This window comes from uncultured Bacteroides sp. (genome assembly GCF_949298305.1).
In the GTDB taxonomy this organism is placed as follows: Bacteria; Bacteroidota; Bacteroidia; order Bacteroidales; family Bacteroidaceae; genus Bacteroides.
The window spans coordinates 1-42,092 of record NZ_CASFWU010000029.1 but is presented as its reverse complement, the minus strand read 5'-3'; the positions used below and the strand labels follow the sequence as shown (position 1 = coordinate 42,092).

General features: G+C 54.0%; 32 protein-coding genes and 1 pseudogene. 14 read left to right on the top strand and 19 right to left on the bottom strand.

The features are described from left to right. From Q1Y74_RS05775 to Q1Y74_RS05765, 3 genes are all read right to left on the bottom strand, one after another. The coding region (locus tag Q1Y74_RS05775) for a hypothetical protein (RefSeq protein WP_300812825.1) at positions 1-672 on the bottom strand (672 nt) is incomplete at its 3' end. 141 nt (positions 673-813) lie between these two features. Continuing rightward, positions 814-1,041: a hypothetical protein gene (locus Q1Y74_RS05770; RefSeq protein WP_300812823.1), complete on the bottom strand. Its 228-nt coding sequence runs from the start codon at positions 1,039-1,041 to the stop codon at positions 814-816. A gap of 181 nt (positions 1,042-1,222) precedes the next feature. Continuing rightward, entirely contained in the window at positions 1,223-1,783 is a 561-nt protein-coding gene (locus Q1Y74_RS05765) for a helix-turn-helix transcriptional regulator (RefSeq protein WP_300812820.1), read from the bottom strand. A gap of 387 nt (positions 1,784-2,170) precedes the next feature. Between Q1Y74_RS05765 and Q1Y74_RS05755 the strand changes: the two genes are divergently transcribed. Genes Q1Y74_RS05755 through Q1Y74_RS05745 form a run of 3 tightly spaced genes read left to right on the top strand, consistent with a single transcriptional unit; the run spans position 2,171 to position 3,161 of the window. Further along, complete coding sequence (locus tag Q1Y74_RS05755) at positions 2,171-2,500, top strand: helix-turn-helix transcriptional regulator (RefSeq protein WP_300812817.1); 330 nt, start codon at positions 2,171-2,173, stop codon at positions 2,498-2,500. Between the two features lie 9 nt (positions 2,501-2,509). Continuing rightward, the gene (locus Q1Y74_RS05750; protein ID WP_300812815.1) at positions 2,510-2,809 is read left to right on the top strand and encodes a hypothetical protein; all 300 of its coding nucleotides are present in this window, start codon (positions 2,510-2,512) and stop codon (positions 2,807-2,809) included. 10 nt (positions 2,810-2,819) lie between these two features. Beyond that, positions 2,820-3,161, top strand: coding sequence for a hypothetical protein (locus Q1Y74_RS05745; RefSeq protein WP_300812813.1), 342 nt, complete (start codon positions 2,820-2,822; stop codon positions 3,159-3,161). A 518-nt stretch (positions 3,162-3,679) separates the two neighbouring features. Here the strand turns inward: Q1Y74_RS05745 and Q1Y74_RS05740 are convergent. The 4 genes from Q1Y74_RS05740 to lon all read right to left on the bottom strand — a co-directional run bounded on the left by Q1Y74_RS05740 (position 3,680) and on the right by lon (position 9,279). After that, positions 3,680-4,483: an MBL fold metallo-hydrolase gene (locus Q1Y74_RS05740; RefSeq protein ID WP_300812811.1), complete on the bottom strand. Its 804-nt coding sequence runs from the start codon at positions 4,481-4,483 to the stop codon at positions 3,680-3,682. Between the two features lie 61 nt (positions 4,484-4,544). Continuing rightward, positions 4,545-5,681, bottom strand: a complete 1,137-nt coding sequence (locus Q1Y74_RS05735) for an LptF/LptG family permease (protein WP_300812809.1) — start codon at positions 5,679-5,681, stop codon at positions 4,545-4,547. Then, entirely contained in the window at positions 5,678-6,808 is a 1,131-nt protein-coding gene (gene tgt, locus Q1Y74_RS05730; protein WP_300812807.1) for a tRNA guanosine(34) transglycosylase Tgt, read from the bottom strand. Before tgt ends, Q1Y74_RS05735 begins: the two co-directional genes overlap by 4 nt. Further along, on the bottom strand, positions 6,805-9,279 hold the full coding sequence (gene lon / locus Q1Y74_RS05725) for an endopeptidase La (protein ID WP_300812805.1): 2,475 nt from the start codon (positions 9,277-9,279) through the stop codon (positions 6,805-6,807). The genes tgt and lon overlap by 4 nt, the downstream gene beginning before the upstream one ends. 171 nt (positions 9,280-9,450) lie before the next feature. Here lon and Q1Y74_RS05720 point away from each other — a divergent pair, with 171 nt between their 5' ends. Beyond that, positions 9,451-10,161, top strand: a complete 711-nt coding sequence (locus Q1Y74_RS05720; protein ID WP_300812803.1) for a tRNA1(Val) (adenine(37)-N6)-methyltransferase — start codon at positions 9,451-9,453, stop codon at positions 10,159-10,161. A gap of 16 nt (positions 10,162-10,177) precedes the next feature. Here Q1Y74_RS05720 and Q1Y74_RS05715 read toward each other — a convergent pair whose 3' ends face one another. The 9 genes from Q1Y74_RS05715 to Q1Y74_RS05675 all read right to left on the bottom strand — a co-directional run bounded on the left by Q1Y74_RS05715 (position 10,178) and on the right by Q1Y74_RS05675 (position 25,221). After that, entirely contained in the window at positions 10,178-13,069 is a 2,892-nt protein-coding gene (locus Q1Y74_RS05715; RefSeq protein ID WP_300812800.1) for a PD-(D/E)XK nuclease family protein, read from the bottom strand. 46 nt (positions 13,070-13,115) lie between these two features. After that, positions 13,116-16,337, bottom strand: a complete 3,222-nt coding sequence (locus tag Q1Y74_RS05710) for an exodeoxyribonuclease V subunit beta (protein WP_300812798.1) — start codon at positions 16,335-16,337, stop codon at positions 13,116-13,118. Positions 16,338-16,667: 330 nt separating this feature from the next. Next, on the bottom strand, positions 16,668-16,898 hold the full coding sequence (locus Q1Y74_RS05705) for a hypothetical protein (protein WP_300812796.1): 231 nt from the start codon (positions 16,896-16,898) through the stop codon (positions 16,668-16,670). Between the two features lie 237 nt (positions 16,899-17,135). Continuing rightward, positions 17,136-18,803 carry an AMP-binding protein gene (locus Q1Y74_RS05700; RefSeq protein ID WP_300812794.1) on the bottom strand — a complete coding sequence of 556 codons (1,668 nt, stop codon included), beginning with the start codon at positions 18,801-18,803 and terminating at the stop codon, positions 17,136-17,138. A gap of 124 nt (positions 18,804-18,927) precedes the next feature. Next, positions 18,928-20,376: a potassium/proton antiporter gene (locus tag Q1Y74_RS05695; protein WP_300812792.1), complete on the bottom strand. Its 1,449-nt coding sequence runs from the start codon at positions 20,374-20,376 to the stop codon at positions 18,928-18,930. Between the two features lie 444 nt (positions 20,377-20,820). Then, positions 20,821-22,179: an ATP-binding protein gene (locus tag Q1Y74_RS05690; protein WP_300812791.1), complete on the bottom strand. Its 1,359-nt coding sequence runs from the start codon at positions 22,177-22,179 to the stop codon at positions 20,821-20,823. 20 nt (positions 22,180-22,199) lie between these two features. Continuing rightward, a complete protein-coding gene (locus Q1Y74_RS05685) occupies positions 22,200-23,546 on the bottom strand; it encodes a sigma-54 dependent transcriptional regulator (RefSeq protein ID WP_300812789.1) in 1,347 nt (448 codons plus the stop codon). A 147-nt stretch (positions 23,547-23,693) separates the two neighbouring features. Beyond that, the gene (locus Q1Y74_RS05680) at positions 23,694-24,440 is read right to left on the bottom strand and encodes a hypothetical protein (protein ID WP_300812786.1); all 747 of its coding nucleotides are present in this window, start codon (positions 24,438-24,440) and stop codon (positions 23,694-23,696) included. Continuing rightward, positions 24,415-25,221, bottom strand: a complete 807-nt coding sequence (locus Q1Y74_RS05675) for a metallophosphoesterase (RefSeq protein WP_300812784.1) — start codon at positions 25,219-25,221, stop codon at positions 24,415-24,417. Before Q1Y74_RS05675 ends, Q1Y74_RS05680 begins: the two co-directional genes overlap by 26 nt. Positions 25,222-25,476: 255 nt before the next feature. On the opposite strand from Q1Y74_RS05675, the pseudogene Q1Y74_RS05670 reads away from it, so the two are divergent. The 5 genes and pseudogenes from Q1Y74_RS05670 to Q1Y74_RS05650 all read left to right on the top strand — a co-directional run bounded on the left by Q1Y74_RS05670 (position 25,477) and on the right by Q1Y74_RS05650 (position 32,504). Then, positions 25,477-27,718, top strand: a pseudogene (locus Q1Y74_RS05670) (ABC transporter permease). 222 nt (positions 27,719-27,940) lie between these two features. Next, positions 27,941-28,618 carry an ABC transporter ATP-binding protein gene (locus Q1Y74_RS05665; RefSeq protein ID WP_300812781.1) on the top strand — a complete coding sequence of 226 codons (678 nt, stop codon included), beginning with the start codon at positions 27,941-27,943 and terminating at the stop codon, positions 28,616-28,618. A 161-nt stretch (positions 28,619-28,779) separates the two neighbouring features. Then, the gene (locus Q1Y74_RS05660) at positions 28,780-28,974 is read left to right on the top strand and encodes a hypothetical protein (RefSeq protein ID WP_300812779.1); all 195 of its coding nucleotides are present in this window, start codon (positions 28,780-28,782) and stop codon (positions 28,972-28,974) included. A 3-nt stretch (positions 28,975-28,977) separates the two neighbouring features. Further along, the gene (locus tag Q1Y74_RS05655) at positions 28,978-31,017 is read left to right on the top strand and encodes an ABC transporter permease (protein ID WP_300812777.1); all 2,040 of its coding nucleotides are present in this window, start codon (positions 28,978-28,980) and stop codon (positions 31,015-31,017) included. Between the two features lie 683 nt (positions 31,018-31,700). Beyond that, the gene (locus Q1Y74_RS05650) at positions 31,701-32,504 is read left to right on the top strand and encodes a DUF4469 domain-containing protein (protein WP_300812775.1); all 804 of its coding nucleotides are present in this window, start codon (positions 31,701-31,703) and stop codon (positions 32,502-32,504) included. On the opposite strand, the gene Q1Y74_RS05645 is transcribed toward Q1Y74_RS05650, so the two are convergent. Then, positions 32,431-33,801 (bottom strand): MATE family efflux transporter, encoded by a 1,371-nt coding sequence (locus Q1Y74_RS05645; protein ID WP_300812773.1) that lies wholly within the window; start codon positions 33,799-33,801, stop codon positions 32,431-32,433. The two genes, Q1Y74_RS05650 and Q1Y74_RS05645, sit on opposite strands and share 74 nt — an antisense overlap. 99 nt (positions 33,802-33,900) lie before the next feature. Between Q1Y74_RS05645 and Q1Y74_RS05640 the strand changes: the two genes are divergently transcribed. From Q1Y74_RS05640 to Q1Y74_RS05630, 3 genes are all read left to right on the top strand, one after another. Further along, positions 33,901-34,554, top strand: coding sequence for an HAD family phosphatase (locus Q1Y74_RS05640; RefSeq protein WP_300812771.1), 654 nt, complete (start codon positions 33,901-33,903; stop codon positions 34,552-34,554). A 100-nt stretch (positions 34,555-34,654) separates the two neighbouring features. After that, positions 34,655-35,476 (top strand): 3-methyl-2-oxobutanoate hydroxymethyltransferase, encoded by an 822-nt coding sequence (gene panB, locus Q1Y74_RS05635; protein WP_300812770.1) that lies wholly within the window; start codon positions 34,655-34,657, stop codon positions 35,474-35,476. After that, positions 35,457-36,422 (top strand): MFS transporter, encoded by a 966-nt coding sequence (locus tag Q1Y74_RS05630; protein WP_300812768.1) that lies wholly within the window; start codon positions 35,457-35,459, stop codon positions 36,420-36,422. The genes panB and Q1Y74_RS05630 overlap by 20 nt, the downstream gene beginning before the upstream one ends. Here the strand turns inward: Q1Y74_RS05630 and Q1Y74_RS05625 are convergent. Further along, the gene (locus Q1Y74_RS05625) at positions 36,398-36,769 is read right to left on the bottom strand and encodes a diacylglycerol kinase family protein (protein ID WP_300812767.1); all 372 of its coding nucleotides are present in this window, start codon (positions 36,767-36,769) and stop codon (positions 36,398-36,400) included. The genes Q1Y74_RS05630 and Q1Y74_RS05625 overlap by 25 nt on opposite strands. A 188-nt stretch (positions 36,770-36,957) precedes the next feature. Then, entirely contained in the window at positions 36,958-39,177 is a 2,220-nt protein-coding gene (locus tag Q1Y74_RS05620; RefSeq protein WP_300812766.1) for a RelA/SpoT family protein, read from the bottom strand. Between the two features lie 104 nt (positions 39,178-39,281). On the opposite strand from Q1Y74_RS05620, the gene Q1Y74_RS05615 reads away from it, so the two are divergent. After that, on the top strand, positions 39,282-40,799 hold the full coding sequence (locus Q1Y74_RS05615) for a DUF4301 family protein (protein ID WP_300812764.1): 1,518 nt from the start codon (positions 39,282-39,284) through the stop codon (positions 40,797-40,799). 135 nt (positions 40,800-40,934) lie between these two features. Further along, the gene (locus Q1Y74_RS05610; RefSeq protein ID WP_300812763.1) at positions 40,935-41,888 is read left to right on the top strand and encodes a UDP-glucuronic acid decarboxylase family protein; all 954 of its coding nucleotides are present in this window, start codon (positions 40,935-40,937) and stop codon (positions 41,886-41,888) included. Positions 41,889-42,092 lie beyond the last annotated feature (204 nt).

Sequence of the window (42,092 nt, the reverse complement as noted above, 5' to 3'; positions counted from 1 at the left end):
TGTCTCCTCAATTTTACCATAATAGTTATAAGGTGAGTTCTCTTTAAAATCTTCCCACGCCTTTTTTATTTTTTCGACAAGTTCGTCTGCTTCGTTTTGAAAAATCTTGTAATATGAATCAACTTCATTAATAAATAATGTAGGCCCATCACATCCGCTATTATCCAAGAAACCACCATTTTCATAACATTGTAAGTCTTTAGTGTTTAAAAATAGGGTATATGAATAACAGCAAAATGAGGCAGATACCATGTAAGAGTCTGGAATACAATTTTCTTTATCATCAAAATGCCATGTACTCAATTCTACATTATTAATTGTAAGATGCGGTTTCTGCTCCAACTTCTTTTCAACGTGTTCGTTGAATCGGTACGTACCCAGCACTTCCTTCCAGTAGAGGATGAACACTATCTTGTCACTGTTCCCCTTTACCCAGGCTGTCCACTGTCCGTAGTCTCTGCCCTTGTAGCTGTCCAAAACAAGAGGTCGAGTGCGAGGGTATGCCTTGTTGAGACGTTCAATCTCTTGCTCAATGTCCACCTTCAGCGCGTCCATGGCGAGGTCGTCTTTCACCAGCCGCTGGGTGAACTGCTCAATGTATTGTTGCAGTTCGCGTCCCTTGTTGTTGGTGCTGGCGTAGGTCTTGATGTGGTCTATGAAGTATGCTGCCATAATTCTAACTTATAATTACCGAACAGGTCGGTATGTGTTCCTTTACACTATTTATTTCCATCAGGTTGAGGTCACCTGTGTTCAAATATACTTCCGCCTCTGGGTCGCACTCTTCGAGGCGTTCCATAAGTTCTTGTACGGTCATGGCAGTGGGTCGGATAAGTTGAACACTCGGTTGATGGTCTCGGCCAGTTTCCCGCCGAACGGGAAGTCGTCTTCATACTCCACGGTGACGTCCGCCATGTGGTTGCCGTTCTCCGTGCGGAAAGGGATTCCGCGTTGTACGTGCACCGGCCATCGCTCTTCGATGATTCGGGACACCAATGCATTGGCTACCCGAGTGTCCAGTGTAAGATGCTCTTTTTTCATTTACATGTAGTTTTTATTGGTTCATAAATCGTCGTGTCCCGCATGGCGGAATCGAACCGCCGTCGCTTCCCAGCCTGGCTGACGCCATTCAGTCCGCTACCATTCGGACGCAGTGCGGGGTGGTGCCCTCGCGGCCTTCACAGGAGGCTCGGGCAGGCTAACTAACTAATTCTATGAGATACTATGACAGATGGTTTGAGTACCAGTAAGCGACCATTTCGCCAACGGTGCTTACACGCAGTTTGGCCTTGATGTTCTCCCGGTGTCGGTTGACCGTGCAGGGTGAGATGTGCAGCTCGTCGGCTATCTGCTCCGTCTGCAGGTTCTTGGCATACAGGCGGAACACCTCCATCTCCCTATCCGTGAGCTGCGTGTCCAGTTCCGGCTTGCACACCACGCCCTCCAGGGGGCACTCGCCTCGCAGCGGACAGCCCACTTCCTCGAACTGGAACACCCCGTGATGGTTGATGTCGATGGAAGCCTGGTTGTACTCGCCAAAATTGCATCTGATAAATCTGTGCACCACCTTGTACTCGTATGCTATCCGGTTCATCGAACTGGAGGAGTAAAGTTTCATCAGTGCCGTGTGCGCCTTGGGGTAACGCTCGCGGATGGCGGCCAGCATCTCGCATATCACGTCGCGGCAGTTCTCTGTCAGTATGTAGGCCGATTGCCCGACTGGCTTAACCATAACTTCACCTTCGGGTGTGGTGTAAAATTCGGTGTTGGCCAGGTCTTTCATTGCTTCGTGGGGAATAGTTCTTCAACACTCATGCCGAGGTATTCGGCAATTACTTTCTGCTTTAATGGGTGCGGAGTTGCATCTCCATTCATCCATCTGTACACGGACACTACTGACGACGAAGTCAATTCTGCCAGCTTCTTAATTGTGTCAAACTGCTGGTTTGGCAGGCTCTTAATGTAGTCTCTAAATACCATAATGATTGAAAACCTTATTAATAATTTGTTGTTTTATTGCGATAATCACAACTTCAATGCGTAAATCTCAGTTACACGGTGCAAACATAACATATTGATGTGAATATCGCAAGAAAAACATGAGATAATCTCATTTTATATCGAATATTTCTCATGCTATCAAACAAGAAGAACATCTAACTTTATAAATATGAACATAATAGAGAATATAAAGAAAATAAGAATTGAAAAGGGTGTTACTCAGGAAGTTTTGGCTGAAGCACTTTCTGTTGACCCTTCTGTCTTAAGCAATCTTGAGCGTGGGAAACGTGAATTGAAAGTTTCCGAACTTGAGATAATCGCAGATTGCTTGGGTGTTCGTGTCATAGACTTGTTTACGTGGCCGGTTCGATATGTTGAACCGGGACAAGAGAATGAAGGTGTGGAAGCTATCCTTCAGATCAAATTGAAGAAAGACCGGAAAGAACAGGTCCTTAAGCTTGTGTTTGGAGATAATAATTTAGAAATACTGAATAAATAGTAATTAATTATGAAAGTAGAAAGAAGGTCTTACTCGGAAAAAATGGAAGAACACATTAATGAAGTCTTTTATTATTGGGATTTTGTGTATGTTCACCTATCAAATAAATATGGTAAAACCTTTGTTGAATCTCATCCGGAAGTAGTGTCCACATTGGTACAATCAATCGCTACTAAAGATTTAGAAAGCTCAATTTTAGATATGTCTCATGATATGATAGATTCTCAAAAAGAGTTACAAGAAAAGTGTGATTCTATATCATCTGCCATATCAGAGATAACATTTCTATTAGAAAAGAAAACGCTATAATAGATTATATATGGCACTGAGTGATTTTTTAAGAATAAACTTGCCTTATGGCATGAGGAAAAATGACCGTGACGAATGGATGTTTTTTAATAGAGAGTACACATCTTTAGGTAACTCTTTAAACGAAACAATAGATGAACATTCATCCTATTATTGTTCTTACAAAGGAATTAATAAAAAATTGTTAGAACGGTTAGCTGAAGGTCGGTATACGGTTAACGAGAAAGGTGAGTACATTTGTTTGTGGTTTTATGATGATAAAACAAATCCCTATCAGAATAATGAAATTATACCTGATTTATGGGATAAATATGTGAAGAAACTACGTTTATTATCGAAATTGAATCGATAATTTGGAATTATACAAAATCAGACGTTTTCAGAAAATAAGACGAAATATTCGTATCACATATTATTGATAATCAGTAATGAAATGACAAAATTAAGTTCCTTTCACCCCGACAAAGAAAAATCAGAGATTTACAAAATAAATGTATTTCTCTGATTTTTCGTTTTTTGTGGGGTTGACGTTCCATCCATATCCTTTTATGTCCATATTATCCTGGCAATGCGCCTGATACGCCAATGTAGCCAATCAGGAATGCCCGCTGACCCGGTACTAATGCCAGCCGTTTCACCGAGAATGTAGACTGATTATGATAAGAGAATAAGAACAATCTTATCATACATAACTACGGACTGAAAGATAACTTTACCTTCACGCTGAATGACAACCAACTGAATCGCAACGACACAGTAAAGGCATCTGCCTACAACACCAACTTTAAAATGATGTCGTGAGGCTGGCCTATAAGTCACTAATGACGTCTACGACACCAAAGATTTGAAACGAGGAATTCTTAGATTTTCCTATTCAAACTCGTATAGTTGGGAAGGAACAGACCGTTTTAATGCGCAAAGCTGTACATCTTTGCCTACTATAATTCCCTTTTGCTTTAATTCCCATTCCACGGTCTTGTATGCCAGTTCAGGGTGATTGTTGTCTTTGCTCAAATGACAGAGCCAGATATATTTCAGGTGGTCGGTAAAATGTTCGGCTAAGAAACGGGCGGTGTCAAGATTGCTCATGTGTCCTGTACGGCTGGCAATCCGTTCTTTCAGATGCTGAGGATAGGTGCCCATACGCAGCATTTCTTCATCGTAGTTAGCTTCTATTATCAAATAATCAGCTTGCTCTATGTATCCGGCGGCGATAGGGGTTATTTCTCCCAAGTCTGTGAGGAACAAAAAGGTCTTATCGCCTATTTTGATACAATAGCCCACGTTGTCTGTGCCGTCATGAGGTACTTCAAAGGATTCTATCAGGAAGTCCTGCAATTGCAAAGGCTGCTGTTTCTCCAGATGACGGACGGAGGAGTGGAGTTTTTCTGTGACACAGTAGCTGCGATTGATGCCTTCATGGATGCGTGCTGTGGCATAGATGGGGATGTTCAGTTTTTCGCCCAGTCCACCTACGGCCTTGATATGATCAGCATGGTCGTGTGTGACGAACACGGCTCGTATCATTTCCATTCCTATACCTGCATCCTTTAACAGTTTTTTAATGCTGCGCGCGGCGATGCCTGCGTCAATCAGAATGCCATAGGTCTCAGTACCTATATAATAACAATTGCCACTGCTTCCGCTCGCAAGGCTTATAAATTTTACTTTCATTTCTGTCTTACTTACAAAAAATAGAGCACATTTCACAAACAATCGAATCTCTCCTTCTCCTTTATTTGGGCGCCTTTTTGTAGAGATAAAAGGCAATGAACGCATAAAGGATGTTCGGTATCCATACTGCAATGGCAGGAGGAACGTTTCCGTTGACGGCAAAGGTAGAGGCAATGGTCTGGAAAAGGATATAAGAGAAGCTTAACCCCAATCCGATACCCAGATGAAGTCCCATGCCCCCTTTGGTCTTCTTGGACGAAAGCGAAACACCAATCAGCGTCAGGATGAATGAGGCGAAAGACATGGCAATGCGCTTATGATATTCAATTTCGAATTCTTTGATGTTTGCAAACCCACGCTGTCGTTGTCGGTCAATGTATTCGCTCAGCTGAGGATTGGTAAGCATTTCCTGCTGGTTCTTCATTATCAGGAAGTCGGCCGGTTCCATAAACAGGGTAGTGTCTATGCGGGTTCCTCTGGTGATGCTTTCCTTCATGCCGTCCATTTGTCGTATCATATAGTCCTTAATGATCCACTTGTGTACGGAAGTGGTGTCGTATGTGATGGAACGTGCAGTCAGGTGTGATACCAACTGTTTGTCCTTGAACTTGTCCAATGAGAAGCGATAGCCTGTCTTGCTATAGTTTTCGTAGCGTTCAATATAGGCAATTACCCCTGAATCTACTTCAAGTTGGATGTTGCGTGCGGTATTGCTTTTACGTGGCTTATAATATTTGTCCTCGAAATTAATGCGTGTAACACTGCCTTTAGGTATCACGTAGGAGCCTAAATAGAAAGTAACTACGGCAATAATGGCAGCCGATACCATATAGGGCCGGAGCATCCGCTTGAAACTCATGCCTGTGGAGAACATGGCTATGATTTCGGAATTCTCTGCCAGCTTGGAAGTGAAGAATATGACGGCGATGAACACGAACAATGGGCTAAACAGATTGGCAAAGTAGGGCACAAAGTTCAGATAATAGTCGAATATGATGGCTTTCCACGGTGCTTCGTGTGACATGAAGCGGTCCATTTTTTCGTTGAAGTCGAATACCACTGCAATGGAAATAATCAGGGCAATGGTAAAGACGTATGTGCCCAAAAATTTCCTGATGATGTAGTAGTCCAGCCGCTTGAGAAACTTTCCGCGGGGTAACCTGATGCTTTTCAATATCTTCAAGTCTATTCTTTTCATAACCGTGTTGATACGCGTTTTATCATGGCTGGCTTCCAAGTGGAGAAGTCCCCTTGTATGATATGTTTACGGGCTTCGCCCACCAGCCACAGATAGAAAGCCAGATTGTGTATGGAGGCTATTTGCAAGGCCAGCAATTCTTGGGCATGAAAGAGGTGGCGGAGATAGGCTTTGGAGTAGAGGGTGTCTACGTAAGAGGCACCATCGGCTTCAATGGGTGAGAAGTCCGTTTCCCATTTTTTATTGCGCATGTTGATAATGCCGTCTTTGGTGAAGAGCATTCCGTTGCGGCCGTTACGGGTGGGCATTACACAATCGAACATGTCCACACCCCGTTCGATACCTTCCAGAATGTTGACAGGAGTGCCTACGCCCATCAGGTATCGGGGCTTGTCTTTGGGAAGTATTTCGTTGACCAGCTCAATCATTTCGTACATTTTCTCCGTTGGTTCGCCTACGGCCAAGCCACCAATGGCATTGCCTTCGGCTCCTTTGGAGGCGATAAATTCGGCCGACTGCCTGCGCAGGTCGGGATACACACACCCCTGCACAATGGGGAAAAGCGACTGGTGATAACCATACTTGGGTTCCGTTTCGTTGAAACGCTGAAGGCAGCGGTCAAGCCAGCGGTGGGTGAGCTCCATCGATTTCTTGGCGTAGGCATAGTCGGCGTCGCCGGGAGTGCACTCATCGAAAGCCATCATGATGTCGGCGCCGATTGTACGTTCGATATCCATCACCTTCTCAGGGGTGAAAATGTGCTTGCTACCATCAATGTGCGAACGGAATTCCGCACCTTCTTCCTTCAGTTTACGGATGCCAGCCAGCGAAAACACCTGAAACCCGCCGCTATCTGTCAGCATGGGACGGTCGAAACCGTTGAATTTGTGCAGTCCTCCTGCCTTTTCGATGACATCCAGTCCCGGACGGAGGTAAAGATGGTAGGTATTGCCCAGAATAATCTGGGCTTTGATGTCGTTCTTCAGTTCCGTCAGATGAACTCCCTTAACGGTGCCGAGCGTACCGACAGGCATGAAGATAGGGGTTTCTATCTGTCCGTGGTCTGTGGTAATCAGTCCCGCCCGTGCCTGGCTTTTGCTGTCTGTATATTGTAATTCAAATGTCATTCCGCTTCTGTCTTTTCTTTTTTAACGGACAGGTCAATGGCATCGGCTACCTTTTCGTCAGTCAGCGCAATGGCAAACACCTCTTTTATATCTTTCACGTAGTGGAAAGTCAGCCCTTTCAGGTAAATCTCCTGTATTTCTTCTATATTCTTGCGGTTTTCTTCGCTCAAGATGATTTCTTTGATACCTGCGCGCTTGGCAGCCAGTATCTTTTCCTTGATGCCGCCAACGGGAAGTACCTTGCCGCGCAGGGTGATTTCGCCTGTCATAGCCAGGTTGGCCTTGACTTTGCGCTGAGTGAGAGCTGACGCCAAAGAAGTAGCCATGGTAATACCGGCCGACGGTCCGTCCTTGGGGATGGCGCCTTCGGGCACGTGAATATGTATATTCCAATTGTCGAAAATTTCTTCATCCAATTGCAGGAGCGAGGAGTGGGCCTTGATGTATTCAAGTGCCAGCATTGCCGATTCCTTCATTACGTCACCCAAGTTGCCTGTCAGCGTCAGACGTCCGCCCTTGCCACGACTCAGGCTGGTTTCTACAAAGAGAATTTCTCCGCCAACGGCTGTCCATGCCAAACCTGTGACGACGCCTGCGTATTCATTTCCTTGATACTTATCGCGTGTATATTCAGGGGCTCCGAGAAACTCATATAAGTCGGAAGGCTTGATTTCCGTCTTTGCAAAGTAGCCGTCGGTAGCATACTGACGTGCCGACTTACGCAGGATTTTACCTATCTTTTTCTCCAGTTCGCGTACGCCGCTTTCGCGGGTATAGGATTCAATGATGGCTTCCAGCGTATTCTTGGGTATCTTGATGTCGTTCTTCTTCATGCCATTGGCCTCCAGTTCCTTCGGAACCAAGTGGCGGCGGGCAATCTCAATCTTTTCTTCGGTAATGTAGCCGCTCACTTCAATCAGCTCCATACGGTCGAGCAGAGGTTCGGGTATGGTGTTGAGGTTGTTGGCCGTAGCTATGAACATCACTTTCGACAGGTCGTAATCCACATCCAGAAAATTGTCGTGGAAAGTGGTGTTCTGCTCCGGATCGAGCACTTCCAACAAAGCCGATGAGGGATCTCCCTGGCGGTCGGCACTCACTTTGTCTATTTCGTCCAGGATAAACACCGGATTGGAAGAACCGGCCTTTATCAGGCTTTTGATGATACGTCCCGGCATGGCTCCGATGTATGTCTTGCGATGTCCGCGTATTTCGGCTTCATCGTGCACGCCACCCAACGACATACGGATGTATTTCCGCTTCAGCGCAGCGGCAATGGAGCGTCCCAGCGAGGTTTTTCCTACTCCCGGAGGGCCATAGAGGCAGATGATGGGAGATTTCATGTCACCCTTCAACTTCAGGACGGCCAGGTGTTCCAAAATGCGTTCCTTAACCTTTTCCAAACCGTAATGGTCCTTGTTTAAGGCTTTTTCTGCGTTGGTCAGATTCAGGTTGTCCGTGGTATAGATGCCCCACGGAAGACTGAGCATCGTCTGCAAATAGTTCAACTGCACACTATAATCGGGCGACTGGGGATGTGTACGCTCCAGTTTGTCCACTTCTTTCAGAAAAACCTCTTTCACTTCGGCGCTCCACTTGATGCTTTCCGCCTTTTTGCGCATTTCTTCTATTTCCTGTTCCTGTCCGCTGCCTCCCAGTTCGTCCTGAATGGTCTTTATCTGTTGTTGCAGGAAATATTCGCGCTGTTGTTGGTCGATGTCTTCACGGGCACGCATTTGGATAGACTCCTTGATTTCTGCCAACTGTACTTCTCGGTTCAGAATCTCAAGCAGGCGGTAGGTACGGGCACGGAGCGAGTCAATGCGGAGCAATTCTATCTTTTCATCCTTTTTCAAGGGAAGATTGGTACAGATAAAGTCTATCAAGAACATCGGGTTATTGATATTCTTGATGGCGAAGGCGGAATCCTGCGGAAACATGTCTGAGGTCCGGATGTATCTTACAGTCAGATCCTTGACTGCTTCTACCAGCGCATGGAACTCCTTGTCGTTCTTATCGGGCAATTCTTCGTCAAGCGTGGCGATACGGCCTCTCAGATAGGGGGCTGTTTCAATGATTTCCTTTAGCTCTATCCGTTTGGAACCCTGTAAAATGACGGTGGTTGTCTGGTCTGGCATTTCGAGGACGCGCACAATTTTTGCAACGGTTCCGATGGTATGCAGGTCTTCAAACTGGGGAGATTCGGTTTCGGCCACCTTTTGGCAGACTACTCCGATAAAAGTTCCCTTCTTCTCGGCCTCACGCACCAGTTTCAGAGAGCTTTTCCTACCCACGGATACGGGCATAAACACTCCCGGAAACAGCACCATGTTGCGCAGAGGCAATATGGGCACTATATCATCCACGTCAATATCCATCAGTTGTTCCTCATTCCCCTCAAAATCGGCAATGACGGAAAAACCGTTTCCGCTTCTATCTTCTATCTCACTCAGGTATTTTCTTTTCTTCATTTCGTTCTTATTAATTTATGTCATATTGGCAGGGCAATAGAGCGCCTGCAAAGTTAGCTATTTCTTCCATTAAATTGGCGTTCGTTTCCTTTAAAAAGACAAAAACAGTACCAAAATGGAGGAGGTTAGCCGGGCTTTGACTATTTTTGAGCCCGATTAACGAAGATAAATATGTCGAACCCTTATTTTCAGTTTAAACAATTTACCGTATGGCATGACCGATGCGCCATGAAAGTGGGCACAGACGGGGTGCTTTTGGGGGCATGGGCGCCTGTAGAAGGGCGCAAACGAATATTGGATGTGGGCACCGGTACGGGGCTTATAGCCTTGCAAATGGCACAGCGCACAACCGATGCCCGGATTGTAGCCGTCGAGATAGACGAGGAGGCGGCAACGCAAGCGCGGGAGAATGTGGCCCGCTCTCCTTGGGCGGATCGGATAGAAGTGGTGTGTGGTAACTTCAGGGAATATGCGGCAAAGGAGCAATTTGATTTGATTGTCTCCAATCCGCCTTATTTCGTAGACGCGTTGAAGTGCCCGGACAAAGAACGGAGTCAGGCCAGACACTCAACCGGCGGATTGAATTATGACTTGCTTTTCCGCCGTTCTGCTGTCTCGTTGCAAGAGGGAGGGCTCATTTGCGTTATCATCCCCGCGGAGGTGGAGAAAATGGTAACCGATGCCGCATGGGAGCATGGAATGTATCCGTGCAGACAACTGAATGTCTATACCAAACCCGGAAAGCCCCGCCGCAGGGTGCTGCTGGCATTCGGGCTGGAGGATAAAGATTGCCTGGCGGACGACCTGTACATTGAGTCGTCTGCGGCCCGGTATTCGCCCGAATACATCGCCCTGACTTCCGGTTTCTACCTCAACATGTAGCCTCTCCGTTTCTGTCTCAGCGTTTGCACAGCCTGCGGTAGTCGCAGTAGTCGCACAGTTTCTCGTGCTCCGTCTGGCTGAAAGGTTCGGCGGGGTCAAAGATTTCTTTCAGCAACGCCTGCAAACGCTCCCTGAAGTCGTCTTCGTAGAACGCAAAGTTGTTGACCGGCGTCTTGGGCTGGCGGACAGGTCCCATTTCGATGACCGGCGAATAGCTTTCCGATGCCGCCCGATGGATGTAGAGCAGGGAAGGAGCCACTTTCAACGGCTGCTTGCGGCATACGATGGCGGCGTAGAGAAAGGTCTGGAAAATATAACCCGGACGATTCTCGGCGGGAATGAACAGCTGGCCGATGTTTTCAGGAGTTTTGGGCATCCCTCCAGTCTTGTAATCAACAATGCGCAAAGTTTCTCCTTTGACATCCATGCGGTCGATAGTGCCGCCTATACGAACGGTCAATCTGCCTTGCGGGGTATCAATCTCCATCACTTCGGACACGGACTGTTCCATTCCTTCCATGCGGAAAGGAGCATATTGCAGGTCGTTTCGTAAAAGCTGTTGCAGGTACGAGGCGATTACCTTGGCATGTATCAGCTGGGTGCCGTTATATTCGGGACGTTCATCTTTCTGTGCATGGAAGAATATCTCTTTGAATGAGTTATCTACGTATGACTGAAGTTTTACTTTATCCTTCAGCAATTCTTCCAGTTCCTTTTTTCCGATGTCCTTTCCGTGTGCGGTAAGCTCCAGATAAACCTGTTCGGCCGAGCGGTGGAAGAGGGTACCGAAAAGAGCCGAGTCAATCTCCGCACTAACCTCGTCGGGAGTCTTCAATCCGGCTATGTAACGGAAATAGAATTTCAGTCGGCAGTCAAGGTAGGTGTTGAGCGCCGAGGGCGAGAAGAGGGCTTTGGGATGCAGGCAGGTGTCGTAGGTGCGGCACATGCGCTCCACCACCTCTTCGGTTTTCTCAATTCGGATGGCCCGCCGTTGCTGGGGCGACTGTCCCGCTTCCAGGTATTCACGCACAATGTCGTGGGGCGATTCCACCAAAAACTGAAGCATGAAGCGAGACATTTCACCGCGGTTCAACCCTTCGGTGGCGGTATTATAGAGCAGTGTAACGTTTTCCGCCCGCTGAATGAGGCGGTAGAAGTAATAGGCGTAAACGGAATTCTTGTGCTCGATGGTGGTCATGCCGAAAGCCTTGCGCAGATTGTAGGGGATGAAGGACGATTCTCCGCCAGCTTTGGGCAGTTGTCCTTCGTTCAATGAGAGTATCAGCAGATTGCGGAAGTCCAAATTACGGGTCTCCAGTACTCCCATCACTTGCATACCGATGGCCGGTTCGCCGTGGAAAGGAATATTGGCTGCCGTCATCAACCTGTCCAGCAACCGCTTCAGCGTGTCTGTACGTAAGGTCAGCTCGCCGCTTTCTATCAGGGTGAGCAGACGGTTTATCATTGTGTAGCTCTTGAACAGCGCTTCACGATAGAGTTGGCTGTAGATGTCTTTCGTTTCGTCCGTTCCTCGATAGATTGCCGCTGCTTCGCGCAGGATGCCGGACAGGTAGGTACACAGTTGCCGGATTCCCTCCTGTGGAGTAAATATGTATTCGAGCAAGGCATCAGCCTTCAGCTCCGACGGATAAGGGTAGAAACGGTTGTTTTGTATCAGACTGTTTTCCAACAGTTCCGCGGCAGCGGATAATCGGCGGATATAGGGATGTCTCAATACACTGAGCACATTGTCGTAAAGGAAACGTCCCGTCTGCGACTGGTAGCCCGTAGTCTGGAGCTCCATCAGTACGCTGATGAAGCTGTAGGCAGGAGTCTGGGAGAGGGGGAACCCCATCGTGACGTTGACGTTCTTCACCTCTGGGGGAATGGAGTGGAGTACGGGTAGTAGAAGCGATTCGTTGCAAAGTACCACGGCGTTCTCCTTTTCACGGCTTGCAGCAGTGTCTCCTTTCATCACCGACCGTACCCACTCTGGCAGGTAGCGTGCCTGTGCGTTTTCGGTAGGAGCCGAGATGAAGCGCACCTGTTTGGGCTTGCGCATCACGTCGAAAGCCGATTCGGGCAACTGGTTGGGGAACAGCTTCAGGTTACGGAGGATAAATTCGCCCGCCTCGTGGGTATAGGGAGGTTGCTGTTCGTGGGGCAGACGGGTGTAGAAGAGGTCGTAATCCCAGTAGAAGAGAGCCTTGCCCGCATCTTGCAGAAGGCGGAAGAAGGCGGTCTCCACCTTGTTGAGCACGTTGAAGCCCACAAACACATAGTGCTTGTAGGGCAGGGCGGAGATGTCCAGTCGCTCCATGACGTCGCGGTACATCATGCCCTCGTAGGCGATGCCCAGCCTTGAAAGGTTGTCGCGGTAACGGTGGTAGATGACCCCCAGCTTGTCCCACAGTGAGATGAAGCGTTCCTTCAGTGCGGTGCGCTTGTCGATGGAGAAGTTCTGGAAGAACTGGCGGATGGCTTCTTCCTGCTCCTTGTCCAGAAAGTCGTAGTCGTCCATGATGTTTTTCAGGTCCTGCAGGTTGGCAAACAGCTTGTCCGCATCAACCAGATTCTTGTCCACGTCGTCAAAGTCGCCGATGAGCAGTTCGCCCCAGAAGTAGAAGTCGTCCAGTGTCTCGTCGCTGCGGGTCTCTTCGCGGAAGACCTTGTAGAGCTCGCAAACGAGACGGATGGGGTCGCCGGGCTGATAGGGCGAAAGTTCACGGAAAAGCTCGCTGATGCTGACGTAGGCGGGTGCCCACAGCGGACGGTCCGACTCGGCAGCGAGGGATTCGTTGAAGAACAAGCCGGCACGCTTGTTGGGGAAGACGACCGCCGTATAGGCCAGTTCGTCGCCTATCTTGGAGTAGAGGTCGCGGGCGACCTGTTGGAGAAATGTATCCATATTGTATTGTCAGTACTTACTTTTGAGTTAATGTCTGTCTTCATATTCAAGGCTGTACCTGCTCGATGGTTTCTTCGTCTACATACCACAGATAGCCGCTGATGTCTCCGGCGGCATGGTCCATGCGGGCCAGCAGTTGCATGTATTCTTTTACCTGACGATTGTACTTTTTGTTAGGCTTGCCGAACTTGAAATCCACCACCACCAGCTTGTCGCCGCGCTTCATCACGCGGTCGGGCCGGCGGTTCTTCAGTTCGCCGTTTTCCAACCAGACGATGTCTCGCTCGTTGAACAGTTCCCAACTGCCCGAGTACCAGTCCTTCACCTGCGGAAGCGAGAAAGCGCGGCGGGTCAGTGCACGGATTTCCCTTTCGTTCTCCAGGCTGTCTATCACTCCCTCGAACACCAGGCGGCTGATAGCCTCGTCAATGTCCGCTTCCGTCCCGATGGCAGAGAAAAGCGTGTGGAGCAGGCGTCCGCGGTTGATGAACCGATGGGCCGACTCTTCTTCACCAACGCCCGCAATGAAGTCGGCCGAGCGGTTGGACTGCCGGAACTCGATGTCATGTCTCATGCTCTCCATGCTCACGGGACGTTTCTGCGGCTTCCGTGCCAGCAGGTTGGTGACGGATTGGCTGTCTTCCTCCTTCTTGTCGGCCGAGGGACAGAGCGTACCGCTTTCGTAGACGGCCTCCTCCTCGTCCCATGTCCCTTCGCCCGCGGCGGCTATGAGGGGCAGCGAGCGGGACAGCAGTTCGGCCACCGTTCCTTTCTGGTTCTTCTTGCTCCAGATTACGAGGTTCTTGCCTGCCCGTGTGAAGGCCACGTAGAGCAGGTTCAGGTTGTCCACCCAGAGCTGGAGTCTCTCCTGCAGGTAGTCCTGCCGGTAGACGGACTCGGCCATCGTGGCCGAATAATTGACGGGCACGAGGTCCAGCATGTTGTAGGGTGCTTCCGAGGCCGTACACCAGACAAGCTGGTTATTGGTTTCGTTTTCCATTTTCCAGTCGCAGAAGGGAATCAGTACTGTGTGGAACTCCAGTCCTTTAGATTTATGGATGGAGAAGATGCGTATGCCTTCCATTTCTCCGCTGGGGATGGTCTTGGAGCAGAGTGTCTCATCCCAATATCGGATGAAGCCGCCGAGTTCGGAAGAGTGGTCTTGCAGGTATTCGGTCACGGCATCGAAGAAGGAGAACAGATAGGCTTCCTGCTTTTCAATGCGGTTCATGCCGAAGATGCCGAACAATTCTTCCAGCAGTTCGTAGAGGGGCATCAGGCGCAGCTCCTCCTGTCGGGTGATGAAAGCTTCGGGCAGTTCGCCTGACATCTCTCCTGCCAGCAGATTGTCCCACCCGCCTTGATAGCTGCATACCGAGAGTTGGTAGTCCAATATCAGCGAGGCACGGGCAATCTGCTCTTCGGGGTCGCACAGGTAGCGCAGGGCATCCATCAGCATACAGACGGCCTGCGAGGCATCCAGCCGGAAGGCCTCGTCGGAGACTACGGGCAGGTGGAGTTCTTTGTCGAAGTAGTCGGCAATGGGAGGAATGTTCTTGTTCTTGCGTACCAGGATGGTGATGTCGTTCAGCCGGACACCGGCTTCGAGCAACCGTGCCACCTCGTCGCCCAAGGCGGCCAGCGTCACGTCGGTGTAGCTTTGTTCCTCGTCGGGCTCCAGGAAGCGGGCTTTGACATAACCCCTCGTTTCGGCTTTGGGCGACTCCTGCACCACGTCGGCATAGGCATGTTTAAGCGGATAGCATTCTTCCTTCAGTTCTTCCAGGTGCTGGGCGTTCAGCCAGTTTACGGCTTCGGTGAAGAAGCGGTTGTTGAAGCTGATGATGCGGCTTTCGCTGCGTCGGTTCACCTTCAGCGTCTCGATGCGGACCGGGAAGGGGAAGGCAGGCGAGGTCGGGTTGCCCAGGCTGTTCAGGATGCCCCAGTCGCCGTTGCGCCAGCGGTAGATGGACTGCTTCACGTCTCCTACAATCAGACTGTCGGCTCCCTGCGAAAGGCCTTCGAGCAGCAGCAGGCGGAAGTTGTCCCACTGCATGCGGCTGGTGTCCTGAAACTCGTCTATCATCACGTTGCGGATGTTGGCTCCCAGCTTCTCGAACACAAAGGAAGAATCGCCTTCGGACACCAGCTTATGTAGCAGGGCGTTGGTGTCGGACAGCAGAAAACGGTTGTGCTCCCTGTTCTGGGTGCGCACTTCCTCATCAATGTGGTTGAGCAGCTGCAACTTGTTGAGGTGCTGCAACGACAGGCGGCAACTGTTCACGGTGCGGTTCTTCAGGGGGCGCAGCGCTTCGGCGTCGCGCAGCAGAGGCAGCAGGCTGTTCTCGGCCAGCCGGAGGATGTCTTCTCTTCGTGCCGAGGTCTTGGCAGCCCAGTTTGCGGCACTGTTCAGGCTGTTCTGCAAGGTTGCGTTCAGCACGTCCTTGTCGCTCAGTTTGCCGTCGCGCAGCTTACGGAAGTAGCTGCCTATGCCGCGTGAACCGTTCTTCAGGTCGTCCGCCGCAAGGTTGTGGACCTCCAGTTCGCCCTCAAACTGGTCGTAGAATCCTTTCATCTGCTCCAGGGCCTCGGCCTCCATCTCGCGCAGCACTTCGCGGTAGAGCCTGACCACCTCGGGGTCGCGCAGCTTCAGCCGCAGCTTCCCGCCGCGTTCGATGTAGCCTTCGTCGAAGATGTTCCTGCCGAAGCTCTTCACCTCGTTGGACACATTCCAGCGTTTGTCGTCGGCAATGCGCTCGTAGATGTAGTCCAGCAGCCACGCCAGGACGGGCGAGGTAGGCGTCAGCTTTTCTATGAGGCTGTCTACCGCTTCGTCCAGTATCTGTGTGTTGTCCAGCTCGATGTTCAGGTTGGGGCTGAGCTCCAGCTCGCGGGCCAGGTTGCGCATCACCGACTGGAAGAACGAGTCGATGGTCTCTACGCGGAAGCGGCTGTAGTCGTGCAGCATGTATTGCAGGGCCATTCCCGCCCTGTGGCGCAGTTCGTTGTCGGTATAGGGCTTGTTTTCCTGAGCCAGTTTGGCTTTGATTTGTTGCAGATAGGCGTCCGATGCCGGGTCACCCTGCCAGATGCCGTATAGCTGTTGCAGGATGCGCTCCTTCATCTCGGTGGTTGCCTTATTGGTGAAGGTCACCGCCAGTATCTGCCGGTATGCGTAAGGATTGATTATCAGGTGCCTGATGTATTCCACTGCCAGTGTAAACGTCTTGCCCGAGCCGGCGGAAGCCTTATATACTAATAATTCCATGTAATTTGCAGCATGAGTTAACCCTACAAAAGTACACTTTTCGGTCGAAAGACCACATACGGAGAGGCTGATTTTTCGCTCTCTTTTGAGCGGTCATACGGGGAAAACGAGGTTCTCCTGAAGCATTTTGAACACTCTTTCGGTTGGAATGGATGGATGCGCCGTGTGTGGTTATGGCGTAAAATGGTTGCAAAAAGTCGGAATAAGGAGCATTTTGCTGACACGGGAATTTGGCAAACGGTCCGAAATAGATGTCTGAAAACGCTTTTCCGGATGAGGAGGAAGGCCACGGTGCAGGCATTGTCCGTTCGCAATGCTTGTCCCGACCGTTCACAATGCTTGTTCCGTCCGCGCAGATTGCTTGTTGGGGACACCAATAATGCTTGTTCGGAACGTCCAAAAGCCTTGTTTCGGTCCTTCGGAAGGGTAGTTGTCTCCTTCAAAGTGGCTTTTCGAACCGTAAAAGAGGGTGTTTTCCTCTCCCGGGAGCTGCTTTTTTCTCTCTTTCAAATGTAAAGATTTCGCTATCTTTCTGCCACGCAGCCGATTACGGATTTTCATTCCCGTTTTTTCGTGCGAGCCGGACGGAAGGCCGAAATAACGGAATCTCACGCATTAGGAAAGTCAAAGTGTCAAAATGTAAAGACGGGGATGTGGGGCGTCAGCTCGACAACGGTGATTCCCTTCAAGTCTCAATCGAATCGGGCTGAAAACCGTCGAAGTCAAACTTGAATGAAATCTTTTTCCGTGTGAGCCCTGGGACTGAAAATGTACTTACATGGTTTTACGGCTGCTCCCTTATCCTTTGGCTTCCTGATACATGAAGCGCTTGATGCTCTTCTTGGCGGTTTTCTCGAACTCCTCGAAGTGTATCTTCACCTTGGTTATCTGGCAGTAGGCGGGCAGTTGGAGGTTCAGTTCGTTGCGGTTGTCCTCCATGGCCTTCGCTATGTCGTCCGGTTGCAGGCCGTGGGCGTAAGCGTCGTCGAAATCGGGGTAGATGAGTGCCACCAGCTTGTCTTTCTGCAAGACTATCAGCGACTCAGCCACGTAGGGCATGTTGTTCAGCTTGCTTTCAATCTCTTCGGGATAGATGTTCTGTCCGCTGGCCGTGAGCAGCATGTTCTTGCTGCGGCCGCGCACGGTGACATAGCCGTCGGCATCCATCGTGCCCAGGTCGCCCGTGTGCAGCCAGCCGTTGACGTCGATAATCTGCGAGGTGGCCTCCTCGTTCTTGTAATAGCCCAGCATCAGGTTCTCGCCCCGGCAGATGATTTCGCCCGGCACGTTCTGCGGGTCGGGAGAGTCTATCTTCACCTCCATGCGGCTCGTGGCCTTGCCGCACGAACCCAGCTTCAGGGTCTCCCAGCGGCTGGAGCAGATGATGGGGCCGCACTCCGTCATGCCGTAGGCAATGGTATAGGGGAAGCCGATGGACTTGAGGAAGCGCTCTACGTCGGCATTGAAGGGCGCGCCGCCGATGATGATTTCGTCGAAGTTGCCGCCGAAAATTTCCATCGCCTTCTTGCAGGCGTCGGCCTTGATTTTGTCGTTGATGATGGGCATGCGCAGCAGCAGCTTGCCTATCTTGTTGTCAATGCGGGGCAGGATGTTCTTCTTGATGATTTTCTCCACGATGAGGGGCACGCACGAGATGACGCGCGGCTGAATCTCGGCAAATGACTGCGCGATGATTTTAGGCGACGGCATACGGGTCAGGAAGTAGAGGTGGGCGCCTGCCGAGAAGCCGTAGAGAAAGTCGTAGACCATGCCGAACACGTGGCCCAGGGGCAGCATGGACACCATGTGGTCGCCCGGCCGGACGGGAAGCATTTCGTGGCAGTAGGCGATGTTGGACCACAGGCTGCGGTAGGGGAGCATGACGCCCTTGGAGTAGCCCGTCGTGCCCGAGGTGTAGTTGATGATGGCCAGCTCCTCGGGCGACTCTTCCTTGCGGTAACGGATGTGTTCGGGGCGGAAGTTCTTGGGGTAGCGTGCGCCGTAGATGGCGTTGCGGTTCTCCAGCGCTTCCTTCAGGCGCTCGTTGCGGCACACCACCAGCTCAAAGTCGGGGAACTGGACAATGCCCTGAAGCAGCGGCATGGCCTCTTCGTTGAGATATTCCCAAGCCTGGTCGCCCACGAACAGCAGCCGGGCTTCGGAGTGGTTGACGATGTTGTGGATGTTGTCTGCCTTGAACTCGTGCAGGATAGGGACGATGACCGCCCCGTAGGTCAGCGTGGCCAGGAACGTAACCGCCCACTGGGAACTGTTGCGTCCGCATACGGCAATCTTGTCGCCGGGCCTGATGCCGGCGCTCTCAAACACGATATGGAATTTGGCTATCTTGCGGGCAACGTCCTTGTATTGCAGGGTTGCTCCTTTGTAATCTGTCAGGGCGTTTCTGTCCCAGTTGCGGATAATGCTTTGTTCAATGTAGTCTATGAACCCTTGTTCCTGTTTCATCTGTCCAATCTGCACACATTAATTAAAACCGTGCAAAGATAGGGCTTATACCAATGCGAAACAAGCGGTTCCATAAAAAATAATGGAACCGCCTGCCGGAGGGGGAAAGGGGCGGGAGCCCGGCCTACTCCTTGTTCTTCTCGGAAATGAGCAGCAGCTTGTCGCCCACGTGCAGCTTCAGCGTGCCGTTGGGTATCAGGAACTCGTTCTCCCGCTTCACAATCATGACCAGCGTCCCCTTGGGCAGGTTCATGTCCTTCAGGGTGTTGCCGTTCTTCAGCGTTTCTTCGGTGACGGTCATGTCGCGCAGGTCGGAGTCAATCTCCTCGGGCAGCTCCACGCCGAAGTCGTTGCCCGTCTTCTCCAGCGGCATGGACAGGCCCAGGGCACGGGCCATACGCGAAACGGTGGTGCCCTGGATGACCAGCGACACGATGGTGATGAAGAAGACGATGTTGAAGATGACCCCTGCGCCGGGAATCTCCTCCACCACCGGATAGGTGGCGAAGATGATGGGGACGGCCCCACGCAGGCCCACCCACGAGATGAAGACGCGTGACTTGAAGTTGATTTTCTTGAACGGAAGCAGGCAGAGGAACACGCTGAGGGGCCGGCCGACGAGTATCATGAAGACACCTATCAGCAGGGCTACGGCAGCCACCTCCAGCATCTCGTGCGGGTTGACCAGCAGACCCAGGCAGAGGAACATGATGATTTGGAAGAGCCACGTCAGTCCGTCCATGAAGGTATAAATCTCCTTGCGGTACATGATTTTGGCATTGCCCACCATGATGCCGGCGATGTAGACCGCCAGATAGCCGTTGCCCTTCAGCAGGTCGGTAATGGAGAAGGTGAAGAAAACGAACGACAGCAGCAGGATGGGGTAGAGGGCCTGGTTGTCAATGTTCAGGCGGTTCAGCATCAGGATGGCCAGCTTGCCCAGCAGGTAGCCCGCGGCGCCGCCAACGATGAACTGCACCACGAACGAGCCCAGTATCTCGGGAAGTCCCATGCCGCCCGACTGGATGACCTGTATCAGGACAATGGTCAGCATGTAGGCCATGGGGTCGTTGCTTCCGCTCTCCAGCTCCAGCAGCGGGCGCAGGTTGTGCTTCAGGTTCATCTTCTGCGAGCGCAGGATGGCGAACACCGAGGCCGAGTCGGTGGACGACATGCTGGCGGCCAGCAGCAGGCTGGTGAGGATGGGCTGGTGCAACTCGGTATTCATGGTTCCTGACAGCCACCAGATGAACAGTCCCGTGAACACGGTGGTGAGCAGCACGCCTGCCGTAGACAGGACAATGCCCGGTGCCATGATGGGCTTGATTTCGGTCAGCTTGGTGTCCATGCCGCCCGAGAACAGAATGATGCTCAATGCCACCATGCCGATGAACTGCGCCTCCTTGGCGTTGTGGAACTGAAGGCCGAGGCCGTCGCTGCCGAACACCATGCCGACCACGAGGAACAGCAACAGGGTAGGAACCCCGAAGCGGTAGCCCGTCTTGCCTACCACGATGCTGACGAAAAGCAAGACGGAGCCGATAAGTAGGATGTTTTCTGCTGTAAATAACATAACGGTTGTGTAATGAAGTTAGTAAATAGAGGGATTGGATGTCAATCGGTCGCAAAGTTAGGCAATCTGCCTTACAATTGCAAGCCGGCCGGGGAAAGACTTGCCGCACGCCGGGCTCCTGTCTTCCCGGAAGGCGGAGGGCGGGAAGGCTGCGGAGCCGCAGGTCGTCTCATCGGTATGAGAACGCCTTTCTCATGCTTGTGAGAACGTTTTTCTCATACCGATGAGAATGTCCTTCCCATGCCGGTGAGAAGCCCTGTGGCATACTGATGTCACTGCCCATGACTCCTGTATGTCTTGGGTTGTGACACGCAGGAGTCACAACCTGTGACACACGGGAGTCGCAATCAGTGACACGCCGTTGTCACAGCCTGTCACTCTCCGATGTCGGCTGCGGCCTTGTCGGCAGGTCTGCTTCGGGTTCCTTTGCGGGTGACGGCCGGGTCAGTCGAACTGCATGACGAAGGTGGTCTCTCCGCCTGGCAGCAGGGTGAGGCTGCCGCCTGAGACGCGCATGATCTGGCGCGAGATGCTCAGTCCGATGCCGCTGCCTTTCTCCTTGGTGGTGAAGAAGGGGATGAAGATGTGCTCCGCTATGTCGGGCGGAATGGCGGGGCCGTTGTTGGATATTTCGATGAAGAGAGTCTCCGCCTCGTCGCAGTAGGCGCGGATGCCGATGCGGCCCTCGTCGCGGCTGTCCGTGCGGCTCGTGATGGCCTGTACGGCGTTCTTCAGCAGGTTGGTGACTACTTGGGCTATCAGGTTCTCGTCGGCGTGGAGGATAAGGTCGTCCGGCGTGATGTCCGTCTCGAAGCGGATGCCTGCGTCGGGATACTGGTGGCGGGCCAGTTCTACCATGCGCTCAATGAAGTCCTTGACGTAGAACAGACTGGGCTCGGGGGTGGGGATGCGGGTGAAGCGGCGGTAGGACTCCACGAAGGCCAGCAGGCCCTTGCCCGTGTTGCTGATGGTCTGCAGGCCGTTGCGCAGTTCTTCGTGCGTGGCGGCTTCGGGCACCAGTGCCAGCAGGGTGTCGCTGAGCGAGGTGATGGGGGTGACGGCGTTCATGATTTCGTGGGTCAGCACGCGGGTCAGCCTGACCCAGGAGTCGATTTCCTTCTCGTCCAGCTCGCTGTTGATGTCGTTCAGGGCCAGGATGCGCAGGTGTTCGTTGTGTACGGTGATGTCGCTTACACGGACGGACAGGTTGACCGTGGCCCGCTCGTTGCTGAACGCCGCCTGCAGCCGGTCGCCCGGACGGCACGAGGCGATGGTCCTGGCCAGGCGTGCGTCCACACGGTTCAGCTGGGACACGTGCGTCAGTATGTCCAGCCCCAGCAGGCGCAGGGCTTCGCCGTTCTTCTGGTAGACCGCCCCGTTGTCGTTCAGCACCAGCACGCCCGTGCCGATGCAGTCCAGTATCAGCTCGTAGTACTTCTCCCGCTGGGCGGTCTCCGCCTTTACATTATATAATATGTGTGCCACGCGGTTCAGGGCACGGTTCACCAGGCGGTCGTCATCGTAGTCTCCGCCTTCGGCAAAGTGGAGGGTGTTGTCGTTGTTCTCGATGGCGTCCAGCAGGAAGAGTACCCTGCGGGTGTGCCTGCGGTAGTGCCTGTGCTGCCAGACCAGGGTCAGAGGCAGCAGCAGGGTGAAGAGGAGGGCGGCAGGCAGCGGATTGCCTGCCCGGTGGAAGCCGTGGACGGCGTCGAGCACCGTCAGTGTCCAGAGTGCGCCTGCGGCCAGGGCCGTCAGCACGCACACCGTCAGGCGGAAGGGATAGGATTGTCTCAGGTCTTTCATGGCTTCTCGGTGGTCAAGGGTCAGAGTCCGTACTTCTTCATCTTGTTGTAGAGGGTCTGGCGGGTGATGCCCAGTTGCGAGGCTACGGCGGATAGGTTGCCTCCGCACGTCTCCAGCGCCTTCCCTATCATCTTCATCTCCATTTCCTCCAGGGTGGAGACCGCTGTGTCGGCGGGTGCGGAGTGGCGGGGGAGTTGGAAGAGGGAGGCTGAAATCAGGGTGCCGTCGCAGATGATGACCGCCTTCTCGATGGCGTGCTCCAGCTCGCGGATGTTGCCGTGCCATGTGTGTCCCCGCAGCACGTCCGCGGCTTCGTCCGTCAGGCCGAGCAGCGGTTTGCCGTACCGGTGGCAGAAGCGGGCGATGAAGCGTTCGGCCAGGGGCACGATGTCTTCGGGGCGCCGGCGCAGGGCGGGTATCTCCAGGTGGATGGTGTTGATGCGGTAGAGCAGGTCTTCGCGGAACTCCTTCTTCTTCACCATCTCGGGCAGGCTGCGGTTGGTGGCGCATATCAGGCGGATGTCCACGGGGATGGGCGTGTTGCTGCCCACGCGCACCACGCTGCGCCGCTGGATGGCGGTCAGCAGTTTGGCCTGCAGGTGGTAGGGCAGGTTGCCTATCTCGTCCAGAAAGAGGGTGCCGCGGTCGGCGGCCTCGAACTTGCCGGGGCGGTCGGCGCGGGCGTCGGTGAAGGCTCCCTTCAGGTGTCCGAACAGTTCGCTCTCAAACAGGCTTTCGGCCACGGCGCCCAGGTCCACGCTGACCATCGGCCGGTCGCGCCGGGCGGATAGGGCGTGAATCTCGCGGGCCAGCATTCCCTTTCCCGTTCCGTTCTCGCCCGTGATGAGGATGTTGGCGTCCGTGCAGGCCACCTTCTCCACCAGCGTCTTCAGCTGCTGCATGGCCGGGCTGTTGCCCCAGTACATGGAGTCCTCGTCAGCTGCCGTTTCGCCTTTCTTAGGCTTCTCCTTTCCATGCGGCGCGCTTCCTTGGGCGGCCGCGGTCAGGGTCTCCACTATCTTCTGGTTGTCCCAGGGCTTCACCACGAAGTCCGTCGCTCCCTCCTTGATGCCTCGCACGGCCAGCTCGATGTCCGCATAAGCCGTGAACAGCACCACGGCCACGGCGGGCTTCCTGCGCTTGATTTCGTGCAGCCAGTACAGTCCCTCGTTGCCTGTATTGATGCCTGCGGTGAAGTTCATGTCCAGCAGCACCACGTGCCACTCCTCCTCATCCAGCACGGCGGGCAGGCTGACCGGCGAGGAGAGGGTGCGGATGTCGTCAAAGTGAGGCTTCAGCAGCAGTTGCAGGGCTGTGAGCACCCCTTTGTTGTCGTCTACTATCAGTATGTTACCCGATTTCTTCATATATATCCATCATGTTTGCCGGACGCAAAGATAAAGGAAAAACTTGAAATCTCTTCCGTTTTGCCAAAGAGGCTCGGAGGCGGTGTCAAAGAGGCTCGGAGGTGATGCCAAAGAGGCTCTTTGGCAAAAGCGGGCAGGCTGCGTGCTTCAGAACAGTTGCAGCTTCACTCCGAACGAGAGGCAGAGATAGTCGTGCGGCCGCAGGTAGCGGTTGGTGAAGGCACTGACTACGTAGAGGTCACATGTGCTGACCTCGTAGAACAGGGTGACGGCACGTGCCGTGACTCGGTAGCGTGCCGGGATGGTGTAGGTCAGCCGCTGTCCGAGGAAAACGTGGATGCGCACCTTGGACGAGAAGCCGTAATATCCCTGCGGATAGCGCTCCGGTTCGTGTACCCAGAACTCGTCGCCGAACACCGTGTTCAGATACAGGCCGCAGGTCAGGGGCTCCGCGGAGAAGTCGCTTTCTCCGATGGGCAGCTTCCAGGGGATGTAGTTCTGCTTCACGGTGAAGGTCAGCTTGGTGCGGTTGGAGTCATACTTGGGCAGGATGCCGAAGAGCAGGTCGGTCTCCCACTGGTTCCGCTTTCCGTAGTCCCATCCCGTACCGACAGACAGCAGTCCCATGTTGCCGGCAAACTGCAGCTTGGTGTGCGTGGGTATCAGCACCTCCCAGCGGCTGCGGTAGCGGTGTACCCGTCGTTCGTAGCGGGTGGAGGAGGCGGAGAGGGTGTCGGCAGGCCGGGGCAGATAGACCGTATCATGTTTCACCACCACAATCGTGTCCCGCTCCTGGGCGGACAGGAGGGATGCCTGACAGGCCGCCGTGCAGCCCACAAGGAAGAGGACGGCGCGCCTCAGGCGGCGTTCAATAGTAGACCACTTCATGCTCATATCCTTCGGGGCTGATGGTGAATACGTTGTAGTTGCGGTGTTTCATGCAGTCGCTCATATAGTAGATGACGCCGTCGCCGAAGAGGTCCATCTCGAACTGGCGGTGCTCGTGGGCGGCGGTGCAGAACTGCAGGCCGGGGTATTGCGTGACGACGTAGTGGAACACCTCGGCCACGTTGTTGTTGAACTCGTCGGCATGGGGACGGACGTGCATGCAGAACACCGTCTTGTCGAACTCTTCCCGGCGGCTTACGGCCTCGTCGGCCATGAACTGGAAGTCGGGGATGGGGTGTGAGTAGTCGAACTCGATGGCGTTGGTGTTCAGGCAGACAAACTTCACGCGGCCTGCAATGAAGGAGAAGTTCGGGTCGCCAAAGATGGCGCGGTAGGCTTCTTTGCCCGTGCCCAGACAGTCGTGGTTGCCCATGAGGGTGACATAGGGCACATTCAGCTTGTTCATGATGTTGCGCTGCCAAAGAAATTCGTCGGTCACTCCGAAGTCGCTCATGTCTCCGCCGTGGACTACAAAGTCGATGTCGTCCCTGCGGTTCAGGTGTTCCACGAAGTCCTCCGTCTCGTCATACCACCGCTGCGAGTCGCCCATGGTGACAAAGCGGATGGTCTCCTTTCCCCGGCAGGCGGCCTCTATCTGTTCGATGTTGTGGGCATTGACTTCCGTTTCGCCGTCAATGCGCACGTCGTAGGGATGATAGTCTATCATGTCGCAGCTCTGAAGCAACAGAAGCCAAAGAAGGGTGTAGAGGGTATATTGCCGTTTCATCAATGTATTAAATAGTATTTAGGGCGGCAAAGATAGTTCTTTTCAAAGGAAGTCGAACGGTCTGTTCCTCGCTTTTTTTGTTCTCATTGTCTGCTCTCAGACAGGATGCGGTGTCTAATTATTGGACACCACTGTCTAATTATTAGACACCGCGCTACAATCCGCAATCCGCCAACCGACTGGTAATAAGCACGAACCCGACTTTGGCACGGTTTCTGCGACAGGATAGGCAGAAACCAATATGCAGATTAAGATATGAGACAAATCCATTACGTCATCCAGACCCTGCTCAGGGGGAAGGGGAGTGTCCTCTTCAAGATCGTTTCCCTGGGTCTTCCGCGACTACGACCGGCTTTATCAGGTGTGGAGCCAGTTCATCATGAACGGTGAAAAGAATGAAGCCCAAAACATGAACATGGGACCGCTGGCAGGTGCCATTCTGGAAAACTTTCCGAAAGAAGTAGAATCTGCCACCTGCACCAACCGCTATCTGGCTTCGTGGCCTCTGTATTACGGTAATACCCATTTCAACGAATCCAAGCTGTGCGCCGATTCGCTCTTCTTCCAGACGATGGGCATCGAAGTGCTGAGCGGCAATCCCGTACAAGACCTTCAGCAGCCCAATGTCATTTATCTGAGTAAGAGTTTGGCCCAAAGAATGTTCGGCGGTGAAGACCCCATCGGAAAGGTCATCAGCTACAATCACGAACGCGATCTGACTGTACGTGGTACGTATGCCGACCTGCCAGATAATACTACCGTCAACGCCGAAGCTGTCATCTCCCTGCCCCCCGCTTGGGCAGCCCAGCAGATGAACTACTCGTGGGATGGAGGCGACTCCTACTTTCAGTACGTTCGTCTGCGTCCGGATGTAGATGTAGAAGCCCTCAATGCCCGTATGGAAAAGATGGCTGAAAAATATCTGCCAGCCCGCGATAGCTGGAGCTACACCGCTTACATCCAGCCCCTGCGCGATACTTTCCGCCAGCAGGATGATGTCCGTCGGATGTTTACCATCATGCTGACACTGGGATTGTCCATTCTCTTCATCACGGCTCTGAACTATGCTCTTATCTCGATTTCTTCGTTGAGCCGCCGAGCCAAGATGGTGGGAGTCCACAAGTGTAGCGGAGCCAGCGGAGGCGGCATCTTTGGTATGTTTATGCTGGAGACGCTGATGGTAGTGGTTTTGGCGCTGGTGGTGATGTTCCTTCTGTTGTGGGGCTTCCGCGACTTTGTAGAAGATACAGCCGCCACCAAGCTGGCCAACCTCTTCTCTGGAAGTCGTTTGTGGGTACCGGCTGCCACGATTGCCCTGCTGCTGTTGGTGGGCGGCGTATTGCCGGGGCGGTTGTTTGCCCGCATTCCGGTGACCCAGGTTTTCCGCCGTTACACCGAAGGCAAGAAGGGGTGGAAACGTCCGCTACTGTTCGTGCAGTTTGCTGGCGTGGCTTTCATCTGCGGTCTGATGTGCATGGTGATGATACAATACCACTTCGTCATGAGCAAGGACATGGGCTTCAGCACCGAGCGCATCGCAGGTACCTACCTGCCCTTCAAAACGGCCAAGGAGTGCGACAACGCCTACAACTTCTTCCGCAGTCTGCCTTATGTCGAAGACCTCTCCTCCGCCTACGGCAATCCGCTGGAAGGATATAGTGGCTGTTTCATTACCGGAGAAAACGGCGAAAGCCTGTTCTCCGCCCGCTTCGACGCTTGCATGAGCAATTATTACGACCTGATGGGCATGAAGCTGAAGGAAGGCCGCCTGCCGCGCGACAACAGTGAGGTGGTGGTGAACGAGACGTTCGTCAGTCTGATGAAGTGGGGAGAGAATGCCGTAGGACAGCTGGTACATACCATGGGTGAGACCGCCACCGTGACGGGTGTACTGAAGGAATTTCAGATTAACGGCTTCTATGTCGAACCGATGCCCTACATCGGCTTTCCTACCAAACAGTTCAACAACGGCCTGCACTTCCTGCTGAAGGAACCTTTCGCCGAGAACCTGCAACGTCTAAAGAAGGATGCCGCCGAGGCCTTCCCCGACAGGACCATCGATTTCACTTCGATGGAAGAGGGGATGAATATGTTGTACAATCCCGTCCGCGTGTTCCGCAACGCCACCGCCGTGGCAGGCGTGGTGATGTTCTTCATCATGCTTATGGGCCTGCTGGGCTACACGGCCGACGAGGTGCAGCGCCGCAGCAAGGAGATAGCCATCCGCAAGGTGAACGGTGCCGAAGCATCCTCCATCCTCGGCCTGCTGGGGCGCGACGTGCTCTGGGTGGCCGGTCCTGCGGTCGTGATTGGCGTGATTGCCTCGTGGTACGTCAACTCCCTGTGGATGGACATGTTCACCGCCCGGGCCTCCATGCCGGCAGGAGTCTACGTGCTGATAGGCCTGGCCGTGCTGGCCGTCATCATCGGCTGCGTGCTGTGGAAGTCGTGGCGCATAGCCAATGAGAACCCGGTGCTGAGCATCAAGAGCGAATAGGCCTCACCCCCGGCCCCTCTCCCGAAGAGAGGGGAGTAGGGGTGGAATATGTACTTTTCTTATAAACTTATAGACTCAAAAACTTAAAAACTAATAACATAATAATAACCCATGCTTTCCCTTCCTCCCCTCGCCTTTGGAGAGGGGTCGGGGGTGAGGCTTTTAAAAACAAGGAGACCCCATTAGCCCCTCTCTTCGGGAGAGGGGTTGGGGTGAGGCTTTATGATCGAAATCAACAACCTTAGCAAAGTATTCCGTACATCGGAAGTAGAGACCGTAGCATTGAACCAAGTGAACCTTCATGTGGACGAGGGTGAGTTTGTAGCCATCATGGGCCCGTCGGGCTGTGGCAAGTCCACCCTGCTGAACATCCTCGGCCTGCTGGATAACCCTACCTCGGGCAGTTATAAACTGTTGGGGCAGGAGGTAGCCGATCTGCGCGAAAAAGACCGCACCCGTGTCCGCAAGGGCAAGATAGGCTTCGTCTTCCAGAGCTTCAACCTGATAGACGAGCTGAACGTGTTCGAGAACGTGGAACTGCCGCTGACCTACCTCGGCGTGCGTGCCGCCGAACGCCGCCGCCGGGTGGAGGAAATCCTGCACCGCATGTCCATCGGCCACCGTGCCAAGCACTTCCCCCAGCAGCTCAGCGGCGGACAGCAGCAGCGTGTGGCCATCGCCCGCGCCGTGGTGACCAATCCCAAGCTGATACTGGCCGACGAGCCGACGGGTAACCTTGACTCGAAGAACGGAGCCGAAGTGATGAACCTGCTGACCGAACTCAACGGCGAGGGCACCACCGTCATTATGGTGACCCACTCGCAGCACGACGCCTCCTTTGCCCACCGCACGGTGCATCTGTTCGACGGAAGCGTGGTGGCGAGCAACAGGAACTTGTAATACGAAGGGATTTAGCGGGAGTTAGAAGGAGTTATCGCCCGCCAAGGCGGGCTTAGGAGTTAAAAGCCGATACTTTTGCATTATGTTATGCTATTGGCCTTTAACTCCCTCTAACTCCTTCTAACTCCCTCTGACTCCCACCCCATCATTAACGAAAGAATATGAGACACCTATACTACACCCTTCAGACCCTGCTCCGCGGCCATGGCGGCACCGTGGAGAAACTGGTATCCCTCACGCTGGGACTGGTGATGGGCGTGCTGCTCTTTGCGCAGATAGCCTACGAACTGAGTTTCGACCGCTTCTATCCGAACCCCGATACGCTGGTCATGTTGCGCATGAGGGAAGTGCGCTAGGGAGTGCCCGAACCCGAATACAACTACGGCACCTACCGCCCGGCGGCGGCCGACCTCAGCGAAGCCTTCCCCGAGCTGGTGGAGAGCGCCTGCCTGACCGCCGCTTTCTGGAAGCCCGCCTTCTACAAGGACGACAAGAAGCTGGAAGACGACATCCAGACCCTCTTTGCCGACACGGCTTACTTCGCCACCACCGGCCTGACACTGCTTCAGGGCAACCCGGACGACCTGAACCTGATGGGCAACGCCTTCATCTCCGAAAGCAAAGCCCGTGAGCTTTATGGTGATGAAAGCCCCATCGGCAAGGAACTTTCCGTGGAGAAGCTGTTCAACGTCACCATCCGCGGCGTCTATGCCGACGTGCCGCGCAACAGCATCATGCCCCACGACCTGCTGCTCTCCATGGCTGCCATGGATTGGGGCTACGGGGCAGGAACATGGGGAACGAACAACTTTTACGGTATCTTGTTCCGACTGAAGCAGCCCGCCGATGTGGATGCGATGAACAGCCGCATCCAGAAGGCCGTGGAGCAATATACCGACACCCACCTGGGCGAGGAGTACAGCGTGCTGCCTTTATATAAGGTATACCGTTCCCTGCCCGACAGTACGCGGCGGCTGGTCATCCTCGGCGTGCTGGGCTTCTCCATCTTCTTCGTCTCCATCCTGAACTATGTGCTGCGCGCGGTGGCCGCCATGAGCCGCCGGGCCAAGCTGGTGGGCGTGCATAAGTGCAGCGGTGCCGACGGCTGGCACATCCTCTCGATGTTCCTTTGGGAGACGGGGCTGCTGGTAGCGGCTTCCATCGTGTGTGGCGGACTGTTGCTGTGGCCGCTGGGCACGGTGCTGCTGCTCTTCCTCGTGGCGGGCGTGGTGCCGGGGCGCATCTATGCCCGCATCCCTGTGACGCAAGTGTTCCGCCGCTACACCGACGGCAAGCGTTCGTGGAAGCGCGGGTTGCTGACGGTGCAGTTCATCGGCGTGGCCTTCATCGGCGGCATGCTGCTGACCACCGTGTGGCAGTACCACGACCTGATGACCCGCAGCGTGGGTTTCCGTGCCGAAGGGCTGGCCGTGGGGACGGTGACGGGCAACATTGAGCGGGCGCAGGGCGTGGCCGACGCCATCCGCCGCGAGCCCTATGTGGAAGCCGTGGCAGGCAGTGGTACCAGTCTGCTGGCCCACTACAGCACCAACCGCCTGACCGACAATCAGGGCAACTTCATCTGCCCCCTGCACTTCACGCTGATGGACAAGGAGATGCCGCAGGTGACGGGCATGACCCTGCTCGAAGGCCACTGGCCGCAGCATCGGGGCGAAGCCGTGGTGGGCCGCACCACGGTGGAGACGCTGAAGTGGGGCGACACCGCCATCGGCCGCAAGCTGCCCGTCGACCCCTCGTGGGCCCGGCTGGAAGAGCAGCCCGTGGTGACAGGCGTGGTGGAGGACGTGCGCAACATGGGCTTCTTCCAGGGGCAGACCTGCACCGCCTTCATCCTGAACGACCGCATCCGCACCTTCAACGTCCGCCTGAAGGCCCCGCTGGACGAGAACCTGAAGCGCCTGAACGCCTTCATCAAGTCCACCTATCCCGACCTGGCGCTGGAGTTCGTCACCTATCAGGACATCCGCCGCGGGCAGAACGCCGGTATCTCCGCCTTCCGCAACACCGTGTGGGTCACCACCGCCTGCATCATCCTCATCGTGCTGATGGGGCTCATCGGTTACGTCAGCGACGAGACGCAGCGCCGCAGCAAGGAGATTGCCGTCCGCAAGGTGAACGGTGCCGAAGCCGCTGACATCCTGCGTCTGCTCTCGCTGGACATCCTCAAGATAGCCGTCCTGGCCGTAGCGGCAGGCATGGCCGTGGCGTGGTACGTCTCCGGCCAGTGGATGCAGCAGTTTGCCGACAGCCATCTGCTCTCGCCCCTGTGGTATGTCCTCCTCGCCCTCCTGCTGCTGGTGCTCGTCGTGGCGGTGGTGGTCTGCAAGGCGTGGCGGATAGCGAACGAAAATCCGGTGCTGAGCATCAAGAGCGAGTAGGGGGGCTCACCCCCGGCTCGGTACGATGCCGTCCACGTGTACGGGCTGACATGCGGACGCACCATGGTGCGTCCGCCCGTGTACATCTACGGACACCGTGCGGCGTGGGAGACGTTGCACGCAACGTCTCTACCATGTGTGTGTATCCGGGCGGGCAAACCCCGCCCCTACATGTATATGCCCGTCAATAATGCGGACGCACCATGGTGCGTCCCTACATTGCCTTCGGTGATTATCCACGTAAACACCCACGTTGTAGGGGCGCACCCCGGTGCGTCCGCCCGTGTACATCTACGGACACCGTGCGGCGTGGGAGACGTTGCACGCAACGCCTCTACCATGTGTGTATCCGGGCGGGCAGACCCCGCCCCTACATGTATATGCCCGTCAATAATGCGGACGCACCGGGGTGCGTCCCTACACGGCCTTCCCATTCCCTCCGCACAGCACTTCCCATTCCCTCCGCACAGCACTTCCCGGGAGCCTCGTTTGAGAGTTGATATACCGTCCGGTATAATTTTATATACCGTACGGTATAAATGATTATACCGAACGGTATAAATATTTATACACAGCGGTATATAAACTGCTTGACGGGGCTTTCACACACTTTAACCCGAAGGGAGGGCGAAGTGTCACGCGGATGGATTATCTTTAGCGGAAACAACGGAAAGGATACGATTATGGCAAAACTGAAGAAACGGGTGGAGTGGGCCGTCCGGCTCCACCGCTACAACCTGAAGGAGGGCAACAACCTGCATCCGCGCGTGGTACTGCGCGGCACGCTCAGCCTCGAAGACCTGGCGCAACGGGTGGAATTTCGCACGCGCGGCCTGTACAAGGCCGAGGAGACGGTGCTTGTGGCGCACAAGCTGATGGAGGCCGCCATCGACGCGCTGGTGGAGGGGTATGCGCTGAATACGTCGCTGGGACGGCTGACGCCCGTGGTGACGGGCATGTGGAGCTTCGCCCGCCTCAGTCCCGAGGCGCGGGCGCAGAACAAGGCGTCCGTGTCCTACGCCCTCAGCCACGAGCTGAAGAAGGCCTTCAGCGACCCGCTGTTCCACGACGAAGTGCCGCCCGACAGGGGGCCCGACATCTACCTGGTGCACGACATGGAGAGCAACTCGGACAACCGCCGCATCACGCCCGGCGGATATATCTGGGTGAAAGGCCGCTTTCTGCTGATGAACGGCGACTCGCCGGAGCGGGGCGTGGAGCTGCTTGAGGCGGAGACGGGACGGGTGGTGCGCCGCTACACGGCGGAGGAACTGGCTCCCGGCGCCACGCGCTCGCACCTCGTGCTGCGCCTGCCCGACGACCTGCCCGACGGGCTCTACCGCCTTGCCGTCACCTCGCAGTGCACCACGAAGCCAACGCCGCTGAAGAAGCCCGTGCGCCGCGTGGCCAACGTCAGGCTGCGGGTGGGAGAGGAGCCTGCGGAGGAAGGAACAGCCGGCGATGACGGACGTACCACAACAGCATGAGGGCGGCGGTGACGAAGGCGAAGAAGTCGCTGACGGGCATGCTGGTCCAGACGCCGTCCAGCCCCATGAACTGCGGGAACAGCAGCAGGCAGGGCAGGAGGTAGAGCAGCTGGCGGGTCAGGGAGAGGAAGATGCTCACCTTGGCCATGCCGATGCTCTGGAAGAAGTTGCCGATGACAATCTGCGCCCCGACGAAGGGGAACGAGGCCACGCAGATGCGCAGGCCGTGGGCGGCCATGTCAATCAGGGGGTCGTCCGAAGTAAAGACGGAAGCCACGAGGTGGGGCATGAGTTCGCAGATGAGAAAACCGCTCGAGGTGATGCAGACACCCGTCACGATGCCCAGACGCAGGGTGCGCTTCACGCGGTCGGGCTTCTGCGCCCCGTAGTTATAGCCTATGATGGGCTGCATGCCCATGGTCAGTCCCATTACCACCATGACGTAGAGCATCAGCAGGCGGTTGATGATGCCGTAGGCCCCGATGGCCATGTCGCCTCCGTGGTTGTGGAGGCTGTTGTTGATGAGGATGACGATGACGCAGGCCGTGACATTCATCAGGAAGGGCGACATGCCGATGGAGAAGATGCTGCCCACGATACGGCGCTGGGGCCGGAGGAAAGCCCGGCGCAGGCGGATGGGGTTGGAGCGTTGCAGGAAGTGGCTCAGCACCCATATCATGCCCAGGAACTGCGAGATGACCGTTGCCGTGGCCGCGCCCCGGATGCCCCAGTCGAACTGGAAGATGAACAGAGGTGCGAGGATGACGTTGCACACTACGGTGGTGAACGACGTCAGCATGGCTTTCTTGGGATGGCCCGTGGCACGCATCACGTGGTTCATGCCTATCATGACGTAGGTGAAGGGCGTGCCCGCCAGGATTATCTGCATGAAGTCGCGGGCGTAGGGCAGGGTCTCGCTGCTGGCGCCGAAAAAGCGCAGGATGGGGTCGAGGAAGAGGAAGGACAGCCCACCGAATACCACGGCATTGATGAGGCAGAGCGACAGCGTGTTGCCCAGCACACGGTCTACACCCTCCATATCTTTCTGCCCCAGGCGGATGGACGAGATGGTGGAGCCGCCCGCCGCCACCAGGTTGCAGAAGGCTGCCGTGAGGTTCATCAGCGGGAAGGTGATGGCCAGACCCGCGATGGCCATGGGACCCACGCCGTGGCCGATGAAAATGCTGTCGATGATGTTGTAGAGCGAAACGATGGTCATTCCGATGATGGCAGGGATGGAGTATTGCACCAGCAGCTTCCCGATGCTTTCCGTGCCGAGTATGTGCGGATTGTTCATAAGCAGGTGGTTAGAGGGTTATCAAACGCAAAGGTACAAAAAAACTTGCAAGGTACGGATACTTTTCAGACCTTTGCACCCGACTTTTGACGTAAAGATATGGATAACAGCAAAACAAATGTAGCCGTCCTCTTCGACTTTGACGGCGTGGTGGCCGACACCGAGACGCAGTACAGCGTATTCTGGCACCGCATAGGCACTGATTATTTGGGCATGGACGACCTGGAAGTGCGCATCAAGGGACAGACCCTGACCTACATCTACGAGACTTTTTTCGACGGGCGGACGGCCGAACAGGCGGAGATAACCGCCGCCCTGGACCGCTTCGAGCAGCAGATGGACTACAGCTTCATCCCCGGCGTGCTCGACTTCCTGGACGACCTGCGCCGTCACGGTGTGCGCACGGCGGTGGTCACCAGCTCCAACGGGAAGAAGATGGAAGCCGTGCGCCGCGTGCATCCCGACCTGGACAGCCTCTTCGACCGCATCCTGACGGCAGAACTGTTCACCGCCTCGAAGCCTGCCCCCGACTGTTTCCTGCTGGGTATGCAGGTGTTTGGTTCTGAGCCTGATACGACCTGGGTGTTCGAGGATTCCTTCAATGGCCTGCGGGCCGGACTGGCGTCTGGCGCCAATGTGGTAGGTCTGGCCACGACCAATCCGCGCGAAGCCATCGCTCCGTTGTGCCACGCCGTGATAGACGACTTCCGGGGCTTCACCTACGGGCGGATGCTGGAGGTGAGGCGCGGCTGACGGCACGCATTAATTCCCCCTGCCTGTGTACCAATAACCAAAAAAGCTGTAACTTTGCAGCCGGTTTTTCAGAATAATAACCCTATAAATAATAAGTAAAATGGCTGGATATATTTCAGACGACACTCGTAAAGTGACTACTCATCGCCTCGTAGAGATGAAGCAGAGAGGCGAAAAGATATCAATGCTGACGGCATACGACTACACCATGGCACAGATTGTGGACGGTGCAGGCATAGACGTCATCCTGGTGGGCGACTCGGCCTCCAACGTCATGGCGGGCAACGTGACGACCCTGCCCATCACGCTGGACCAGATGATTTACCACGGCAAGTCGGTGGTGCGCGGCGTGAAGCGTGCCATGGTGGTGGTGGACATGCCCTTCGGCTCCTACCAGGGCAACGAACTGGAAGGCCTTGCATCGGCCATCCGCATCATGAAGGAGAGCCACGCCGACGCGCTGAAGCTGGAAGGCGGCGAGGAGATTATCGGCACCGTGAAGCGCATCCTCAGCGCAGGCATTCCCCTGATGGGCCATCTGGGCCTGATGCCGCAGAGCATCAACAAGTACGGTACTTACACCGTCCGTGCCAAGGACGAGGCCGAGGCCGAGAAGCTGGTGCGCGACGCCCACCTGCTGGAAGAGGCCGGCTGCTTCGCCCTGGTGCTGGAGAAGATTCCCGCCGCGCTGGCTGCCCGCGTGGCCCGCGAGCTGACCATCCCTGTCATCGGCATCGGTGCCGGCGGCGATGTGGACGGCCAGGTGCTGGTATGCCAGGACATGCTGGGCATGAACAACGGCTTCCGCCCTCGTTTCCTGCGCCGCTATGCCGACCTGCATACGGTAATGACGGACGCCATCAGCCGATACGTGTCCGATGTGAAGAACTTAGATTTCCCGAATGAGAAAGAACAGTACTGATAAACTTTTCAATGCAAATCTGGGACTGATGTGTGTCACCAACTTTTTGGTGTATGCATCGGTCTATATGATGCTGGCAGTGCTGCCGCTGGCCCTGGCCGACAAGGCGACGGCCATCTATCCTGCCTTCATAGCGGGCATGGTGGCAGTGGGGCCGCTCCACGCCTATCTGGCAGACGCACTGAAGCGGAAGCATGTGCTGCTATTTTCCGTAGCAGGCATCGCCCTGACAATGGCGGCTGCCTCACATGCAACCGAAGCCTGGTATTGCTGGGTGGCATTGCTGCAAGGGGGCTGCTTCGCACTGGCTACAGGGGCTGGCACCACCATCAGCATAGACATCACACCTTCAGGGCACCGCACAGGAGGCAACATGTTCTTTGCCCTGTGTGGACGGATAGGCATGGTAACAGGTATGATGCTGGGAGTATGGGCTTTCACCGCCTGTCCTTCGGCACAGCTTTTCTACATAGCTGTTGCCCTCAATGGAATAGCGCTGCTACTGGCGGCTTGGGTCTATGTTTCTTTTCGCGCTCCCATTGGTGTACGGCTGTTCAGTCTCGACCGTTTTTTATTGGCGCGCGCCTGGTTGCCAGCCATCAACGTAGGCATATTGGCATTCGCATTCGGCATGGCCTCGGTATTCCTCACTAATCGGTCTGTGGAGAATGGAATCGTTTGGATGTTGCCCCTGTTACTTTTGCCGCTAATCACTCCGCCGTTGGTAAAGATGTTTGTTAAGCTCTCCCATCACTGCCAACGGGCCACAGGCAACATGACTTTTAACCTGTTGCTGGATATAGGTATGGTGGGCGGCATTTGGACAGTGTGTGGCATGAATGACGGAAACGAAGTTTGCAAACTGGGAATCGGATTGTTGCTGTTGGCGTTGCTGATGTTCGTTTTCGTCACACGTTCCTATTACAAGAAGAAACGGGTCAGATAAGGTACAAAAATAATCAACCCGACAACAATCGCCGCCAGAGCGCATACCAACACCGCTCCGGCGGCGATGTCTTTTACCTGCCCTGCCAATGGATGCCGCTGGGGCGACACGAGGTCCACCAGCCGTTCGATGGCGGTGTTGAAGAGTTCGGCGGCTATGACCACGCCGATGCAGATGACGATGGCCGTCCACTCGCCGGGCGTGATGCCCAGTACAAAGCCTGCCGCCACCACGCAGACGGTCACAATGAGGTGGAAGCTGAGGTTCTGCTCCCTGCCCACGCAACAGCGGATGCCCTTCCAGGCATAGCCGAAGCTGCGAAGCTGTTTCTTGAAGTTGTAGTGCATATAATCTATTGTTTATTCAAGGAGTTAAAGGGAGTTAGAGGGAGTTATCGCCCGCCTGGGGCGGGCTCTGGAGTTAAAAGCCAATACTTCGGTAATGGATTTCATTAACAAGAGTATTGGCCTTTAACTCCTTGAATGGAGCGAAGTGGAGTGATAACTCCCTCTAACTCCCTTTAACTCCTGAAGTTTCAGTTTCTCGCCACCTGCTTCACCCCCTTCACCGTACGCAGTTTCTTGATGAGAGCCTCCAGATGGCCCGTGTCGCTTACCATGACGGTGAGAGTTCCCGAGAAGAGGCCGTCGTTGGACTCTATGCCAATACTCCGCAGGGTGATGCCTGTCTCCTTGGAGATGATGGAGGTGATGTTGGTAACGATGCCTATGTCGTCATGGCCCACAACGCGCAGGGTGATAGGATACTGGGTACCTACGGCCTTACCCGCCCAACGTGCCTTCACAATGCGGTAGCCGAAGCGTTCGCGCAAGTCGGTGGCATTCGGGCAGTCGCAACGGTGTATCTTGATGCCGCCCGTCACACTGACAAAGCCGAACACATCGTCGCCATAAATGGGGTTGCAGCACTTGGCCAACTTGAATTCCAATCCTTTCAGGTTCTGGTCTATCACCAGGATGTCTTCCTTGCCTCCGCTCTCTTCGGGTGGAGTTGCATGAAGGTTGTATCCTTCGGCACTGCGGTAGACAATGTCATCGTGTGTGTCGGTTTCCCGTTTCTGCTGCTCTATGTATTTGTCCAGTACCTCGTTAATGTCCAACGTCTCGTCGGCAATAGCCTGGTAAAAGTCGGTCACGACCTTGAAGCCGAGCCGCTTGATGAGCCGCATCATGATAGATTCGTCATACTCTATCTTGCGGTTTCTGAACTTTCGTTCCAGCATTTCTTTGGCAAAGGCATGTTGGCGCACGGCCATTTCCTTCAGAGCCTGACGTATTTTGGTACGTGCCTTTGAGGTAGTGACGATGTTCAACCAGTCCTGCTTGGGAGTCTGCGTGTTCGAGGTCATGATTTCTACCTGGTCGCCGCTGTGCAATACCTGCTTCAACTGTACATTCTTGCCGTTTACCTTGGCACCGATGCACTTGCATCCCAGTTTGCTGTGTATATGGAAGGCGAAGTCCAGCACCGTAGCTCCCTTGGGCAGCTTGAAAAGGTCACCTTTGGGAGTAAAGACAAACACCTCGTCCTCGTAGAGATCCAGTTTGAACTGGTCCATGGTCTCCATCCCGCTGCTGTCCGAGTTCTCCAATGCTTCGCGCACCGAAGTCAGCCATTCATCCAGTCCGCTTTCGCCCTTGATGCCCTTGTAACGCCAGTGGGCAGCCAGACCCCGTTCGGCAATCTCGTCCATGCGTTCGGTGCGTATCTGTACTTCCACCCACTTGCCTTCGGGCCCCATCACAGTGATGTGCAACGACTCGTATCCATTACTCTTCGGTACGGACAGCCAGTCGCGCAGCCGTTTGGGATTGGGCTGGTACATGTCTGTCACGATGGAGTACACCTGCCAGCATTCCTGCTTTTCCTTCTCTTTGGGCGAATCCAGGATGACGCGGATGGCAAACAGGTCGTACACACCCTCGAAGGGGCACTTCTGCTTCTTCATCTTCTGGTAGATGGAGTGGATGGACTTGGTACGGCCCTTGATATGGAACTTCAGGCCGGACTCTTCCAACTTCTTCTGCACAGGGGCGATGAAAGAGGCAATGTAGCGGTCACGAGAAGCCTTGGTCTCGTTCAGTTTGTCCTTGATGTGGTAGTAGACTTCCTTCTCGGTATATTTCAGCGAAAGGTCTTCCAGTTCCGACTTCAGCTTGTAGAGTCCCAGTTTATGGGCAAGCGGAGCATACAGATAAGCAGCCTCGGCGGAAACCTGCCGGCGTGCTTCGTCGTTCTCGCAGTCCTTAATTTGGCGCATGATGTTGACACGGTCGGCTATCATGATGAGGATGACCCGCATGTCTTCGGCAAAGGAGAGCAGCAGATTGCGGAAGTTCTCCGACTCGATGGTGGGGCTTTTGGTGTAAAGGTCATGGACCCGTATCAGTCCACGGATAATGCCTGCCACGTCCTCGCCATAGTCGCGCTGCACCTGTTCGATGGTATAGTTGCCGCATCTCACAGAGTCGTGCAGCATCAGGCCCAGGATGGATGCCCTCCTCATTCCTATTTCTTCGGCCACGATGACCGCTGTCTGCATGTCCTTAATGACGGGGTTCAGTCCGAAAATGTCCCTCTGTATCAGATTGCTCTGTATTGAATTGATGAGATGAGTCTTCAGTTTCCTGCAATCGTCCTTCTGAAGCGTTTCGCCGGAGAGTTGCAGCAATTTGCGGTAGAGCATGAAGAGTTGCTTCTTCTCTTCAGCCGTGAAAAATCCAACAGTTTCCATAATCATCCATATTTTATGGTGTAAAGGTACTTTTTTTCTTCTTTTTCCTTACAAAGCTTGTGTTTTTTTTATACATTTGGCCATCAATTAATAAAAATAGTATTATGATAACACCGCAAGACAAAGAATTGCTCGCCCAAAAAGGCATTTCTGAAGAACAAATCGCCGATCAATTGGCAAGTTTTGAAAAAGGATTTCCCTTCCTGAAGCTTTATGCCGCCGCATCGTTAGAAAATGGCATCCTGGCTCCTGAACCAGAAGCACAGGAAAAATATCTGGATGCATGGACTGCCTATACACAAACCGACAAGACGGTTGTCAAGTTCGTTCCTGCATCGGGTGCTGCCAGTCGCATGTTCAAGAACATGTTTGAATTTCTTGGTGCCGACTACGATGCACCTCAGACAACCTTCGAGAAGACCTTTTTTGAACAAATCGATAAATTCGCCTTCTATGACGACCTGAATGCCGCTTGCCAGAAGAACGAAGGCAAAGACATTCCGACGTTGATAGCTGCCGGCAACTACAAGGCCGTGGTGGCCGCATTGCTCCAAGCAGCCGGACTGAACTACGGCTCATTGCCCAAAGGCCTGCTGAAATTCCATAAATATGAAGGCGGAAGCCGTACTCCTCTGGAAGAGCATTTGGTGGAAGGTGCACTTTATGCCGCCAACCGAAACGGGAAGGTGAACGTACACTTCACGGTTTCGCCCGAGCATCGAGAACTGTTCAAGGCCCTGGTAGACGAAAAAGCCGCCACATACAGCAAAAAGTATGGTGTGGACTATAACATTTCCTTCTCCGAACAGAAGCCCAGCACTGACACCATTGCTGCCGATATGGAAAACAAACCTTTCCGTGACAATGGCAAGTTGTTGTTCCGTCCGGGTGGCCACGGGGCCTTGATTGAGAACCTGAACGACCTGGATGCAGATGTCATCTTCATCAAGAACATTGACAATGTAGTACCAGACAAGCTGAAAGGTGACACCGTGCTCTACAAGAAGTTGATTGCCGGCGTACTGGTCACTCTGCAACAACAGGCGTTCGCTTACCTGCAACTGCTGGACAGCGGTAAATATACCCACGAGCAGGTGTTGGAAATTCTGCAGTTCCTGCAAAAGAAGCTCTACTGCAAGAATCCCGATACGAAAGACCTGGAAGATGCCGAGCTGGTCATTTATCTGAAGAAGAAACTGAACCGACCGATGCGTGTCTGCGGTATGGTGAAGAATGTAGGCGAGCCCGGCGGAGGTCCGTTCCTGGCATACAACAGCGACGGCACCATTTCTCTTCAAATCCTTGAAAGTTCGCAGATTGACATGAAGGATCCCGAGAAGAAAGAAATGTTTGAGAAGGGTACACACTTCAATCCGGTTGACCTGGTATGTGCCGTACGCGACTACAAAGGCCATAAGTTTGACCTTGTGAAGTACGTGGACAAATCCACCGGTTTCATCTCCTACAAGTCAAAGAACGGAAAAGACCTGAAAGCTCTGGAATTGCCGGGACTGTGGAACGGCGCCATGAGCGACTGGAACACCATCTTCGTCGAAGTGCCCCTCAGTACGTTCAATCCGGTAAAGACAGTCAACGACCTGCTGAGAGAACAACACCAATAAATCCCCTTTAAACCATTATCATTCACCCCGGGTGTGCCGGTCAGCAAACGCTGTCGGCACACCTTTTTTATTTCTGCCCCGTCCCTAAACAAATGCTTCCGGGAATTGTTTTCTATCCAACATAGATACAATTAGATGAAGAATATTTTGGTTAGCGGCGGAGCCGGCTTCATAGGCTCCCATTTATGCAAGCGGTTGATAGAAGACGGACATCACGTCATCTGCCTCGACAATCTTTCTACCGGCTCAAAAGACAACATTGCCTCCTTGAACACCTCTCCCCGTTTTGAGTTTGTACAACACGACGTGGAAATCCCCTACATTTTGAAAGAAGTGGACGAAATCTATAACCTGGCCTGCCCGGCATCGCCCGTCCACTATCAGAGCGACGCCGTGAAAACCATCCGCACTTCAGTGCTGGGAGCCATCAACATGCTGGAACTGGCTAAGCTGACCAAGGCCAAAATTCTTCAAGCCTCCACCAGCGAAGTCTATGGAGACCCCATGGTGCATCCGCAGGTGGAAAACTATTGGGGAAACGTGAACCCGGTGGGCATACGTTCATGTTATGACGAAGGCAAGCGTTGTGCCGAAACGCTGTTCATGGACTATCACCGCCAATACGGCGTACGCGTCAAGATTGTCCGTATCTTCAACACTTACGGCCCGAACATGCAACCCAACGACGGGCGTGTCATCTCCAACCTGGTCATACAGGCACTGACAGACCAGGACATAACCATCTACGGTTCAGGTAAGCAGACCCGTAGCTTCCAGTACATAGACGACCTGGTTGAAGGAATGATTCGGATGATGGACACCGAAAATGACTTCACAGGGCCGCTCAATTTGGGCAATCCACATGAATTCTCCATTTTGGAACTTGCCAAGAAGGTGATTGAGCAGACGGGATCGCAATCCCGGCTTGTTTTCAGTCCGCTGCCTCAAGACGATCCACGTCAGCGGAAACCGGACATTGAACTGGCCCAAAGCAAACTGCACTGGCAGCCTGTAGTGAAACTGGATGAGGGTTTAAAGCATGTAATCGAATATTTTAAGAAATATTGCTTCTGTCCGGAATGTTTTTAGAACGGCTGTCAAGTTTTGTGCTTGCGGAATGAAGAACAACGCATCTTTTCAAAGGTATAAAGTTGGAAACAAGCAGGCTGGAAAAAAGTTCCAATGGTTGTCATGACAATGAAACTAAAAGTTTCAGATTTGTTTCATCCGTTGAAACCATCGGTTTCATTGCTTGAAACTACTGGTTTCATTGCTTGAAACTACCGGTTTCAT

Excerpts from the sequence above, each read along its gene's own strand:
- Q1Y74_RS05770 (WP_300812823.1), bottom strand. The coding sequence starts at position 1,041 with ATGAAAAAAGAGCATCTTACACTGGACACTCGGGTAGCCAATGCATTG.
- Q1Y74_RS05765 (WP_300812820.1), bottom strand. The coding sequence starts at position 1,783 with ATGAAAGACCTGGCCAACACCGAATTTTACACCACACCCGAAGGTGAA.
- Q1Y74_RS05755 (WP_300812817.1), top strand. The coding sequence starts at position 2,171 with ATGAACATAATAGAGAATATAAAGAAAATAAGAATTGAAAAGGGTGTT.
- Q1Y74_RS05750 (WP_300812815.1), top strand. The coding sequence starts at position 2,510 with ATGAAAGTAGAAAGAAGGTCTTACTCGGAAAAAATGGAAGAACACATT.
- Q1Y74_RS05745 (WP_300812813.1), top strand. The coding sequence starts at position 2,820 with ATGGCACTGAGTGATTTTTTAAGAATAAACTTGCCTTATGGCATGAGG.
- Q1Y74_RS05740 (WP_300812811.1), bottom strand. The coding sequence starts at position 4,483 with ATGAAAGTAAAATTTATAAGCCTTGCGAGCGGAAGCAGTGGCAATTGT.
- Q1Y74_RS05735 (WP_300812809.1), bottom strand. The coding sequence starts at position 5,681 with ATGAAAAGAATAGACTTGAAGATATTGAAAAGCATCAGGTTACCCCGC.
- tgt (WP_300812807.1), bottom strand. The coding sequence starts at position 6,808 with ATGACATTTGAATTACAATATACAGACAGCAAAAGCCAGGCACGGGCG.
- lon (WP_300812805.1), bottom strand. The coding sequence starts at position 9,279 with ATGAAGAAAAGAAAATACCTGAGTGAGATAGAAGATAGAAGCGGAAAC.
- Q1Y74_RS05720 (WP_300812803.1), top strand. The coding sequence starts at position 9,451 with ATGTCGAACCCTTATTTTCAGTTTAAACAATTTACCGTATGGCATGAC.
- Q1Y74_RS05715 (WP_300812800.1), bottom strand. The coding sequence starts at position 13,069 with ATGGATACATTTCTCCAACAGGTCGCCCGCGACCTCTACTCCAAGATA.
- Q1Y74_RS05710 (WP_300812798.1), bottom strand. The coding sequence starts at position 16,337 with ATGGAATTATTAGTATATAAGGCTTCCGCCGGCTCGGGCAAGACGTTT.
- Q1Y74_RS05705 (WP_300812796.1), bottom strand. The coding sequence starts at position 16,898 with ATGAAAATCCGTAATCGGCTGCGTGGCAGAAAGATAGCGAAATCTTTA.
- Q1Y74_RS05700 (WP_300812794.1), bottom strand. The coding sequence starts at position 18,803 with ATGAAACAGGAACAAGGGTTCATAGACTACATTGAACAAAGCATTATC.
- Q1Y74_RS05695 (WP_300812792.1), bottom strand. The coding sequence starts at position 20,376 with ATGTTATTTACAGCAGAAAACATCCTACTTATCGGCTCCGTCTTGCTT.
- Q1Y74_RS05690 (WP_300812791.1), bottom strand. The coding sequence starts at position 22,179 with ATGAAAGACCTGAGACAATCCTATCCCTTCCGCCTGACGGTGTGCGTG.
- Q1Y74_RS05685 (WP_300812789.1), bottom strand. The coding sequence starts at position 23,546 with ATGAAGAAATCGGGTAACATACTGATAGTAGACGACAACAAAGGGGTG.
- Q1Y74_RS05680 (WP_300812786.1), bottom strand. The coding sequence starts at position 24,440 with ATGAGCATGAAGTGGTCTACTATTGAACGCCGCCTGAGGCGCGCCGTC.
- Q1Y74_RS05675 (WP_300812784.1), bottom strand. The coding sequence starts at position 25,221 with ATGAAACGGCAATATACCCTCTACACCCTTCTTTGGCTTCTGTTGCTT.
- Q1Y74_RS05665 (WP_300812781.1), top strand. The coding sequence starts at position 27,941 with ATGATCGAAATCAACAACCTTAGCAAAGTATTCCGTACATCGGAAGTA.
- Q1Y74_RS05660 (WP_300812779.1), top strand. The coding sequence starts at position 28,780 with ATGAGACACCTATACTACACCCTTCAGACCCTGCTCCGCGGCCATGGC.
- Q1Y74_RS05650 (WP_300812775.1), top strand. The coding sequence starts at position 31,701 with ATGGCAAAACTGAAGAAACGGGTGGAGTGGGCCGTCCGGCTCCACCGC.
- Q1Y74_RS05645 (WP_300812773.1), bottom strand. The coding sequence starts at position 33,801 with ATGAACAATCCGCACATACTCGGCACGGAAAGCATCGGGAAGCTGCTG.
- Q1Y74_RS05640 (WP_300812771.1), top strand. The coding sequence starts at position 33,901 with ATGGATAACAGCAAAACAAATGTAGCCGTCCTCTTCGACTTTGACGGC.
- panB (WP_300812770.1), top strand. The coding sequence starts at position 34,655 with ATGGCTGGATATATTTCAGACGACACTCGTAAAGTGACTACTCATCGC.
- Q1Y74_RS05630 (WP_300812768.1), top strand. The coding sequence starts at position 35,457 with ATGAGAAAGAACAGTACTGATAAACTTTTCAATGCAAATCTGGGACTG.
- Q1Y74_RS05625 (WP_300812767.1), bottom strand. The coding sequence starts at position 36,769 with ATGCACTACAACTTCAAGAAACAGCTTCGCAGCTTCGGCTATGCCTGG.
- Q1Y74_RS05620 (WP_300812766.1), bottom strand. The coding sequence starts at position 39,177 with ATGGAAACTGTTGGATTTTTCACGGCTGAAGAGAAGAAGCAACTCTTC.
- Q1Y74_RS05615 (WP_300812764.1), top strand. The coding sequence starts at position 39,282 with ATGATAACACCGCAAGACAAAGAATTGCTCGCCCAAAAAGGCATTTCT.
- Q1Y74_RS05610 (WP_300812763.1), top strand. The coding sequence starts at position 40,935 with ATGAAGAATATTTTGGTTAGCGGCGGAGCCGGCTTCATAGGCTCCCAT.